The sequence below is a fragment of the Pseudomonas sp. GW821-FHT11D10 genome (assembly GCF_058808435.1).
The window spans coordinates 169,506-227,176 of sequence record NZ_JBXARR010000005.1; the positions used below are offsets into that span (position 1 = coordinate 169,506).

Below are 57,671 nucleotides of genomic sequence, written 5' to 3' on the forward strand. Positions count from 1 at the left end.
ATCACCAGACGCTCCAGCGCAATGTTGGTCTCGCCCTGGGACAGGCCCTGAACCCCGACGATGGCGCCGGCACGCTTGGCGATCTGCTGGCAGACCGCACGCAACTGGTCGGAGTGGCCGTGATGCAGAACCGCATCGAACACCACATCGTCCTTGTTCCAGTCGGAAACCAGTTTGATCCGCGCCTGAATTTCCTTCGGCAGGCGTGCGAACAATGCCTTGCTGGTGTCGGATTCCGGCCAGACCGCCGAACCGCCCACTGCCAGTACCGCCGCGAGCTGGGTCAGCAGATCACCTTCGATGTCCGCCAGGCACAGCACGTGCTCGCGCGGCAGGATCGCGTAGCTGTTCTTCTCGCCAGTCGGGCCGGCCAGTACGCGGGTGATACCGCTTTGCGACTGCGCTGCGTACTGCACGCACAGGGTGCTCAGGTCGGCGAACTTGTTGCTGTCGGCCCAAGCTTTCAGGGTGGTCAGCGGTTTGCTCATGGCGTCGCGCAGACGAACGTCCGGTGCCACGGCAGCATCACCGCGAGCGAAGGACTGTTCGATGGCATCGGTAGGACGCGTCGACAGCAGACGGTACAGGTACAGCGGGCCACCGGCCTTCGGACCGGTACCCGACAGGCCTTCACCACCGAATGGCTGGACGCCAACCACGGCACCGACGATGTTGCGGTTGACGTAGACGTTACCGGCGTTGACGTTGTCGATCACCTTGGCGATGGTCTCGTCGATGCGGGTGTGCACGCCGAGGGTCAGGCCGTAACCGGAGGCGTTGATCTGGGCGATCAACTGGTCGATCTCTTTACGCTTGTAGCGCACCACGTGCAGCACCGGGCCGAAGATCTCGCGTTGCAGCTCGTCGAAGCTTTCCAGCTCGATCAGGGTCGGCATGACGAAGGTGCCGCGTTTGACTTCCTCGGTATCGGCGATGGCCACCTGGTACACATTGCGACCTTTGTCGCGCATGCCCTGGATGTGCTTCTCGATGCCAGCCTTGGCTTCGGCGTCGATCACCGGGCCGATGTCCACGGACAAACGCTCCGGGTTGCCGAGACGGCTTTCAGCCATCGCGCCTTTGAGCATTTCGATGACGCGATCTGCGGAATCTTCCTGCAGGCACAGGACACGCAGGGCCGAGCAGCGCTGACCGGCGCTGTCGAAGGCCGACGACACCACGTCGATCACCACTTGTTCGGTCAGTGCCGAAGAGTCGACGATCATCGCGTTCTGGCCGCCGGTTTCGGCGATCAGCGGAATCGGACGGCCCTGGTTGTCGAGGCGACCGGCGATGTTGCGTTGCAGCAGACGGGCGACTTCGGTGGAGCCGGTGAACATCACGCCTTTGACGCGCTCATCGCCAACCAGACCGGCGCCGACGGTTTCACCGCGACCCGGCAGCAGTTGCAGCACGCCTTCCGGAATCCCGGCTTCGAGCATCAGACGCACGGCTTGTGCGGCGACCAGCGGAGTCTGTTCGGCCGGTTTGGCCAGCACCGGGTTACCGGCGGCCAGTGCGGCGGCAACCTGACCGCTGAAGATCGCCAGCGGGAAGTTCCACGGGCTGATGCAGACCACCGGGCCCAGTGGGCGGTGGGCGTCGTTGCTGAAATCGTTGCGTGCCTGCACCGCGTAATAACGCAGGAAGTCGACGGCTTCGCGGACTTCGGCGATGGCGTTGGCGAAGGTCTTGCCGGCTTCGCGAGCCAGCAGGCCCATCAGCGGCTGGATCTCGCCTTCCATCAAGTCGGCGGCGCGTTCCAGAATCGCGGCACGCTCGGCCGGCGGGGTGGCCTGCCAGATCGGTGCGGCGTTCAGGGCGCATTGAATGGCGTTGTCGACGTCTTCGACGGTGGCTTCCTGCACGTGGCCGACCACGTCACGCAGATCGGACGGGTTCAGCACCGGTGCCGGCGCTTCGTTGCTGGAGGCGCAACCGAGCATCGGCGCGGCTTTCCAGTTGTTGTGCGCGGTCGCCAGCAGGGCGCAGGACAGCGAGGCCAGACGATGTTCGTTGGCCATGTCGATGCCGCTGGAGTTGGCGCGCTCGGAACCGTACAGATCACGCGGCAACGGAATGCGCGGGTGCGGCAGGCCGAAACCACCTTCCACGGTCGCCATCTGCTCGATCTGCGCAACTGGATCAGCCACCAGTTCCTGGATCGAAATCGACTGGTCGGCGATGCGGTTGACGAACGAAGTGTTGGCGCCGTTTTCCAGCAGACGACGTACGAGGTACGCCAGCAGGGTTTCGTGGGTGCCGACCGGAGCGTACACACGGCACGGACGGTTCAGCTTGCCTTCGGAAACTTTGCCTACAACCTGCTCGTACAACGGTTCGCCCATGCCGTGCAGGCACTGGAATTCGTACTGGCCCGGGTAATAGTTCTGACCGGCAATGTGATAAATCGCCGACAGGGTGTGGGCGTTGTGCGTGGCGAACTGCGGGTAGATGACTTCCGGCACCGACAGCAGTTTGCGAGCGCAGGCGATGTAGGAAACGTCGGTGTACACCTTGCGGGTGTAGACCGGATAGCCTTCCAGGCCTTCGACCTGGGCGCGCTTGATTTCGCTGTCCCAGTACGCGCCTTTCACCAGGCGGATCATCAGGCGATGACGGCTGCGGCGTGCCAGGTCGATCACGTAGTCGATCACGTACGGGCAACGCTTCTGATAGGCCTGGATCACGAAACCGATGCCGTTCCAGCCGGTCAGTTGCGGCTCGAAGCACAGGCGCTCGAGCAGATCCAGCGACAGCTCCAGGCGATCGGCTTCTTCGGCGTCGATGTTCAGGCCGATGTCGTATTGCTTGGCCAGCAGGGTCAGCGACAGCAGACGCGGGTACAGCTCGTCCATCACGCGCTCGTACTGGGCGCGGCTGTAGCGCGGGTGAAGGGCCGACAGCTTGATCGAGATGCCCGGGCCTTCATAAATCCCACGGCCGTGGGACGCTTTGCCGATCGAGTGGATGGCTTGTTCGTACGAGGCCAGGTACTTCTGGGCGTCGTGTTCGGTCAGCGCCGCTTCACCGAGCATGTCGTAGGAATAACGGAAACCCTTGGCTTCGAACTTGCTCGCATTGGCCAGGGCTTCGGCGATGGTTTCGCCGGTGACGAACTGCTCGCCCATCAGGCGCATGGCCATGTCGACGCCCTTGCGGATCATCGGCTCGCCGCTCTTGCCGATGATGCGGCTCAGGGACGAAGTCAGGCCGGCTTCGTTGTGTGTGGAAACCAGTTTGCCGGTCAGCAGCAGGCCCCAGGTCGCCGCGTTGACGAACAGCGACGGGCTGTTGCCCAGGTGTGGCTGCCAGTTGCCGGTGCTGATCTTGTCGCGGATCAGCGCATCGCGAGTGCCCTTGTCCGGGATACGCAGCAGCGCTTCGGCCAGGCACATCAGCGCCACGCCTTCCTGGGACGACAGGGAAAATTCCTGCAGCAGGCCCTGAACAATGCCTGCACGACCGCCGGCACTCTTCTGGTTACGCAGTTTTTCCGCGATGGTTGCGGCGAGTTTGTTGGTGGCTTCGGCCATCGGCGCCGGCAGACGAGCCTGCTCGATCAGCATCGGCACCACTTCCGGCTCAGGGCGACGGTAAGCGGCAGTGATCGAAGCGCGCAGCACCGATTGCGGCAGGATGCTTTCGGCGAATTCAAGGAAGCATTGGTGAGCGTGATCGGTGTGGACTTCGCCCGCGTCGTCGGCGTCCTTGGCGGTAAAACCGTTCAGCTCGGTCAGGGTTGCACCACCCTCGAGTTTTTCCAGGTAATTGAAAATTGCCTGCTTGATCAGCCAGTGCGGTGTGCGATCAATCGAGGTTGCGGCGGCCTTCAGGCGCTCGCGGGTCGGGTCGTCAAGTTTGACCCCAAGGGTGGTGGTAGCCATATTTTTATCCTCATAGGTGCCGCAGTTGCGCGACAACAGCTGGCGGCAAGATTAGCCGCGAGCCGAAAGAGGTGCAACCGGGTGCAACCCTTTTTTGTCGGAATATTCGGCAACTCGTCAGGAAATATTTTCTGGTACGAAAGTGCTGCTCCTGCTTGGTGCTTTTGCTTCTAGCAAAGGCCCCTGACTGCGCTAAAAGGGAGCAAAAAACCGCCATTTCGGGATAATTCCGATTAGGTGCAACTAATTCTCAAGAAACTGGTTGCACCTGTTTTAGTTTGTTGAATAGGATTCGCGCCAAAGGTGCAACCGGGGAAAACCCGATGTACCGGCCAATGGCTTTCCTGGGGAAACATTGGTCATAAATGCGCGGCCGTGCGAATCGTCTGTCAGACGTCAGTCTGCAAACGGTGCAACCGCCGCCGCTACATAAAAACAAAGCCAGGGCACGTACGTAATGAGCGCAAGCAATCCAACCCTGATCACGTTCGTGATCTACATCGCAGCAATGGTGCTGATCGGCTTCATGGCCTATCGCTCCACCAACAACCTTTCCGACTATATTCTGGGCGGCCGCAGCCTGGGCAGCGTGGTGACCGCGTTGTCCGCCGGCGCTTCCGACATGAGCGGCTGGTTGCTGATGGGCCTGCCGGGCGCCATCTACATGTCCGGCCTGTCCGAAAGCTGGATCGCCATCGGCCTGATCGTCGGTGCCTACCTGAACTGGCTGTTCGTCGCCGGTCGTCTGCGTGTTCAAACCGAGCACAACGGCGATGCGCTGACCCTGCCGGACTACTTCGCCAGCCGTTTCGAAGACAAAAGCGGTCTGCTGCGCATCATTTCGGCAGTCGTGATTCTGGTGTTCTTCACCATCTACTGCGCTTCCGGCATCGTTGCCGGTGCCCGTCTGTTCGAAAGCACCTTCGGCATGTCCTACGAGACGGCGCTGTGGGCCGGTGCTGCGGCGACAATTGCCTACACCTTCGTCGGCGGTTTCCTCGCGGTCAGCTGGACCGACACCGTACAAGCCACCCTGATGATCTTCGCCCTGCTGCTGACGCCGATCATCGTGCTGCTGGCCACCGGCGGCGTCGATACCACGTTCCTGGCCATCGAAGCGCAAGATCCAAGCAACTTCGACATGCTGAAAAACACCACCTTCATCGGCATCATCTCGCTGATGGGCTGGGGCCTGGGCTACTTCGGCCAGCCGCACATCCTGGCGCGCTTCATGGCCGCTGACTCGGTGAAATCCATCGCCAACGCCCGTCGCATCTCCATGACCTGGATGATCCTGTGCCTGGGCGGCACCGTGGCCGTGGGCTTCTTCGGTATCGCTTACTTCTCGGCGCACCCGGAAGTCGCGGGTCCAGTGACCGAGAACCACGAGCGTGTGTTCATCGAACTGGCCAAGCTGCTGTTCAACCCGTGGATCGCCGGTGTGTTGCTGTCGGCCATTCTGGCTGCCGTGATGAGCACCCTGAGCTGCCAGTTGCTGGTGTGCTCGAGCGCCCTGACCGAAGACTTCTACAAGACTTTCCTGCGTAAATCCGCCTCGCAAGTCGAGCTGGTATGGGTCGGTCGCGCCATGGTGCTGCTGGTTGCACTGATCGCCATCGCGATGGCCGCCAACCCGGACAACCGCGTGCTGGGTCTGGTGTCCTACGCCTGGGCCGGTTTCGGTGCTGCCTTCGGTCCGGTCGTGCTGATCTCGGTGATCTGGAAGAAGATGACCCGTGACGGCGCACTGGCCGGCATCCTGGTCGGCGCGATCACCGTGATTGTGTGGAAGCATTTCGAACTGCTGGGTCTGTACGAAATCATCCCGGGCTTCATCTTCGCCAGCCTGGCGATCTACTTCGTCAGCCTGATGGGCCAGCCGAGCGCCGGCATGGTTCAGCGCTTTGAAGCGGCCGAGAAAGATTTCCATCTGAACAAGTGATGGAAAGGAGCTGAGGCTCACAAGAAAACGGCCCGTTTCCTACCAGGAAGCGGGCCGTTTTTTATTGCCTGCGATTTTTCTGAAGGCAAAGTCTGTAGTCGAATGCGCCAATTCTTGAAGGGGAGATCGAATTTTCAAGTAGGGGAAATCTGATTTTTCAGTCACCCAACCTGCACCCCTTGCCCCTCATGCAGAATCGCCCGCCCTCAATCTGCAGAGAGACATCGGATGTTCGCGCCTGCCAATCAACCGCGTTTCACGTTGACCGTCGAAGGCGCCCAGTTTGACCTCAAAGTCCTTGAGTTCACGGGCAAGGAAGCCATCAGCCAACCTTTCTGCTTCGACCTGGAGCTGGTCAGTGAGCGGCCGGATCTGGATCTGGAAAGCCTGCTGCATTGTCAGGCGTTTCTGAGTCTTGATGAAGACGGTTCCGGTATCCACGGTCAGATCTATCGGGTCGGGCAGGGGGATTCCGGCAAGCGTCTGACCCGCTACCACGTCAGTCTTGTTCCGCGTCTGGCCTATCTTGGTCACCGGATCAATCAGCGAATTTTCCAGCACCAAAGCGTGCCGCAGATCGTGACGCAGATCCTCAAGGATCACGCGATCCTGCGCGACGCCTTCGAATTTCGCCTCGGCAGCGATTACCCGCCGCGTGAATACTGTGTGCAGTACGCCGAGAGCGATCTGGCGTTCATCCAGCGCCTGTGTGCCGAAGTGGGCATTCATTTCCACTTTCAGCACAGCCCGGACGGGCATTTGTTGGTGTTCGGCGACGATCAAACGGTATTCCCGCGTCTGGCGGAGCCGACGCTGTACCTGCCGGGCAGCGGCATGGCTGCGGCGGCACCGGCGATCAAGCGTTTCACCGTTCGGGTGGAAACCCGCACCAGTGTGGTCACCCGACGTGATTACGATTTCAGCAAACCCCGGCTGGCGCTGCAAAGTCGCGCCGAAAGCGAACAGCGCCCTGTGCTGGAGGATTACCACTTTCCCGGCCAGTTCACCGAGCGCGAAACCGGCAAGCAACTGGCCCAGCGCACGCTTGAGCGGCATGTCGCCGACTATCGTCAGGCCGAGGGGCGCAGCGATCAATCTGCCTTGGTCAGTGGACATTTCCTGCAACTGACCGAGCATCCGCGCCAGGATTTGAATGACCTCTGGCTGCTGACCGCAATCGAGCACCATGGCCGACAGCCGCAAGTGCTGGAGGAATCGGTAACCAGCGATGGCGACGAATTCCGGGGTTACCGTAATACCTTTCTCGCCACGCCGTGGGACGTGTTCTTCCGCCCGCCGATGGGTCCGGAAAAACCACGAATGCTTGGCTATCAACCGGCCGTGGTCACCGGCCCGCAAGACAGTGAAATCCATTGCGACGAGTACGGTCGGGTCAAGGTGCAAATGGCCTGGGATCGCGACGGTGAGCTCAATGAGCATTCCAGCTGCTGGCTGCGGGTTGCCAGCGGCTGGGCTCATGACCGTTATGGCAGCGTGCTGATCCCGCGGGTCGGCATGGAAGTGCTGGTGGGTTTCATCGATTCCGATGCCGACAAGCCGCTGGTCATGGGTTGCCTGCCGAACGCGGCGACGCCGGTGCCGCTGGACCTGCCGGCCGACAAGACCCGGAGTATTTTCCGCAGCCAGAGTAGTCCCGGCGGTGGCGGTTACAACGAATTGCGCATCGAGGATCGCAAGGGCGCCGAGGAAATCTACCTGCGGGCCCAGCGAAACTGGACGCAGCATGTGTTGAATGATCAGCAGGTACAGGTGGATAACCAGCGCAGTGTTGTCGTGACTGGCCTCGCTAAACACGAACTGAAGGCCGACGAGCAGCGCATCACCCACGGTCAGCGTCAGACCGAGGTAAAGCAGGATGATCACCTCACGGTGACCGGCGACCGGCACATCCGCGTGAGCAATCAGGCGATCAACGCCAGTGCTCAATTCCACGTCAGCGCCGGCCAGCAAGTGGTGATTGACGGTGGCGCCAGCGCGACAATTCAGGCGGGCGGGCAGTGGATCAACATCGGCCCGGGCGGGATTTTCAGCAGTGTGCCGATTGTGGTGGGTGGTGCGCCGATGGCGGCGATAAGTGCGGCGCCGACAGTGCCGGGGTTGCCGGAGAAACTGGTGGCGGCACCGGCAGCGATTCTGACTGCCGCGCAAATCATGAGCCTTAAAGGAGACGCTCCATTCTGCGAAGAATGCGAGCGCTGCAAGGACGGTGTCTGTGCAGCCTGATCAATGGTTGAAGGATGAGCCGCTGAAACCGTCGGAGCAGTTGTTCGCGGTTTTCAGTTGTGCGAGTGCGGTGGATCCGCTGAAAGCATGGCCGTCGAATGCGCAGATGCCGAAACCGGTCTGGGCGGAAACAATCTATGCCGAGTGGGATGCGGTGATGCCCTACGTGGGAATCGTCGACGTAGGCAGTGAGTTTCTGGATTGGGTGGCGACCACGGAGTCTCGTGACTGGGGTTGGCTGGCGGTTTCTTCGGCGGGGTTTGAGGCGGTGGTCGAGCATTTTCGCAGTCTGACCCAGGTGCTGATGCCGGACGGGAAAGCGGTGTTCTTTCGTTTTTGGGATGGGCGGTTTCTGTTGCCGATCCTTGTGTCGTCCGAGGTGGATGCCGGGCAATTGCTGCCGGTCCTTACGCGAGGCTTGATCAACGGTCAGGCCGTCGAGATCGGGGGCAGGGCGCGGGTCTCGAATCGGGAATTTCCTTGGTGGTCGGTGCCGGAAAAGCTGCTGGCGCAATTCGGTAGTGATGCCCGAATCAACAATGCCTTGCAGTGGTTGAGCGAGGAGCAACCGGCGTTGTTTGAGACGTTTCCCACCGATGTTTTGCGCTGCAAGGTTGTCAGGTTCTTTGCGGTTTCAGCGTCAGACGAATCGTCGGCTTCGGCATTGCTGGACTATTTGCGGGACGAGTCAGAGTGAAATTTCCGGGCAAAGGCTTCGGACGTTTCCTGCGAGTTGCGGCGGTTTGCGTGAACTGGTGGGCGCGGTGGTGCGGGGATAGGCTTTGGTTGTCTCCGCAAGTGTGGAGACAGGGCGTAGGAGCCCTGATTTCAGAGCAGTGCATAAGCGTCGTTGCCCGATTTGCGGCAGTCTTCACGCGACCGTAAGATCCTTTGCGGCGGTTATGCGCGGGCACGCTTCGGCGTGGCTGAGTGCTCTGGTCTCAGTCCTCCTACCCCGCGCATGGCTGCCACCCAATCCTGTAGGAGGGAAACGGTGTGCGCCTCTTTCACTACCAGAGGATTAAACAATGAGCACGCTTCATCCAGATCCACCCTACGAACCATTCATCCCTCACCCCAACAACCGCCTCATGGCGCTGACCAGTAACTGCAACGACATGCCCACCCTGTTCATCGACACCCACGCCCCGCTCGACATCCTGATGGATGCCGCCAACTACCGAATCCGCGCCGTGATCCAGGTCCTGGAAAACATGTGCATGCGCGGCTCGGTCGAGTGCGACTCGGTCATCCTCAGCGACTTCGCCCAGCTCTGCGTGATTCCGTTGCGTGATGGCTGTGATGTGCTGGATGTGATTGGCAAACGCCTACACGCCATACCGTCCTGACTCGATCGTTCCCACGCTCTGCGTGGGAATGCAGCCCGTGACGCTCCGCGTCACATGAGGGTATTAGCCACAACTGCGGTGGACGCCGGGAACGCGGAGCGTCCCTGGAGACCTTCCCACGCAGAGCGTGGGAAGGTTTCGTCGTCTCTGAGATTGATATTTCCGATTTTTATGCGCGCACGACCCCAAGCTGCAACGATTGCTCTTCGTAGAAGTCGATGGCGTAAAAAAAGGTGAATATTAGCTGTCCTTTCTAGCTACCCACTGAGTGTGCTCTCGGGAAAAAGCGTTTTCAGCGTCGCCAACAAACAGTGAAAAACTCACTTCGTCCATTTCTTGGTGCGACTGTTCTCGAATGATCCCTATTTCGTGGGCTGTAAGAGCATACGATGCGGAAAGCTCTGAAAAGCGCTTCGCCTGCATCCAGCTTAAGAGGCTGGCAGCGATGGCAACAAATACATCTGTCGGCCAATACGAGGCATTGGGATACGCAACTTTCGCGACTCCGACTATCACCGCCACTGTGTTCACGACGACTAGCAATGTGAATGCCCACCAAGATGCCTTGGCGTTAAATCTGGCTTTCTTCGCGTACCAGCTCAACTGATCAGTGATTCGCTCTGATGAGTACGTAGATTGCCGCTCTGGCAGGTTTTGGGAGCGCAAACGTTTCATGACGTCTGATATAGGCGGCTCTTCCAGGTGTGTGGTGAGCTTGTCCGCCACATCTCTGTTCTGGATAACTACTGCTCTGAGCTTGCGTTGAAATAGTGCTGATGAAACCGCATCCTCAAGCTGAAAAGGCTCGGCCCGAGAGACGTATCGCCATGTGATGGTCTTGATTGATTCAGCAACTGCTCGACCGGAATACCAAAGCCGATCTGGCCTTTTGGTGAATAGGTAAATCGAACAGAACAATGCGCCCAAGAGGACTAATACTTGAGCAAAGGCGACCCCCCAGTGCGGAACGCTTCCCACTGAAAGTGCAGCTGCAATTACCAACAAAAAAAGATGAGTGCTCAATGCACGAAAGAATTTGATTTGGGACTCTTTCGAAAGCTGGTCCGCGGCCTGGTAGAGACCTGGGAAGTCCTTTTCCTGCATTAAATTACCCTCAACCATATAGATTGGTGTAGAAATCGTCTTTGTAATAACGCCAGCCAGTGTCTTTCATCACGAAATTTTCGAGTGCGTAGGCGATTATTTTTGCAGAGAATGGAACAAAAATGGCGCCTACTGATTGTAGTGACTCGGGGCACGTATCAGGGTTCATTATTCTGCTACCGTCGAGATTGATGCAGATGATTCTGCACCCTTTCTCGATTGCTACATCTATTTCCCAACCAACATATCTATGCTTGGACTTCGTGTCTTTTCCAATCAGAACTGCGAACGTCCCAGCCATGTCGATCCGCTCACGGCACTTTTTCTTGATGTATTGTTCATTTTCTGAGTTTACCTCTTCGCCGAGCTGACAATTCGTGAAATCGAAATCAATGTGCTCGCTGGCCTTCCAAGCCAACATCATCCAAAACATTTTGATATCTGTACTGCTAAAACTCACAAACGTCCTAGGCAACCCCACGGCGCGCCTCCTAATCAATTAAAAGAAAATCAGTTGCGCGCAAGCCACTCTTGAAGCGTACAGGCGGTGTTTTCTTCTTGGTTCCACACCATCCATAGAGCCTTTGGCTGTCCGACCATCGGTCCCCACACAACCCGGTCGTAGGCTTCCAGGTATTCCTGATGGAGCCAAGAGGTCTTCAAAGCATCTTCAACACTTGGGAATACTAATGTGTTTCTTGTGTGCTTATAACCATCTGAAAGCCCTAACTCCCAGGGCACCCATTTACTGTCCTTGATATTCTCAGTAACGAAAACGATGAACTTCTTACACTTCTGAATGCGCGAGCGAAGCTGCATCGCCACTTCGCGACCAGAGTGAGAGGCCAAGGTCGGATCTTTTGTATCAACGTAAACCTGAGCACCATGCCCTTCAAGAATCATAATTACTGCGGGAACCAACTCATTGTCCTTCGACGAGTGAGATAGAAAGGTCAGTCCGTCAGGGGCTCGACGTTGCGCAGCGTAGAGTTTTTCGTTGTACGCATTGCGTCCAATACTGTTTCGAAATCGATCAGTATCATCACGCGTAAGATAGTCAGGCATTTTCAGCTCTCTGGTTCTTCATCGACAATATTTCGGCTTTGCTACGATCAAACGTTTCCTCCTCCCATTTGGCGCTGACGGCTCCACGGAAGTGATTTTCGTTTTTTTCGGCCTGCTCGATATTGCCAAGTGCCAGTAATGCATTTGACAGGGTTGCGTAAACCCAACGTTTATCTGGGCGGTCGTAAAAATCCTCGGTTGCAACAACTTTTTGAAGAGCTTCAACGATAGCAACGCGTGCTTTGTGGGCGCTCATAAAGTCGTATTTGGTTTCATCTGCGTCATTTTGGATGAGCGCACGATACTCAAGGCAGAGCGCGAGATTCTCTCCGGTGTAGTAATCCCGGCGAACTTCATATCCTCTCCCGTAGTACCTGATCGCCAAATCGAGATAATGGCGTTCTTTGGTCAGCGACCAAAGCCGCTTGCGGATAGCGCCTGCGATACCAAGGGTCTCTGGATCATTCGACCCTGCAGGGTTAAGTACATCAAGGATTCGACCGGCTTCAAGTAGTGCATCCACCTCGGAGGGAATCATCGCCTTGTAGGTGGTCAGTGCCAATTTTTGAATGATGTCCGGTTCGCCTGGCTTCATCGCCTCGGCAGCAGCGAATGCTTTGCTGGCGCCTGCATGGTCGCTGGCCTTGAGGAGCCGCTCACCCTCGTGCATATGTTGAAACAGCTTCTGTTGTGCAGCTTCTGCCTCATCCAGCAACTCAGCGTATTGCTCGTCGGTCAGCTTCGGCTGCTGAAGCTTTGGTAGATAGGTGTACACAGGGCTATCGGGTCGCCCAGAAGTAAGTGATGCAGCGATTAGCTCCTCAAGAGCTGGTACCGCCCTTTTTACTTCGCGCGCTCCAATGTCTTCCCCGAAGTGGGAGTACTTGAAAGTGCTGGTGTGATTGAGGTCAAAGTACAGCTTACCTTTGTCCTCAGTCATGATTATCGTTGAGTTCGGGCGAAGAGCGTGTCGAACACCTAGCTCGTAAACAGCGTTTACGTTACCGGTGGAAATATCCGCGATCACAAGATCCGCTCGAAGAAGCTGATCGTACATCTCTACGTCAATCACGCCGGAATGCACGATCTCGTCAGCACGTATGCAACGGAGCCCCTGGTTGGTGACTGCGGGCTCGATGATAGCTTCGTACGTTGCGTTGAGATCTAGCGTCCTGCCGGTCTCAAAATCCGTTTTTTTCCCGAACCCCATCACCACAAAGCACACTTTTCGTGTGTCTTTTTCATCGGCCACCGGTGCTTTCGACATCGATATTTGCTCACCCAGCCACATAGGTGCTGCCCACCTAACTACGGCGGGCGTGCCGACTATGCTGGCGTCCGTCAGTCAATAATTAATAGTCGTTCTTGGCTTCGTCTAAAGCGTCAACGATGCGATCCCGCGTAAAACTGGTTGCCCACGCGGTACCCACGCCAAGGAGGCCTGGAGGAGTTGCATTACTCTTTTCTATTTTGACTGCAGCAAGTTTGAGCTTGGTATCAGCCTGTTTGGCGCGCTCGATTTCCCATGTGATCCAATCGCTCTCATGGCTTTTCGCTCCAACGATGACCAAAATGTGAGTCGCGTCTTTCATCATTTTGGTGAGTGATGCCTTGATTACGGGAGCATCAGTACTGTTAATCGGTACGTTGGGACCGCGGCTATCGACTTCAAAATCGAATTTGTCATTCGCGTCCCAAGCCTGTAACAGCCGTTTGTAGGCCGCATCTTCAGAATGGTCGTAGCTGATGAAAACCTTGTGTTTTGCCATTTGCGATCCCTCCTTAGTGATTAGTTTATGCACAGCGATGAGCTGACAATCACAAGCCTGAATGCTCGGCTCTCCGATCGAATGTGTATCAAAAGACTTCTACGTAGAGAGTTCGGTTTTTCAACCTACAAAGCAGCTTGTCTCCAGCTTTCAACCAAATTTACAGGCGAGCGAAAAAATCGTTGTTTCGCTAGGCTGCCGTGTTGGATCCAAAATGTTAAGGCCACAAAAGCTAGCTCATTGCCATCACGATGTCTAGCCCTCAAATTTGTATTCATTTCAGTTATAGCAACCGCGGAAATATCATCCTCAAACTCCCCAAAGATAGGATTGGGCATAATAGGTCTGAAGCTAGTGCTGAGCCTGACGAAACCGATATGGTCCCTTCGATATAAAATCTACTAAAGACACAGATCCTCCCGCTCAACCGAAGCTCCATTCAGATGGGCGAATGAGTTGCCAATAATGGCACTCGTGTTATTGCTGACAGGCTTTCGCCCACTCAGCCCCCAACCCCTGACTTGCCGCCCGGTAAAAGGTAAACTTCACGGCCCTCGCAGGAGCAGCCATGAATTATCGTCACGCCTTCCATGCCGGCAATCACGCCGATGTGTTCAAACACCTGACCTTGACCCGCCTCATCGCCCTGATGTCGCGCAAGGAGCAGCCGTTTGCCTATCTCGACAGCCACGCCGGCATCGGTCTGTATGACCTGCAGGGCGATCAGGCCAACCGTACCGGCGAGTACCTGGAAGGCATCGCGCGCTTGTGGGATCAGCCGGATCTGCCGGCGCTGACCGCGGACTACATGAAAGTGCTGCACGAGATGAACCCGGACGGTCAGTTGCGTTATTACCCGGGCTCGCCGGAGCTGGCGCGGCGTCTGACCCGGCCGCAGGATCGGGTGATGCTCAACGAGAAGCATCCTGAAGACGGCGTCCTGCTCAAGGACAACATGGCCGGCGATCGTCGGGTGAAGGTGCATCTGGGCGAGGGCTGGCATGTCGCCCGCGCGATGTTGCCGGTGCAGGAGAAGCGCGCGGTGATGTTGATTGATCCGCCGTTCGAACAGCTCGATGAAATGCAGCGTTGTGCGGCGTCGATGAAAGAAGCCATTGGCCGGATGCGCCAGACCGTGGCGGCAATCTGGTATCCGGTGAAGGATCAGCGCGCATTGCGTCGTTTCTATCAGGATCTGGCCGGCACCGGTGCGCCGAAGTTGCTGCGGGTCGAGCTGCTGGTGCATCCGCTGGACACGCCGAACAGTCTGAACGGCTCTGGTCTGGCGATTGCCAATCCGCCGTGGGGGCTGGAGGAAGAATTGCGTGAGCTGCTGCCGTGGCTGTCCAAGAAACTTGGGCAGACCCAGGGTGGGTGGCAGATGGACTGGTTGATCGCCGAGAGCTGATCAACCGTCAATCGCTCCCGCACATAGCGCGGGAGCGATCAGGGCGGACTTAGTTACCCGCCAGACTCGGTGGCATGCAAACGCCGGTGCCGCCAATCCCGCAGTAGCCTTCCGGATTTTTCGCCAGGTACTGCTGGTGATAGGTCTCGGCGAAGTAAACGGTCGGCGCCTGTTCAATCTCGGTGCTGATTTCACCCAGACCCGCTTTCGACAGCTCAGCCTGATAGACAGCCTTGCTCTTCAGCGCCGCATCCAGTTGCTCCGGATGGGTCGCGTAGATCACCGAACGGTACTGAGTGCCGATGTCATTGCCCTGGCGCATGCCCTGCGTCGGGTTGTGCAATTCCCAGAACATCGCCAGCAGCTCTTCGTAGCTGACCTTGGCCTTGTCATACACCACCAGCACCACTTCGGCGTGGCCGGTCAGGCCCGAGCAGACTTCTTCGTAGGTCGGGTTCGGCGTGTAACCGCCAGCGTAGCCGACCACGGTGCTGACCACGCCTTCGCGCTGCCAGAAGCGGCGTTCCGCACCCCAGAAGCAACCCAGACCGAAAATCGCGAAGTCGACATCTTCGAAAAACGGGCCGAGCAGCGGCGTGTCTTCGAACACGAAATGCTTTTCAGGCAGGGTCATTGCGGTTTCGCGGCCAGGCAGAGCTTGTTCTTTAGTCGGTAGCACGTTTTTGTTCACCAGAATTTCCGAGCGCAGAACCATGATCGTTCCTCTCAGTCAGGATGGGATGTAAAAAGTCTGACCGCCAGTGTGCCCAATGATGCCCGGTTAATCACTAGGCAAAATGTGCGGGTACTGCCTTGGGATTTACAGGCAGAGCGGGCCGCGCGGGTAGCGCTTGAGCGCCTGGATCAGCTCGCCGCCCGGAATCGGCCGGTCGAACAGGTAGCCCTGGCCGACGTCGCAGCGGTGCCGGCGCAGGAACGCCAGCTGCTCGGCGGTCTCGATGCCTTCGGCCACGACCTTGAGTTTCAGGTTGTGGGCCATGGCGATCACGGCGGAGGTGATTTCCATGTCGTCCTGGTTGTCCGGGATTTCATGGATGAAGCTGCGATCGATCTTGATGATGTCGATCGGGAATTTTTTCAGGTAGCTGAGCGACGAATAACCGGTGCCGAAGTCGTCCATCGCCAGGGTCAGGCCCAGACGCTTGAGCTGGTCGAGCTGCAAGTGGGTGTCTTCGGTGGCTTCCAGCAGCAGGCCTTCGGTCAGCTCCAGTTCCAGCAGATTGGCCGGCAGGGCTTCTTCCTTGAGGATGTTGGCGATCGAGGCCACCAGATCCGGGTCGGAGAACTGCTTGGGCGACAGGTTGATCGCCACTTGCAGGTTGCCCATGCCGGCGGCGGTCAGCGCTTTGCTCATGCGGCAGGCCTGGCGGGCGATCCACTTGCCGATCGGAATAATCAGGCCGGTTTCCTCGGCGACGCTGATGAATTGGTCCGGGCGGATCATGCCGCGCTCCGGGTGGTTCCAGCGCAGCAGCGCTTCCATGCCCAGCAGGCGACCGCTGCGCAGGCACAGCTTCGGCTGATAAAACACGTCCAGTTCATTCTGGGTCAGGGCGCGGCGCAGGTTGTTCTCGACGAACAGTTTGTAGCTGGCCTCGGCGTTCAGCGCTTCGGTGAACACCTGGACCTGATGTTTGCCGTTGGCCTTGGCCTTGTGCAGGGCGAGGCCGGCGTTGCGCATCAGGGTCTGCGGGTCGCGGCCGTGTAGCGGCGCGCAGGCCAGGCCCACGGAGCCGGTGACGCTGATCAACTGGTTGTCGACGAACATCGGTTTGTCGAGGGTCATCAGCAGCTGGCTGGCGATCTGTTGGCCGGCTTCGAGGTCGGTGTTGTCGAGCAGCACCGCGAATTCGTTACTGGCGAACCGCGCCAGACTGCCGCTCGGGCTCAGGCTGTTGCGCAGGCGCCGGGCCAGGCTGATCAACAGTTTGTCGCCGGTCTGGTGACCGAGGCTGTCGTTGATCCGCTTGAAGTTGTCGATGTCCACCAGCAGCAGGCTGATCGGGGTATCGCTATCTCGGGCGAAGCGTTCATCCAGGTTGCGGATAAATGCAGGCCGGTTGCCGAGGTTGGTCAGGTTGTCGGTATACGCCAGGCGCTCGATGCGTTGCTGCGCCAGTTTGGTCTGGGTGATGTCTTCGTAGATGCCGATGTAGTGCGTCAGCTCACGGTTGTCGCCGTAGACCTTGGAAATCGACAACTGGCCCCAGTAGGGTTCGAGGTTCTTGCGGCGGCTCTTGAATTCGCCCTGCCAGCTGTTGCTCTTGGCCAGCGCCGACGGCGCGTCGAACAGCAGCTCGCTGAGGTTTTCCAGGGCCGGCAGCTCCGACAGGCGCTGGCCGTGGACTTCCTCGGTGGTGTACTGGGTGATCGCGGTGAAGCTCGGGTTGACGTACTCGACCACGCCGTCGCAGTTGACCAGCAAAAAGGCGTTGGCGCTTTGCTCGACCGCGCGCTGGAACAGGTGCAGGGCGCTGGTGGCGGTGCGGCGGTTGTGATTGTTGATGACCTGGGCGAACTGGTCGGCCAGTTCACCGGCAAAGGCGATTTCGTCGGACTGCCAGGCGCGGGTGACGCCGGTCTGCTCCAGGCACAACACGCCGACCACCTGGCCGTCGACGCGGATGCTGGCGTCGAGCATGGCGTTGACGTCACGCGGGCGCAGGGCTTCGGCCATTTCCCGGGTACGCGGGTCGCGCATCGCGTTGTGCGCGTCGATGGCGCGGCTGCCGTGCAGTGCGTCCATGTAATCGGGGAAGCCGCTGACGTCGATCACGTCCGGCAGGATGTATTCCTGGGTGGCGCGGTGGTACGCCGAGATCGGCACCAGCTTCTGGCCTTCGAGGTTCCACAGGCTGGCGCAGTCGATTTCGTAGATATCGCATGCGCAGCGGGTGATCAGCTCGGCGGCTTCCTGCAGGGAGTTCTGGCTGCTGTAGCGCTGGCGGGCCAGCAACAGGATCAGATCCTGTTGGGCGCGCACACGTTCCAGATGTTGCAGTTGTTCCTGCTGGGCACGTTGATTGAGCTCAAGGGCGATTTGCAGGCGTGAATTCTGGGTTTCCAGGTCGACGGACGGCAGCGGTGGTGCTTCGTCGAATACGTTGTCGACCGCCAGCAGGTAACCGCGCAGCAAGTGGCGGTTGTGCTGTTTGTAGGCTTCACCGAGTTCAAGAATGCTCAGCGCGCCGGCGGCGGTGTGCAGGGTGTAGCGCACCAGATAATGCGGGCTGTCGCCGAGTTGTTGCTGGATCGCATCGTGCAGTTGATAGCGCGCTTCGGGTTCCATCAGGCTGGCGTAGGGCGAGCCGACCAGGGCGCAGAGTTCGACGGCGGGCTGGCCGAACTGGCGTTCGCAGTTGGGATCGAGAAACAGCATCGCCCAGCTGGCTTCATTCAGGCGCTCGAAACGCAGCATGCCGAGCCGCGAGGGCACAGGCAACTGCGTCACTACCTCGGCCACCATACGGCTGGCGGCATCGGGTTGGCTCTTCATGAAGGGAACTCGCTTGGAAATTTGCTGAACGCGCCGGGCTCTCGCCCTCTTTACTGTTGCCTGCGGCAAGGTTGCATCATTGCGGCACCGACTGACAAGAGACATGAAGGCCAAGTGCTATAAGAATATGTCGGCTGCAGTGAACATTTCTCCAGCACTTGCCGGAAACTAATGCTATTAAGCGCGGAGATGGCCGTTCCAGAGCCTTCGGGCATCCGGAACGGTCGTGCCGCTGAATTCATCGCAACGGAATATCGATGGATTGCAGGTGCCTGCCATCCCGGTCGTGATAGTTGACCTGGATCCTCCCGGCCTCGACCACCATGTGCGCGAAGTTGTCCTGGCTGATGACCTGGCTGGTCAGTTCGTGCTGGTATGCGCCTGCCTCGGTCTGCGCCAGCGGCTGATCGAGCCTGAACGTCGCGGCGGTGGCGTAGGGCAGCAATTTGCTGTTGCTCAGCGGCGAAGACACGACGGTGTGTACTTCAAAGTCCGGGTCTTCGCTGTGGCTCAGGCGACTGGTCAGCGAACCATGCACATCGCCGGAAATGAACACGACGTTCTTGAGTCGATGCAGGCGGATGGTTTCCAGAAGGCGCAGGCGCTGTTCGGGGAAGCCCGCCCAGGCATCATTGCCGTTCATTTTGCGGTCGGGGTAGAACATGACGCTGGTGACCACGAATTTGACCCGTGCCGTGCTTTCGACCAGCCACGTGCACAAGGCCTGTTCCTGTTCTTCATCGAGGATGCGGCGGTTGTCGTTCGACAAGTTGCGGCGAGTTCGACTGTCCGTCACAAACCATTCGATATCGCCGTCGCTGAATTGATACCAGTAGTGCTTCAGTGAAGTGCGGTCGATTGTGCCGTTAGTTGTTGTTGAGCAGATCGGGCTATGACTTGCTTGATAGATTTCGTAAGCCGCCATTGCGTTTCGAAACATTATGTTGTCGGACTTTCCGGCGTTCATTGGCCAGTTATCTTCAATTTCGTGATCATCAAGGATCATGTAAGTCGAAGTGCCGGACATCAGTCGTCGAATGTTAGGCAGGGAAAACGCCACACGATACTTTGCAATGATGTCTTCATAGTCGCGGTCCGGGGCGAACAAGTTCAGATCGTCGGCGTAGATCTGATCGCCACACATCATGATTGCGCTGATCGCCGGTTGTGCGCCTTCGATCAATTGACTGATCGAAGCGAAAATCCGGTCACCCAGATGCGGGAGTGACGGGATGCCGGCGGTCAGGCGCAGGTAGCGACAGGAGCCGAGGATGTAGGCGTGCGGCTGCAAGGACTGGCTGCTGCGGGTGCGCAGGCGATAGATCTCCCGTGGCCATTGCAGCGGCAGCTCCGCCACGCTGTGAATGGTATGGACGGGACTCATCGGGCTGAACCAGCCGGCCTGGTATTCGTAGTCGGTGTCGGCTTGCAAATGGTCGAGTACCAGAACTTCAGTCATGTCGCGAGTTGAATCAAGTTTTACAAACTGGCCCGGTTGCCATTGTTTTGAATCCAATATCCGATAGCGAATGCCGGCAAATACGGCCGCGTTATGTTGCAGTCCGCCGCGAATAAAGATCCGCGCCTGATTAGTTGTTGTGTGGCCAACGATCGGGCCGACAGTAGGTTTCAGCATGTTCGAATCCATTCGAATAAGTGTTGGTGAGTAATAAAGTTGCTTGGCTTGTCGGTGCAACTTTGATGCGCCAAGGTTAGTTGTCTGTCGCTGAAAAATATCGACAGGAAGTGGACTAAGGTCGTGGCCTATATCAGCGCAAGTTGTGGGAAAAGTGCAGGTTACAGTTATTTCAGGCAAAAAAAGCCCCGCCAAACTGACGGGGTTGAGGTACGAGCGTGTGGCGCTCGAAAACGTGGAACACGGTCGGCCCTCCGTTGCCGGAGGGCCGAGCGCTTTACAGCAGGATGGTGCGGATGTCCGCCAGCAGGTCGCTCAGACGCTTGGTGAAGCGTGCAGCAGCGGCGCCGTTGATCACACGGTGATCGTAGGACAGCGACAGAGGCAGCATCAGTTTCGGCTGGAAGGCTTTGCCGTCCCAGACTGGCTGGATGGTTGCCTTGGAAACACCGAGGATCGCCACTTCCGGCGCGTTGACGATCGGCGTGAAGCCGGTGCCGCCAATGTGGCCGAGGCTGGAAATGGTGAAGCATGCGCCTTGCATCTCGTCCGACGAGAGCTTCTTGGTCCGGGCTTTTTCAGCCAGGGAAGCGGCCTCGGCGGCCAGTTGCAGCAGGCTCTTCTGGTCGACGTTCTTGATGACCGGTACGAGCAGGCCATCCGGGGTGTCGACGGCGAAGCCGATGTTCACGTATTTCTTGCGGATGATCGCCTTGCCGCTTGGTGCCAGCGAGCTGTTGAAGTCCGGCAGTTCCTTGAGCAGGTGTGCGCAGGACTTGAGCAGCAGCGGCAGGATGGTCAGCTTGACGCCGGCCTTCTCTGCGACAGCTTTCTGTGCGGTGCGGAACGCTTCCAGCTCGGTGATATCCGCCGAGTCGAATTGCGTTACGTGCGGCACGTTCAGCCAGCTGCGGTGCAGGTTGGCAGCACCGACCTGCATCAGGCGGGTCATCGGCACTTCTTCGATTTCGCCGAAACGGCTGAAGTCGACGACCGGAATCGGCGGGATGCCCGCGCCACCGGTTGCGCCAGCAGCAGCGGCCGGTGCTTCCTTGGCCTTCTGCATCATGGCTTTGACGTAAACCTGCACATCTTCTTTCAGGATGCGACCGTGCGGACCGCTGGCGCCGACAGCGCTCAGCTCGACGCCGAATTCGCGAGCCAGTTGACGCACGGCAGGGCCGGCGTGAACTTTCGCACCAGGCTTGGCTGGAGCGGCGGCCGGAGCGGCAGCAGCAGGTGCAGCGGCAGCCGGAGCAGCAGCGGCCGGCGCCGGAGCGCTCGGAGCAGCAGCGGCAGCTGGAGCCGGGGCAGCAGCCGGAGCGGCGCCTTTGACTTTCAGCTTGAGGATCAGGTCGCCGGTGCCGACTTCATCGTCCAGCTTGATGGAAACGCTTTCCACCACGCCAGCGGCAGGCGACGGGATTTCCATGCTCGCCTTGTCGGATTCCAGGGTGATCAGCGACTGGTCGGCTTCAACGCTGTCGCCAGCCTTGACCAGTACTTCGATGATCTTGGCCTTGCCGGCCGAACCGATGTCCGGAACGTGGATGTCCTGAACGCTGTCGGCAACCGGTGCGGCTGGCGCGGCGGCAGGCGCCGGTGCAGCGGCAGCGGCCGGAGCAGCAGCCTGGGCCGGAGCGGCAGCAGCAGGGGCCGCAGCACCCGCCACTTCCAGATCCAGGATCAGGTCGCCAGTGCCGACTTCGTCGTTCAACTTGACGCTGATGGCCTTGACCACGCCAGCGGCAGGCGACGGGATTTCCATGCTCGCCTTGTCGGATTCCAGGGTGATCAGCGACTGATCAGCCTCGACGGTGTCGCCGACCTTGACCTGGATCTCGATGATCTGGGCCTTGCCCGACGAACCGATGTCCGGCACGTGCACTTGCTGAACCGAAGCGGCAGCCGGAGCTGCGACTGGTGCAGCCGGTGCAGGAGCGGCAGCCGGTGCAGCTTCAGCCTTGGCGGCAGGCGCAGCAGCCGGAGCAGGGGCCGCTTGCGCGGCGCCCTCGACTTCCAGTTCCAGCAGTTCGTCGCCTTCTTTCAGGCGATCGCCCAGCTTCACTTTCAGGCTCTTGATGACGCCGGCCTTCGGGGCCGGCACTTCCATGCTGGCCTTGTCCGATTCCAGAGTCAGGATGCTCTGGTCGGCTTCGATACGGTCGCCGACCTTCACAAACAGTTCGATTACTTCACCTTCACCGCTGCCGATGTCAGGTACGCGAATGAGTTCGCTCACAGAGTTTCTCCTCAGCAGTCCAGTGGGTTGCGTTTTTCCGGGTCGATGCCGAACTTGGTAATGGCCTCGGCCACGACTTTAGGTTCGATATCACCACGGTCAGCCAGTGCTTCCAGGGCTGCCAACACCACGAAATGACGGTCGACTTCGAAGAAATGACGCAGTTTCTTGCGGCTGTCGCTGCGGCCGAAACCGTCGGTGCCCAGGACTTTGAATTCCTTGGACGGTACCCACTGACGGATCTGCTCGGCGAACAGTTTCATGTAGTCGGTAGAAGCGATGACCGGACCCTTGCGGCCGCTCAGGCATTCTTCGACGTAGCTGCGCTGAGGCTTCTGGCCAGGTTTCAGACGGTTGCTGCGCTCTACGGCCAGGCCGTCGCGACGCAGTTCGTTGAAGCTGGTGACGCTCCACACATCGGCGCCGATGTTGAACTCTTCACGCAGGATCTTCGCCGCTTCACGGACTTCACGCAGGATGGTGCCGGAGCCCATCAGCTGTACGTGGTGCGCCGCATCGCGGGTGTCTTCTTCCAGCAGGTACATGCCTTTCTTGATGCCTTCTTCGGCACCGGCCGGCATGGCTGGCTGCTGGTAGGACTCGTTCATCACGGTGATGTAATAGAAGATGTCCTGTTGCTCTTCGGTCATCTTCTTCATGCCGTCCTGAATGATCACCGCCAGCTCGTAGCCGTAGGTCGGATCGTAGGTGCGGCAGTTCGGGATGGTGGCAGCCAGCAGGTGGCTGTGACCGTCTTCGTGCTGCAGGCCTTCACCGTTCAGGGTGGTACGGCCGGCGGTGCCGCCGATCAGGAAGCCACGGGTACGGCTGTCGCCGGCAGCCCAGGCCAGATCGCCGATACGCTGGAAGCCGAACATCGAGTAGAAGATGTAGAACGGCAGCATTGGCTGGTTGTGGCTGGAGTACGAAGTACCGGCCGCGATGAAGGAGCTCATGGCGCCTGCTTCGTTGATGCCTTCTTCAAGGATCTGACCTTTCTGGTCTTCCTTGTAGAACATCACCTGGTCTTTATCGACTGGCTCGTAGAGCTGGCCGACGGACGAGTAGATGCCCAGCTGACGGAACATGCCTTCCATACCGAAGGTACGGGCTTCGTCCGGGATGATCGGAACGATGCGCGGGCCGATTTCCTTGTCCTTGACCAGTTGCGCGAGGATCCGCACGAAGGCCATGGTGGTGGAAATTTCACGGTCGCCGGAACCGTCGAGGATTGCCTTGAGGGTGTCCAGATCCGGAGTCGGTACGCTGAAGCTTTGTGCGCGACGCTGAGGCACGAAACCGCCCAGTGCAGAGCGACGCTCGGCCAGGTAACGGGCTTCGGCGCTGTTTGGCTCCGGCTTGAAGAACGGCAGGTTTTCCAGCTCTTCGTCTTTCACCGGAATGTCGAAGCGGTCGCGGAACAGCTTCAGGCTGTCGACGTCGACTTTCTTGGTGTTGTGCGCGGTGTTCTTCGCTTCGCCCGCACCGGTACCGTAACCCTTGATGGTCTTGGCCAGGATGACGGTCGGTTGTTCTTTGTGGTTGACCGCTTCGTGGTACGCCGCGTAGACCTTGTACGGGTCGTGGCCGCCACGGTTGAGTTTCCAGATCTCGTCGTCGGACAGATCAGCAACCATCGCCTTGAGTTCAGGCGTGTTGAAGAAGTGTTCACGAACGAACGCGCCGTCTTTGGCTTTGTAGTTCTGGTACTCGCCGTCGATGACTTCGTCCATGCGGCGTTGCAGGATGCCGTCGACGTCCTTGGCCAGCAGTGGGTCCCAGAAACGGCCCCAGATGACTTTGGTCACGTTCCACTGAGCACCGCGGAACACGCCTTCGAGTTCCTGGATGATCTTGCCGTTGCCGCGAACCGGGCCGTCGAGGCGCTGCAGGTTGCAGTTGATGACGAAGATCAGGTTGTCCAGCTTCTCGCGGCCGGCCAGGGAGATGGCGCCCAGGGATTCCGGCTCGTCGCACTCGCCGTCGCCCAGGAAGCACCAGACTTTCTGTTTGCCCGGCTGGATGAAACCGCGGTGTTCCAGGTACTTCATGAAGCGAGCCTGGTAGATCGCCTGGATCGGGCCCAGACCCATCGAAACGGTCGGGAACTGCCAGAAGTCAGGCATCAGCCAAGGGTGCGGGTAGGACGACAGGCCCTGACCGTCGACTTCCTGGCGGAAGTTGTTCATCTGGTCTTCGGTGATGCGGCCTTCCATGAACGCACGGGCGTAAACGCCTGGCGAGGTGTGGCCCTGGAAGTAGATCAGGTCGCCGCCGTGTTCGTCGGTCGGGGCCTGGAAGAAGTAGTTGAAGCCGATGTCGTACAGGGTCGCACTGGAAGCGAAGCTGGAGATGTGACCACCCAGGTCAGAATCTTTCAGGTTCGTACGCATTACCATGGCCATCGCGTTCCAGCGTACCAGCGAGCGAATGCGGCGTTCCATGAACAGGTCGCCAGGCATGCGTGCTTCGTGGGTAACGGGGATCGTGTTGCGGTAAGGCGTGGTGATGGCGTAAGGGAGCTGCGAACCGCTGCGGGTTGCCAGTTCACCCATACGGGTCATCAGATAGTGAGCACGGTCTTCGCCTTCTTTGTCGAGAACCGATTCCAGGGCGTCCAGCCATTCCTGGGTTTCGACGGGATCGAGGTCTTGCATGGCTTGCTCCAGGGCGGAAAGGCTTCCAGAATCGGTTGCCTGAGTTTGCGACTGGCCTTGTGGGCAGACGATTTAAAATTCTTGGATTGCCGACAGGTTGTTCCGGCGGCGTGTAGTTTTACTACAAATCATCCGGCATTTCAGCCTTTCGAATGTATAGACGAGTAGTAAAACTACAGATGAAAGGCTTGTGGCCTCCGACTGCGTTGTGAGAATAATCGTTAAGGTTGGTCTTTAGCCATCCGAAAAAGGTGAAAGTTTGATGCTGGCTGCCAAAGAAAAAGAAATTTCAGCTATTTCTCACTTTTGTTCGACAGTCCTTCGCGTAGCGGTTTTTCAATCATCACTACAAGCGGCCATTTACACGCCGATCAAGGATAGACCATGACCCTGCCCGCGCTTGCCGAACTGCCCGCCATTCTCCTGCCGTTGGTCAGCCGATCGGAGCAGTCGTTCCGTGCGGCCGTCGCGCAACTGGAAGACGATCACGGCTTCTCGTCCTGGACGCCGGAACGCTGGGCGCAGTTCGCCCGCGTCAGCGCCGCCAGCGATTTCGTCATTGAACAGAGCGTTCGTGACCCTTCGATGTTGTTGTCGCTGGTGCAGTCCGGCGAGCTGGACCGGCCGTTCGCCAAAGGTGAGTTGTGCGCGCAGATCGCCGCCGCCGTCAGCCTCGCCCAGACCGAAGATGAGCTGGGCCGGGCCCTGCGTCGCCAGCGCACCCGGCATCAGGTGCGGATCATCTGGCGCGACCTCAACCGCCAGGCCGATCTGGTGCAAACCTGCCGCGACCTCTCGGACATGGCCGATGCCAGCATCGATCAGGCCTATCAATGGTTGTACCGCCGCCATTGCGACCAGTTCGGCACACCGACCGGCCGACGCAGCGGCGAACCACAGCAAATGGTCATCCTCGGCATGGGCAAGCTCGGCGCGGTGGAGCTGAACCTGTCTTCGGACATCGACCTGATCTTCGCCTACCCCGAGGGCGGCGAAACAGTCGGCGTGAAGCGCCCGCTGGATAACCAGGAATTTTTCATCCGCCTCGGCCAGCGCCTGATCAAGGCCCTTGACCCGATCACCGTCGACGGCTTCGTATTCCGCGTCGACATGCGTCTGCGCCCGTACGGCTCGTCCGGCGCGCTGGTGCTGAGCTTCAATGCGCTGGAGCAGTATTACCAGGATCAGGGCCGCGACTGGGAACGCTACGCGATGATCAAGTCGCGGGTGGTGGCTGGCGATCAGGTGGCGGGCGAGCAGTTGCAGGAAATGCTGCGACCATTCGTTTACCGGCGCTATCTGGACTTCTCGGCGATCGAAGCGCTGCGCACCATGAAGCAACTGATCCAGCAGGAAGTGCGGCGCAAAGGCATGGCCGACAACATCAAGCTGGGCTCCGGCGGCATTCGTGAAGTCGAGTTCATCGCTCAGGCCTTTCAACTGATTCACGGCGGTCGCGACCTGAGTCTGCAACAGCGCCCTCTATTAAAGGTGTTGAGCACGCTTGAAGGGCAGGGCTATCTGCCGCCGGCGGTGATCAGCGAACTGCGCGAAGGTTACGAATTTTTGCGTTACACCGAACACGCGATCCAGGCGATTGCCGACCGTCAGACCCAGATGCTGCCGGACAGCGCTCAGGATCAGGCGCGTATCGCATTCATGCTCGGTTTCGCCGACTGGGAGGCGTTCCACGAGAAGCTGATGTTCTGGCGCGGCCGCGTGGCCTGGCACTTCGCGCAAGTGATCGCCGATCCTGATGAGGACGAAGGCGTCGAGAGCGAAGTGGTGGTCGGTGGTGAATGGCTGCCGCTGTGGGAAGAGGCTCAGGACGAAGAGGCCGCCTGTCGCCAGTTGGAAGAGGGCGGTTTCGCTGACGCGACCAAGGCCTTGAAGACATTGGCGAGTCTGCGTGCCAGCCCGCAGTTGCGGGCGATGCAGCGTCTGGGGCGCGAACGTCTCGATGCCTTTATTCCGCGCCTGCTCGCCCAGGCGGTGGAGCATGAAAATCCCGATCTGGTGCTTGAGCGCGTTCTGCCGCTGGTCGAAGCGGTGGCTCGGCGTTCGGCTTATCTGGTGCTGCTGACCGAAAACCCCGGCGCACTGCGTCGCTTGTTGACGTTGTGCGCCGCCAGCCCGTGGATCGCCGAGCAGATCACCCGTTTCCCGCTGTTGCTCGATGAATTGCTCAACGAAGGCCGGCTGTTCAAGCCGCCGCTGGCGCCGGAACTGGCCGCCGAGTTGCGCGAGCGCCTGACGCGGATTCCGGAAGACGACCTCGAACAACAGATGGAAGCCCTGCGCCATTTCAAACTGGCGCACCGCTTGCGCGTCGCCGCGTCGGAAATCGCCGGCAGCCTGCCGTTGATGAAAGTCAGCGATTACCTGACCTGGCTGGCCGAAGCGATTCTTGAGCAAGTGCTGGCCCTGGCCTGGCGCCAGACCGTGGCCAAGTACGGCACGCCGCTGCGCACCGATGGCACGCTGTGCGATCCCGGCTTCATCATTGTCGGTTATGGGAAAGTCGGCGGGATCGAGTTGGGGCATGGTTCGGACCTGGATCTGGTGTTCATTCACGATGGCGATCAGCAGGCCGAAACCGATGGCCCGAAACCCATCGACGGCACGCAATTCTTCACCCGGCTCGGCCAGCGGATCATTCACTTGCTGACGGCGCAGACCAACTCCGGTCAGCTGTACGAAGTGGACATGCGCCTGCGACCGTCCGGTGCGTCCGGGCTGCTGGTCAGTTCGCTCGGCGCGTTTGCGCGCTATCAGGAAAACGAAGCCTGGACCTGGGAACATCAGGCCCTGGTGCGGGCGCGGGTGCTGGTGGGCAGCAAGGATGTCGGCCAGGCCTTCGAGAACGTCCGGGCCCAGGTGCTGGGCAAAGTGCGGGATCTGGCAAAACTGCAACAGGACGTGAGCGAGATGCGCGCCAAGATGCGCGACAACCTCGGCAGCAAGAGCACCGCCGCCGGTACCGGGGCGAATGCCTTCGAGGCCACGGCGCCGTTCGACCTCAAGCAGGACGCCGGAGGTATCGTCGATATTGAATTTATGGTGCAATACGCGGCTCTGGCGTGGTCGCAAACCCACCCGCCGTTGCTGCGCTGGACGGACAATATCCGCATTCTGGAAGAGCTGGAGCACGAAGGGCTGATGCCTGCCGAAGACGCCAGCCTGTTGCGCGAGGCCTACAAGGCCTATCGTTCCGCCGCCCACCGGCAGGCCTTGCAGAAGGACGCCGGGGTGATACCGGGCGATCAGTTCGCGGACGAACGGCGGCAGGTGATGCGGATCTGGCGTGAGCTGGGGCTAAGCTGATTCTCGAGACGGGGAGGCGTAAAGCCTCCCCGGTTCGTTTATGGAAACCACATGAATATTCTGATCGTTGGGCCCAGTTGGGTCGGTGACATGGTGATGGCGCAGACACTGTTTCAGTGTCTCAAGCAGCGCCACCCGCAGTGCGAAATCGACGTGCTGGCCCCCGAGTGGAGCCGGCCGATCCTCGAACGCATGCCCGAAGTGCGCGAGGCCTTGAGCTTCCCGCTCGGCCACGGCGCGCTGGAGCTGGCGACCCGTCGGCGGATCGGCAAATCCCTGGCCGGCCAGTACGACCAGGCGATCCTGCTGCCGAACTCGTTGAAGTCGGCGCTGGTGCCGTTCTTCGCCGGCATCCCGAAACGCACCGGCTGGCGCGGCGAATTCCGCTATGGCCTGCTCAATGACGTGCGCACGCTGGATAAAGAACGTTATCCGCTGATGATCGAGCGTTTCATGGCGCTGGCCTACGAGCCGAACGCCGAGCTGCCGAAACCTTATCCGCGCCCGACTCTGCAGATCGATCCGGTGACCCGCGAGGCCGCCTTGGCCAAGTTCGGTCTGACCCTCGACCGCCCGGTGCTAGTGTTGTGCCCCGGCGCCGAATTCGGTGAAGCCAAACGCTGGCCGTCCGAGCATTACGCCAAGGTCGCCGAGGCCCGCATCCGCGAAGGCTGGCAGGTCTGGCTGTTCGGTTCGAAGAACGATCACGCCGTGGGTGAAGACATCCGCGCGCGGCTGATTCCGGGCCTGCGTGAAGAATCCGTGAACCTCAGCGGCGGCACTTCGCTGGCCGAGGCCATCGACCTGATGTCCTGCGCCGATTCGGTGGTCTCCAACGATTCCGGCCTGATGCACGTGGCCGCTGCGCTGAATCGCCCGTTGGTGGCGGTCTACGGGTCGACCTCGCCGGGTTTCACTCCGCCGCTGGCCGAACACGTGGAAATCGTCCGCCTGGGCCTCGATTGCAGCCCTTGCTTTGATCGCACCTGCCGTTTCGGCCATTACAACTGCCTGCGCCAGCTGATGCCGGACGCGGTCAACGATGCCTTGCAGCGTTTGCAGGGCTCTGTGGTCGAGGTTCATTAACTTGCGGGTATTGCTGATCAAGACTTCATCGCTGGGCGACGTGATTCACGCGTTGCCGGCGCTGACCGATGCCGCCCGGGCGATTCCCGGGATCAAGTTCGACTGGGTGGTGGAAGAAGGTTTCGCCGAGATTCCGACCTGGCACCCGGCCGTAGGCAAAGTGATTCCGGTGGCAATCCGCCGCTGGCGCAAAAACATCTGGAAAACCATCACCAGCGGCGAATGGAAGCGCTTCAAGCAGTCCGTTCGGGCGAACAAATATGATCTGGTGATCGACGCTCAGGGCCTGCTGAAAAGCGCCTGGCTGACCCGCTACGTCAAAGCCCCGGTGGCCGGTCTCGACAAGGGCTCGGCCCGCGAGCCGATCGCTGCGCGCTTTTATGACCGCAAACTGGCGGTGGCCCGTGGGCAGCACGCCGTCGAGCGCGTGCGCCAGTTGTTCGCGATTGCTTTGGGTTACGACTTGCCCAAAGGCCTGGGCGATTACGGCCTCAACGTCGAGCGTCTGGTCGAACTGCCGCGCAAGAATGCCTACGTGGTGTTCCTCCACGGCACTACCTGGGACACCAAGCACTGGCCGGAAGCCTACTGGCGCGAGCTGACCGAACGGGTCGGCTACCTCGGCGTGGGGATCAAGCTGCCGTGGGGCAACCCGCTGGAGAAGGCCCGGGCCGAGCGCATCGCCGCCGGTTTCAAGCACGCCGAAGTGCTGCCGAAGCTGAACCTGGCCGGGGTCGGCAAGGTGCTGGCCGGCGCCCAGGCCTGCGTCGCGGTGGACACCGGTCTCGGCCATCTGGCCGCGGCGCTGGACGTGCCGACGATTTCCCTGTTCGGCCCGACCAATCCGGGCCTGACCGGCGCCTACGGCAAGCTGCAGATTCACCTCGGCAGCGATTTCCCGTGCGCGCCGTGCCTGCAAAAGAAATGTACGTATCAACCGACCGCGCAGGATGCCCGTCAGTTTGACCTGAAACGCGAGTGGCCCCTGTGCTTCACGCGTCTGAATCCCGAGCGTGTTGCCAGCCGACTGAGCACGTTGTTGATGGCTGAGGAGCTGCGCTGATGCAATTGGCTTTTGTCTTGTACAAATATTTCCCGTTCGGCGGTTTGCAGCGCGATTTCATGCGCATCGCCCTCGAATGCCAGAAGCGCGGGCACCAGATCCGCGTCTACACCCTGATCTGGGAAGGCGACGTGCCGCCCGGTTTCGAAGTGCTGGTGGCGCCGGTCAAGGCGTTCTTCAATCACCGCCGCAACGAAAAGCTCAGCGCGTGGATGGAAGCGGACCTGGCCAAGCGCCCGGTGGATCGCCTGATCGGCTTCAACAAGATGCCGGGGCTGGACGTCTACTACGCCGCCGACGGCTGCTTCGAAGACAAGGCGCAGAACCTGCGCAATTCGCTGTACCGCCGCTGGGGCCGTTATCGCCACTTCGCCGAGTACGAGCGCGCAGTGTTCGCCAAAGACGCGAAGACCGAAGTGCTGATGATTTCCGAAGTGCAGCAGCCGCTGTTCATCAAGCATTACGACACGCCGCTGGAACGCTTCCATCTGCTGCCGCCAGGCATCGCCCAGGATCGTCGACGCCCTGCGGATGCCGACCAGATTCGCGCCGGTTTCCGCGCCGAATTCAATCTGAAGGACGACGAACTGCTGCTGGTGCAGATCGGCTCCGGGTTCAAGACCAAGGGTGTCGATCGCAGCCTCAAAGCGCTGGCCGCATTGCCCGCCGAACTGAAGAAACGCACCCGGCTGTTTGTAATCGGCCAGGATGACCCCAAATTGTTCCAGATGCAGAGTGCAACGCTGGGCCTGGGCGACAACGTGACGTTCCTCAAGGGGCGCAGCGATATCCCGCGTTTCCTGCTCGGCGCCGATCTGTTGATCCACCCGGCGTACAACGAAAACACCGGTACGGTGCTGCTTGAAGCGCTGGTCGCCGGGTTGCCGGTGCTGGTCAGCGCGGTCTGCGGTTATGCCCATTACATCGCCGAGGCCGACGCCGGGCGGGTGTTGGACGAACCGTTCGATCAGGCGCAACTGACGCAATACCTGACTGACATGTTGAACGACGACGCTGCACGGGCGGCCTGGAGCCGCAACGGTCTGGCCTTCGCCGAGACGGCCGACCTCTACAGCATGCCGCAGCACGCGGCCGATGTGATTCTGGCGGAGCACGCTTAAATGAAGTTGATGCTGGCTGAACCGTTCAAGAGCCTGTGGGCTGGCCGCGATGCGTTCGTGGAAGTCGAAGGCTTGCAGGGCGAGGTGTACCGCGAGCTGGAAGCCCGCCGGACGTTGCGCACGGAAGTCGACGGCAATGGCTTTTTCGTCAAGATCCACCGCGGTATCGGCTGGGGCGAGATCTTCAAGAACCTGCTGACTGCCAAACTGCCGGTGCTCGGCGCGGGCCAGGAATGGAAGGCTATCCAGCGTCTGCAGGAAGTCGGCGTGCCGACCATGACCGCCGTCGCGTACGGCGAGAAGGGCAGCAACCCGGCGGATCAGCATTCGTTCATCGTCACCGAAGAGCTGGCGCCGACCATCAGTCTCGAAGACTTCAGCATCGACTGGGTCAAGCAACCGCCGCAGCCGAAACTCAAGCGGGCGCTGATTGCTGAAGTTGCGCGCATGACCGGCATGATGCACCGCGCCGGGGTCAACCACCGCGACTGCTACATCTGCCACTTCCTGCTGCACACCGACAAACCGGTCACGCCCGAAGATTTCAAACTCTCGGTGATCGACCTGCACCGCGCCCAGACCCGGCCGGCGATCACTCAGCGCTGGCGCAACAAGGATCTGGCGGCGCTGTACTTTTCCGCACTGGATATCGGCCTGACCCGCCGCGACAAGCTGCGCTTCCTTAAAGGTTACTTCCAGCAACCGCTGCGCCAGATCCTGGCTGAAGAGGCGCCGTTGCTGAGCTGGCTCGAAGGCAAGGCCAACAAGCTCTATGCGCGCAAGCAACGTTACGGGGATGCGCTCTGATGGCGGGTTGGAATCTGGAGCCTGAGTACAGTGAACTTGCGCAGCATTTCGGTAGCCTCGAAGCGGTATTTGCCCTTCAGGGCGAGCGCCTGACTCGCGATCCATTGTCCGAAGTCATTCGCGTGCAGCTCAACGGCGTCAACTATTACGTCAAGCGCTACAGTGGGGCCGGCAAGGGCCTGCGGCGTTATTTGGGCAAGCCCCGGGTGAAGATGGAATGGCAGAACCTCAAGCGCTTCGCCAAGTGGGGCATTCCCACCGCCGAAGTGGTGGCGTGGGGCCTGGAGCGTAACGGCATGGCCTACGATCGCGGGGCGATGATCACCCGTGAACTGCCGCGCACCGAAGACCTGTCGGCACTGGCCGAGCGCAACGATCCCAAGCTCAAGGATCGCGCCTGGGTCGACGGCGTCAGCCGGCAACTGGCTGCTTATACGCGTGTCATGCACGACCACCGCTTCACCCATAACGATCTGAAGTGGCGCAACCTGCTGATCGACGATCAGGCGCAGTTGTTTCTGATCGACTGCCCGAACGGCGATTTCTGGCGCGGCTTCTGGCTCAAGTACCGGATCACCAAGGATCTGGCCTGTCTCGACAAGGTGGCCAAGTATCACCTGTCGAACACCCAGCGCCTGCGCTTCTACCTGCAATACCGTGGACGTGATCGGCTGAACGCCGCCGACAAGCAACGGATTCGCCACGTGGTGAGATTTTTCGAGGGACGCGAATGACTGATTTTCTGGCCGCTGAAGACCGTGCGCTGCTGGAGCGCCACGGTCTCGGCACGTTCGATGCGCTGTGGTCCAAGCAGCTCGATGCTGTGGATGAGCCCAACACCGATGGCGGCGGCTGGAGCAGCGTGTTTCGTCTGGAGCTGGAAGGGCATGGCTATTACCTCAAGCGCCAGTGCAATTACCTGACTCGCACCTTGCACGCGCCGTTTGGCGAGCCGACGTTCGCCCGGGAATTTCGCAACATCAGTCGTTACAACAAGCTCGGCATTCCGGCGTTGCAGGCGGCGTTCTTCGGTGAGCGCAAGGTCAACGGCGAAGTCCGTGCGATCCTGCTGACCCGGGCGCTGGATGGCTGGGACGATCTCGATTCGCTGCTGCAGCGCTGGTCCGACCTCGATACCGCGCAGCAATCGGCGATTCTCAAGTCTTGCGGCCTGTTGGCGCGCCATCTGCACGGCATGCGTCAGGTGCACGGCTGCTTCTATCCAAAACACATTTTCCTGCGTGCCGAGGGCGATGGCTATCAGGCGCAGTTGATCGACCTGGAAAAGACTCGGCCGTTGCTGTTCGGTATGCGTGACCGGGTCAAGGACCTGGAGCCGCTGCTGCGCCGTGCGCCGGAGTGGAGCGAAGCGCAGTTGCGTGAACTGCTGGCGGCGTATCTTGATCAATCGACGGACAGTTCGCTGGTCGATAGCTGGGTCACGCGGCTGACCGCGCGGCGCAGTCGCAAGGAGACCCGCTGATGCAGCTGTCCGACCTGAAAAATGCCGGGCGCACGCCGAGTCTGCCGCTGACGGTTTCGCTGGCCGATGCGGCGGGCGCTGCCGATTTGCAGTTGCTCAGTCTGTTGCGGGTGTTGCCGGGGCAGCGTTACGTCGGTGCCGGTGTGTGGCGCGGGCGTCCGGTGCTGGCCAAATTGCTGGTCGGCAGCAAGGCTGCTCGACATTTTCAGCGTGAGTTGGAGGGCGTGAAGCTGCTTGCCGCCCAGGGCATGACCACGCCGTTGTTGCTGGCTGATGGTCTGAAGGACGGCGAAGGTGGCTGGCTGCTGTTCGAATTCCTCGAGGGCGCCGAAAGCCTGGGCGATGCCTGGAACAAGGTCGAATCCTTGCCGGTGCTGGCCGACGAACAGTCGGCGGTGCTGGCCGAAGCGCTCGGCGCCATTGGTCAGTTACACGGTAAAGGTTTGTGGCAGGAAGACCTGCACCTGGACAACCTGCTGCGCCACGGCGGTCAGCTGTATCTGATCGATGGCGCAGGTATCTGTGCGGAAAGCGCCGGCCAGCCGTTGTCCCGTCAGAAAGTGCTGGAAAACCTCGGGGTGTTCTTCGCCCAGTTGCCCAAGTCGCTCGAGCCGTTCACCGAAGAACTGCTGGTGTATTACCTGCTGAGCAACAGCGAGCACGCGCTGCCGCTGGAAGCTTTGCAAAAGCAGATCGACAAGGTGCGCGCCTGGCGCTTGAAGGATTACCTGATCAAGGTCGGTCGTGAGTGCACGCTGTTCAGCGTCAAGCGCGGCGCGTTCGGTCTGCGGTCGATTCGCCGCGAGGAAGAGCCCGCGATGTTGCCGGTGCTGGAGCAGGCCGATGCCTTGCTCGATCAGGGCCATCTGTACAAGACCGGCGGCGCGGCCAGTGTCGGCAAGGTCGAGGTTGCCGGGCGTGCGCTGGTGATCAAGCGTTACAACATCAAGAATTTTACCCATTGGCTCAAGCGCTTCTGGCGCCCGAGCCGCGCCTGGCATTCCTGGCGCGAAGGCAATCGCCTGGCGTTCCTCGGCATCGCCACGCCCAAACCGCTGGCGGTGCTGGAAACCCGGTTCTTCTGGCTGCGCAGCAAGGCCTATCTGATCACCGAACACCTGGCCGGGCCGGACATCATCGAGCGCTTTGCGCCGTACGTCGAAAACGGCGCGGCGCCGGAAAGCGAGTTGCAGGCGCTGGATCAACTGTTTGCACGGTTGATCGCCGAACGCATCAGTCATGGCGACTTCAAGGGGCACAACCTGTTCTGGCAGGAAGACCGCTGGGCGTTGATCGATCTGGACTCGATGTGCCAGCACGGCTCGGTGGGCAGCTTCGCTTCGGCCTATGCCCGGGATCGTGCGCGGTTCATGCGTAACTGGCCTGAGAGCAGTGCGCTGTATCAGGTGATTGATCAACGTTTGCCCAAGGATGTAGCGGGCACTGCGTGATTATTTCGCCAACGTGTAAGACGTTTCTGCTGTTGAATCCGGGTGAGGGTTGTAGCGACAAATCCTTGTGACTTGTCCTACGGCCTTCCCGGAATCCATGAACTGCCCCTCGCAAAACCCCGATGCTAGCTTGCCCCGACGTTCCCGGAGGGCAAATCTTGAGCATCAAAAACGCTATCACCATCGGCGCATTTTCCCTGGCACTGTCCGGTTGCGGCACCGCTGTCACGGTGTTGCAGGACGAAGAGGGCGCCACGCGCGGCCTGCGCAAACAGAAGACCTACTGCCAGTCGATTCCGCGCATCTACAGCGGGCTCGCCCACGATTTCTGCCTGCTGCACGCGCCGCCCGATCCTACCGGCATTCTGGTGCCGGTCGTCCTGCTCGACCTGACCCTGTCCGGCGTCTTCGATACGGCGTTTCTGCCGTACACGATCTATCGCCAGGCGGTGGACGGGAATATCAGTGTTTATTGGCGGCCAGGTCGTGGGTGAGGCTTTTAAAACTTTTGCGGCTTCCAGAAAGCGAAAAGCCCCGGTGATCTCACCGAGGCATCAACGCCGACCGGGATCTCCCAGTCCATTTGCAGGGGAGTCTAAGTTGAAGCTTCTGTTGCGTCAACGCACCCGCCGGCCAGTTCCGCTAGAGGTTTGTCGGCGCTTTTAAGCTATAATCCCGCCCTTTAGCTGTCTCTCGCCCGGTGCGAGGGCACATCATTTTTCAAGGCGCATCGCGCCTGAATGCAGACTAAAGAGGCTAGACCCCTGTGGCATTGACGATTCTTGGCCTGTCCGGCGCCCTTAGCCATGATCCTTCAGCAGCCTTGTACATCGACGGCAAGCTGGTCGCGGCGGCTGAGGAAGAGCGCTTCGTACGCGATAAACATGCAAAGAACCGCATGCCCTACGAATCGGCGAAGTTCTGCCTGGAGCAGGCAGGCATCAAGCCGTCCGACGTTGACGTGGTCGCGATTCCGTTCGCCCCGATCAGCATTTTCGGCAAGGCTCGCTGGCAGTACGCCAAGCGTTACTGGTACGCCCCGGACCGCGCGCTCGATGCGATCCTGATGGGCAACCGTCGCTACAAGCGATATCGCAACAAGATCGTCTGGTGCCTGGAGCAACTGGGCTTCGATCCGAAGAAAATCAAGATCGAGCCGGTTGAACACCACCTGGCCCACGCTTCCAGCGCCTATCACTGCTCGGGTTTCAAAGAGAAAACCGCGATCCTCGGCATCGACGGCAAGGGCGAGTACGCCACGACCTTCTTCGGTTACGGCGAAAACGGCAAGATCCACAAGATCAAGGAATTCTTCGATCCGGACTCCCTCGGCGGCCTGTACGGCGCGATCACCGAGTTCCTCGGTTTCGACATGCTGGACGGCGAGTTCAAGGTCATGGGCATGGCGCCGTACGGCGACGCCAGCAAATACGATTTCTCGCGCCTGGCCTCGTTCGAGAACGGCGAGTTGGTGATCAACACCGACTACGCCAACGTGATCGGCCTGCGCCGCTATAAAGAGAAGGGCAAGGGTTACTACTTCTCGCCGAAACTGATCGAGTGGCTGGGTCCGAAGCGTGAAGGCGACATCGCCGACGAGCCGTACATCCACTACGCCGCCAGCATTCAGGCGCTGTTCGAAAAAATCGCGCTGCAGATGATCGACTACTACCTGGGCGACGTGCTCAAGGAAACCGGCAAGCTGGCCTACGCCGGTGGCTGTGCGTTGAACGTCAAGCTCAACCAGAAAATCATCGCCCGCGACGACGTCAAGGAACTGTTCGTACAGCCTGCCTCCGGCGATGCCGGCACCGCAGTCGGTGCAGCGGCCTATGTGTCCAACGCCCGTGGCGTGCCGGTCGAGAAGATGGAACACGTTTACCTCGGCCCGTCGTACAGCAACGAAGACGTGATCGCCGCGTGCGCCCGTCACGAGAACAAACCGACCTGGCGCAAGCTCGACAACATGCCGGAGCAGATCGCCAAGATCATGGTCGATGGCAACCCGGTGGCCTGGTTCCAGGGCCGCATGGAATTCGGTCCGCGTGCACTGGGTGGTCGTTCGATCATCGGCTGCCCGAGCGTGGCGGGCGTGGCTGACCGCATCAACCACCAGATCAAGTTCCGCGAGCGCTGGAGGCCTTTCTGCCCGTCGATGCTCGACACCGTTGCGCCACAGATGATCAAGATCGATCACCCGGCGCCGTTCATGACCTTCACCTTCGAAGTGGCTGAAGAGTGGAAGACCCGCGTGCCGGAAGTCGTCCACGAAGACGGTACTTCCCGGGCCCAGGTGCTCAAGCGCGAATACAACCCGCGCTACTACGACATGATGAAGGCGCTGGAAGTGCTGACCGGCAACGGCGTGTCCCTGAACACCTCGCTCAACCGCCGTGGTGAACCGATGATCTGCTCGCCGACCGACGCCCTGAACATGTTCTTCGGCTCGGATCTGCAATACCTGATCATGGAAGACATCCTGGTGGTCAAAGAAGGCGCAAACGCTTATGACACGCTCGGCTGAACGCCATGTGCTGCAGTTCTGTCACGGCTATGACGGGCCGTTCCTCGACTGCGCGCGGCAGTACGCCAGCCTGTTCGCGGGCACCGGTTATCGGGTCACCACGGTCTTTCTGACCGGGGCTGCCGATAGCGAGGTGGCCGCGGCCTGCGCCTCCGATGAAGTGTTGTTCATGGAATACAGCTCCAAGGCCATTCGTGGCCTGAAGCTGGGCGCCATCGGCGATCTGCGCAAGATCGCCGCTTCACGCAATTTCAGTTTCTGCATCGCCCATCGCTTCAAGCCGATCTACATCGCCTTGCTCGGCACTTCGCTGCCGGTGATTGGCGTGCACCACGCGTTTGGCGATTACAAGCGCGGCTCGCGCAAACTCTTTGCGCACATTTTCCGCAAGCGTCTGAGCCTGCTCGGCGTGTCCGATGCGGTGCGCGACGACATGCGTCGTTGCCTGCCGAAATGGCCGGCGACGCGCATCCAGACCCTCTACAACCGCATCGATGTCTCGGCGTTGCAGATGAGTCAGGTGTCGGCCCGTGAAGCCCGCGAGACCCTCGGTCTGTCGTCGGATGCGTTCATTGTCGGCAACGTCGGTCGCCTGCACCCGGACAAGGATCAGGCCACGCTGCTGCACGGTTTTGCCGCAGCATTGCCCGGTCTGCCGGCCAACAGCCAGCTGGTGATTCTCGGCAAGGGTCGTCTTGAGGATGAACTCAAGGCGCAGGCCCGCGAGCTGGGCGTTGGTGATCGCGTGCTGTTTCTCGGTCAGGTGCCGGACGCGCGCAATTATTTCCGGGCGTTCGATGTGTTTGCCCTGAGCTCCGACCACGAACCGTTCGGCATGGTGCTGCTGGAGGCCATGGCCGCCGGTGTGCCGTTGCTGGCCACGGCGTGTGGCGGGGCGAAGGAAGTGGTCGAAGGCGTGGGCATTCTGTTCCCGCTGGGCGATGCCGAGCATCTGGCCCAGGGCCTGAAACATCTGGCCGGCATGGACGAGCAGCAACGCCGTCAATGCGCCGAGATGATGTTCGATCGCCTGCGCGAGCGTTTCTCCGACCGCGCCGTACGCGACACCTTCTGGCATTTGCCGCAAGTTACCGATCTGGCACCGAGGGGCTGATGCTCAACCGATTTCAAGGCTGGCGCGAACGTGGCTGGTCGCCCGTTGACGCCTCAACTTATGCACAGGCCTGGCAACGTTTCGGCGGCAGCGTCGCGACTCATCCCATGGTGGTCGAGCGTCTGGCGAGTCTGGCCGGCATCCCGGTGCGTTATCTGGCCTGGGAGCAGCAGGGCGAAATCAAGGCCGCGATCCCGACCTGGGGCCGCGACCTGGCCTTGTCCAAGGACGTGCTCAAGCGCAACGGCAAGAAAGGCCTGTTCGACCTCGGCAACGCCGAGCTGATCCTGCCGGCCGCCGCCGATGCCCAGGCCCCGCTGCGCCATCGCGGGCGCTACCTGTCGGCGCTCAACGAAAACCGCTTCAGCGGCCTCAAGTTGCAGACCGAACAACTGGCCATGGCCCGTACCCCCGAAGAACTGTCGAAGAAGTTTCGCTACAACCAGCGCCGTGAACTGCGCCTGCTGGAAGAGGCGGGCGGTGTGGTGCGGCCGGTCAGCGACTTCTCGAGTGCGGAACTGGCAGCAATCTACTGCGACTTGTTTCAGCGTCGCTGGGGTTTTCCGGCCACTGGTGCGGCACGCATGGCCGAAGTCATCGAGCTGCTGCGCGATTTGTTGATCGGCTCGGTGATCTTCCTCAACGACGCACCGATCGCCATTCAATTGGTGTACCGCGTCGAAGCCCCGGAGTGGATCAGCGTCGAATACATCAACGGCGGCGTCGACCCTGAAACCCGCGAATTCAGCCCCGGCAGCGTCCTGAGTTTCCTCAATACGCAAAGTGCCTGGGAACATGCGCGGGCACTGAACAAGCCGCTGCGCTTTTCCTTCGGTCGCGCCGACCGTGAATACAAGGATCGCTGGTGCAATCCTGTGCCGGTCTTCACCGTATGAGTCAGCCCATGAGCCGCAAACAGCAACTGCTCAAGCGTCACCGGCGCAATAAACGCATCGGCCTGTTGATCGCACTGATCGTGTTGATCGCCCTCGGCGTGCTGGTGGTCTGGTGGCTGCCGCTGGTGCTGGCGGTGGCCGGCTGGATTGCCCACGAAGCGTGGTTCGCCGATCACCTGTTCTATTCGCCGAAAGACGATTACCAATACAGCTTTCCGCCGTTCACCCCGCAGCCAAAGGTGCATCTGAACGGCGAACAGTTGCGCCTCGACGAGGGCGTGATGCTGGTGGACGACGCCACGCTGATCCTCGCCGTGAAGGTCAAGAGCAGCTTTCTGGGACGCTTCTTCGATCCTCGGGTCGAGTTGCTCGGTGGCACCCATCCCGATGCGCAGACGTTCGAACGCGGCGTCAACGGCCAGCGTTATCTGAACCTCAGCGGTCAGGCGCAAGCCTTGTCGCAAGGCCAGTTGCGTCTGCGCGGGCGCTTTTGCCGGGTGTCCGGCGAGCCGGTGCTGTGGGCGCTGGAGCAACCGGACTACCGTCAGCAGCGGGTGATGGTCATCGCCCCTCACGCCGACGATGCCGAACTGGCCGCCTACGGTCTGTACAGCCAGGCCAGAGAAGCCTGGGTCGTGACCCTGACCGCCGGCGAGATCGAAGCCGAACACTATCAACAGATGGGCCTGAACAAGGTCGAGGCGGCGCGGCTCAAGGGTCGCTTGCGTGCCTGGGACAGTCTTGCGGTGCCGCGCTGGGCCGGTGTGCCGCAGGAACATTGCGTGCAGCTCGGTTATTTCTGCCTGCAACTGGCGGCGATGCAGGCTGCGCCGAATCAACCAGTGGGCTCGCGGGAAGCCGATCTGAACGACACGCGTCTGTTCCGTCAGCTGAATCCGTTTGCCTTGCCCGGCGATGCCGACGGGGCGCCGACCTGGAACAATCTGCTGGCCGACCTGCGTGACGTGCTGTCCCGTGCGCGCCCGGATGTGATCGTGCTGCCGCACCCGACGCTGGATCCGCATCCCGACCATATCTGCGCCCAGGAAGCCGTGCTGGAAGCCTTGCGCAGTCTCGATTACCAACCGAGCCTGCTCGGTTACGCCAACCACTTGCACGACAACGACCGCTGGCCGATGGGCGACAGCGGGCAGGGCATTGCACTGCCACCGACGTTCGATGCGACCCTCGCGATGCAGCCACTGTGCCTGCCGTTATCGATCGAATTGCAACGGGACAAGGCCATGGCGCTGGGCATGATGCATGACCTGCAGCCACCGGCGCCGTTCAAGCGTCGCCTGCGCCGGCTGTTTCAGCGACTGCTGGCCGGTCGGCGTCCGTCGGTCTACGGCGAGAATGAATTTTTCCGCAAAGCGGTCAGACGCCAGGAGTTGTTCTGGGTACTGAAGCAGAGCGAAACAGGCGCGACGGGATCGCACCGGGGAGAGGTATGAGTCAACGCGCAAAGGTGCTGCAGCTGCAGCCCGATTACAACGTCAAATCCCATGATTTCGCCGACCTCGCCGAACAGATCGTCAAGGCGCTGCCGACCGATCGTTACGAAGTGACCGCAGCCTTCCTGCGCGGCAAACCAGGGCCGGGCGAAGCCGTCAGCCGGGCTGACCGTTCGGTGTATTTCGAGTTTTCCGACAAGTCCCTCAAGGGTATGCGCCTGCGGGCGATGTGGCAGCTGTACAAGTTCTGCCGCCGGGAAAAGTTCGACGTGGTGATCTGCAACCGATTCAAACCGGTGAACATGATGCTGACGCTCAACCGCTGGTTGAAAGTGCCGCTGTGCATCGGCATTTCCCATGGCTTCGGCGAGTACGACCGCTTCTACCGTCGTCGCCAGACTCAGCGCCTGATCGATCGGCACTGGCGCTTCGTCGGCGTGTCGCCGGCGGTCAAACAGTACCTGCTGGACTGCGATTGCGGTTTCACTGACCAGAATACGTACGCGATCACCAACGCCATCGACATCGAACAGGCCGAGGGTTTGCAGCACAGCCGCGAGCGCGCGCGCGAGCTGTTGGGCATCGACCCGAATGTGCGGCTGATCGGGGCGCTGGGGCGGCTGGTGTCGGTCAAGGGCCACACTTACCTGTTGCAGGCTTTCGCCCAACTCAAAGACAAATACCCGAACACCCAACTGGCAATCATCGGTGCCGGTCGCTTGCAAGCGCCGCTGGCCGCGGAGATCGAACAGTTGGGCCTGACCGGCCGGGCGCACCTGCTGGGTTTCAAGGAAAACGCCCTGCAATACGTACGCGCGTTCGATATCTGGACCATGCCGTCGCTGGCCGAAGGCCTGGGGCTGGCCTTGCTGGAAGGCATGAGCGGGCATCTGCCGGTGATCGCCTCGAACGTGCCGGCCATGCTGCCGCTGATCGAAGGTGCCGGTGGCTTGTCGATCACGCCCAAGGACGTACCGAGCCTGGTTGCGGCGCTGGACACCTACCTCGCGCTGTCGGATGACGAGCTCAAGGCCAAGGGTGAGCAGGCCTATCGTTATTTGCAGGAGCAGCACGACATCGAGGTCTTCCGCCAGGAATACCTGAACCTGATCGACACCGGCCTGGAGCAGGCCCGCAAGGAACAGCCGTGAGCGAAGAAAGAGCCATGAGCGAAGAAAGAGCCATGAGCGAGTCCGCAGCCGTGAGCGCAGAGCAACCCCTCGTCACCGTCATCATCGCGTCCTATAACCACGGGCCGTACATCGAGGAAAGCATCCTCAGCGTCCTCAATCAGAGCTACCAGAACATCGAGCTGCTGGTGGTCGACGACGGTTCGAAGGACGACAGCGTCGAGCGCATCAATGCCTTGCAGGCGACACATGGCTTCGACTTCCGGGTGCAGCAGAACCAGGGCCTGACCAATACGCTCAACGGCGCTATCGCTCGGGCCAAAGGCAGCCTGATCGTACCGTTCGGCTCCGACGACATCATGTACCCGGACCGGATCGCCACCCAGGTCGCCTACATGGATGGCAAGCCGGAAGTGGGCATCTGCGCCGGCAACATCGAGCTGATGGACGCCGACGGCAATCTCTACCCGGAAAAGCGTCAGCGCCGGGATGTGCCGTTCCGTCGCGCGGATTTCGATGACATGTTCCTGGAGCGCAAGCCGTATCCGCCAGCGCCGACCCTGATGATCCGTCGTGAGGCGCTGGACAAGGTGGGCGGGTTCGACCCGTCGATTCGTCTCGAAGATCTGTACATCGAGCTGAAAATCACCCGCGCCGGGTACTTCATCGATGGCCTGAACGTGGTGATGGCGCGCTATCGCAAGCACGCCACCAACTCCTACAAGAATCACCGTTTCATGATCGAGAACATCCTGCGCACCTACGCGCTGTTCAGCGATCATCCGCTGTACGACGAAGTGCGTTACAAGTCGCTCAATTCAATGTTCCTGAAAACCGCCAATCGCGATCGCAAACTGGCGCGGGAGCTGCTGGCGCAAATCCCGTTCAAGGCCTGGAACAAGAAGACCTGGCGCGGGCTCGGTCGGTTACTGTTTTCACCGCTGGAAAAAGACTGAGGTCGCTGTCGCTCGCACTCAGCGGGCGACTTTTTCCGCCAGGTGCTTGCCGCCTTTCTGACGCTGGCGAATCCACTGCACCACTTTCCTGCCCGCGTTCATGCCTGGCTGCTCGATGTAAAGGAACGTTGCGCTGCTGATCAGTATCAGCAGACAGGTGCAGGCTGCCATCAACGGCAGGTAAACCCAGGTCTCACGGGCATCGAGGTGCAGCAACAGCGGCAGGCGCTGAACCATCAGCCAGAGCACGAAACCATGGAGCAGATAAGTGCTGTAGCTGATCTCCCCCAGCCAGCGGATGCTGCGCGGTTTCAAGGCGCCGAACAGGGTGTTGCCCGAAGCCACGATCACGAAGAACAGCGACAGCAGAAACAGCGGTGCGGTCTTGAAGGCCCGGTTGAACGCGGTGAAGGCCAGTGCCAGGGCGGCCAGGGCGATTACGGTGGCCAGTGTCGTGCGGCTCCAGGCCACCAGTTGCGGGCGTCGAACCCAATAGGCGGCGGTGATCCCGCCGAGAAAACTGGCCAGAAAATGTTTCTTCAGCGAATGCTCCCAACCGACCAGTTGGTACAGCGTGTAAATCCCGATCAGGCACAACACAACCTGTCGCCAGTTGCCGCGGTAGACGAATACCAGGGCCGCCAGTGGCAGCGCCAGATAGAAAAACACTTCATAGGCCAGCGTCCAGGTGACGTTGGAGATCAGCATGCCGGTTTGCGGATACTGGTTGACGTCCGGGCGATCGAACGTCAGCCACAACAGGCCCTGTTTGAGCAGTTGTGACACCGGTTCCTTCAGTTGCCAGTCCTGCAGGTAGAACACGGTGACGAACACCGCCAGCATCAATGGCAGGTACAGCGGATACAGCCGGAACAGCCGCGAAATGCCGAAGGCCAGCCAGTCGTGCTGACGGCCCTGGGTGAGCAGACGGCTCCAGAACAGGAAGCCGGTAATCATGAAGAACAGCGCCACACTGCCCTGACCCAGCATCGAGTAGAAGTTGCTCGGCGGAAACTCGATCACCCCCGTGCGCAGAAAGATCCAGGTGATGATCGAGTGATGCACGAATACACCGAATGCCAGATAGCCGCGCAGGCCGTCGATGCTGGCATAGCGGCTTTCGCCCGAATGCTGCAGATGGCGTGCGATCTTCGGTACGGCCCGCAGCAGCAACGCGGCGGATACGATGGCCAGCAGATAGGCGGCCGGCGCAATGAACGGACTGGTCTCAATCATCAATGAACCCGAGCCGGCGTATTGCCGGCCAGCACTTGCCTGTGCAGATTGTCTACGGCGGATTTCGACGCCGTTACGGCGTACCCCTGGAGCAGTGCCTCGAGGTGATCCTCGAACAGCCAGCGTCTGTCGACGGTGTAGCGTTGCATGTGGCGCAGATTGCGCTGACGCAGAGACAGGCTGAGGGGCGAAGGGTAGACCCGCAGGTCGGCCAGATCAATCAGCCCGAACTCCCCGTCTTCCAGCACCAGCACGTTGCCCAGATGCAGCGAGCGGAAATACACGCCTTGCTCATGCAGGCTGGCCATGAATTTGCCGAAACGCTCCACTAGCGCATGACGCACTGCAGGCGCGGTGATGCCCTGCAGCACCTGGCGCAGGGTGTGGCCCGGCAGCGGCGTGTAATGCACGGCGCTGCTGCCGTCGTCGAGGCGATAGAGGTTCAGCACCTGTGGCGTGGGAATGCCCATCCGGCGCAGCTGTTCGCTGTTGACGGCAAACCGCTCGGAATACGGGTTGAAGCTGCCCGATGTATACCAGCGTCGACGGCGAAACAGTTTGAGGAAACTGCCATCGGACAGGCGCAGGACCTTGGGCCCCAATCCATCTTCCTCGATGACCTGGGCGTCGCTGCTCAGCTGATGCAGAGCGCTTGCCGACAGCTTTTGTACCGGCATTGCCAAAAGACGTCGGGCACGTTGATTGATGCTCAGGGCCGCAATCAGCGCCAAAGGAATCCACAACAGGAACCAGTGTTCCTTGGGGCGGGAAATGATTCCGCCGCCTTCGGTCAGCCCGGCACCGATGCCGAACACCAGCCAGGTCGAGGCGATGATCAGCAATGGCTGCACGCGTTGACGCCAGCTGCTCAGCAGCCCCCAGGCCTGGAAAAACAGCCAGGGCAGCATGCCGAGGATGCCGACGTAATAAAGCACTCCCAGCGCAAAGCTGTGCGGTTCCTGGAAGTTGTAACCGACGCCCGGGTCAATCGCCAGAACCGCGTTGTAGCCGTGGCCGATCCATGGGTGCTCGGCGATTTTTTCCAGGGCTTGCTGCCAGATCTCGAAACGATAGGAGTCACCGCGTTCGATGATCATTTTCGAGAACAGCACCACCACCGTTGCGCCACCGATCGCCAGTGTGCCCAGCAGCACCAGTGAGCGACGGTTCCAGCAAATCAGGCTGAGCCACAAGGCGGCCATGGTCAGCGCCACCAGCGGGGTGCGGGAACCGGTTCCGATCACGGCCATGAACATGATCAGCATCGCAGGGATGCTGAGCCAGTACAGCCGGCGATTCTTGCAGGTCATGCTCAGACTGAGCCAGTAGGCGCAGAAAAATCCGAACAGGTGGGAGCTGAGCAGCGGGTTGTCGAACGCGCCGCCGCCGATCAGGCGCGCGCCGGGCTCGAAGTGGAGCATGAACGGAATCAGGAAGGCGATCGTTGCGATCAGGGCCACCAGTGCCGCGGCGAACAGCAACGGGGTCAGGATGTCGCTGCGGTAGCGGACCAGCAGGAAGCACCCGGCGAACAGCATCAGGGTATGCAACGGAGGTTTGAACATGCCGCCTATCGGTTCATCCTGCGGACCCCAGCAAAGACTGAGCAACGCCCAGCCGGCAAACAGCAGCAGCGCGATGAACACCGGCTCGCGCAGCATTTCCTTGAGTTCACGCGGGCGCAGGCACAGGGCGATCAGCGTCGGAATGCTGAACAGGCCGTAAAACAGCTTGTGGTGAATACTGCGGCCTGGCAGGAAGAACAGCGCGCACAAGAGCAGGAAGTAGCCGACGGGAAGTATCCACAGGCTGATGAAATCGAAAATTCGATTGGACGTACTGCTGAAGCCGCTAAGTTGCATGCTGTGTGTTTCAATCCTGAGGTTGATCAGCCATTTGTATGATGGCTATTTGACGCTGAAAAAGACGCCTAACAATAACAGCCTTTGGCCGATTGCCAGAACCCTGAAGAAGCTGTGCTAAAGTCAGCGTCCTTTTTATCGACTTTCGCGTGATATGACCGACTCCAGTCCCGCCGCAAGCCCTTCGAGCTTGAAAATCTACTTCCGCCTGCTCGGCTATGTCCGGCCGTACATCAGTCTGTTCCTGATCAGCATCGTCGGTTTTCTGATTTTTGCCTCTACCCAGCCGATGCTCGGCTACATCCTCAAGTACTTTGTCGACGGCCTGTCCAATCCCGAGGCAGTGCTGTTCCCCACCGTGCCTTACCTGCGCGACCTGCAGCTGTTGCAGGCCGTACCGCTGCTGATCATCCTGATCGCCGCGTGGCAGGGGCTGGGATCTTATCTGGGCAACTATTTCCTGGCCAAGGTTTCCCTGGGCCTGGTGCATGACCTGCGGGTGCAGCTCTTCAACAACCTGCTGGTCCTGCCCAACCGTTATTTCGACAAGCATAACTCCGGGCATCTGATTTCGCGTATCACCTTCAACGTCACCATGGTCACGGGGGCGGCAACAGATGCGATCAAGGTCGTAATCCGTGAAGGCATGACGGTGATCTTCCTGTTCGCCTCCCTGTTGTTCATGAACTGGAAGCTGACGCTGGTGATGGTTGCGATCCTGCCGCTGATCGCCGTGATGGTGCGCACCGCCAGCAAGAAATTCCGCAAGCAGAGCAAGAAGATCCAGCTGGCCATGGGCGATGTGACCCACGTCGCGTCGGAAACCATTCAAGGCTATCGCGTGGTGCGCAGCTTCGGTGGTGAAGCCTACGAGGAGAAGCGCTTCCTCGACGCCAGCCAGAGCAACACCGACAAGCAACTGCGCATGACCCGCACCGGCGCGATCTACACGCCGATGCTGCAACTGGTGATCTACAGCGCCATGGCGGTGCTGATGTTCCTGGTGCTGTTCCTGCGCGGTGACGCTTCGGCCGGTGACATGGTCGCCTACATCACTCTGGCCGGTTTGTTGCCCAAGCCGATCCGCCAGTTGTCCGAAGTCAGCTCGACCATCCAGAAGGGCGTGGCCGGTGCCGAAAGCATTTTCGAGCAACTGGACGTCGAACCGGAAGTCGATACCGGCACGGTCGAGCGCGATTCGGTCAGCGGTCGCCTCGATGTGCGCAACCTGAGCTTCACCTACCCGGGCACCGAGCGTCAGGTGCTGGACGACATCAGCTTCTCGGTCGAGCCGGGGCAGATGGTAGCGCTGGTGGGGCGTTCGGGCAGCGGCAAGTCGACCCTGGCCAACCTGATCCCGCGCTTCTATCACCACGACAAGGGCGAGATCCTGATCGACGGCGTGGAAGTGGAGCAATACAAGCTGCTCAACCTGCGCCGGCATATTGCCCAGGTCACCCAGCACGTCACACTGTTCAGCGATACCGTGGCCAACAACATCGCCTATGGCGATCTGGCCGGGGCGCCGCGCGAAGACATCGAGAAAGCCGCGCGTGATGCCTACGCGATGGACTTCATCGCGCAACTGCCTGAAGGGCTGGACACTCAGGTCGGCGAAAACGGCGTGCTGCTCTCCGGCGGTCAGCGCCAGCGTCTGGCGATTGCTCGTGCCCTGCTCAAGAACGCGCCGCTGCTGATTCTCGACGAGGCCACCTCGGCCCTCGACACCGAATCCGAGCGACACATTCAGGCTGCCCTGGATCAAGTGATGAAGGGCCGCACCACGCTGGTGATCGCTCACCGTCTGTCGACCATCGAGAAGGCCGACCTGATTCTGGTCATGGATCAGGGCCGGATCGTCGAGCGCGGCACTCACGACGAGCTGCTGGCACAGAACGGCTACTACGCACGTCTCAACGCCATGGGCCTCGACGCCCCGGCCGAAGATATCGCCTGATCCCGCCTCGAAAACGCCGGGCGTGCAATGCGCCCGGCGATTTGTATCCAGACCTTTACCCTTCTTGACCAAACCGGCATAAAACCCGGCATCGCGCTTGTTAAGGTTCCTGAACGAACTCTGACTTCACATCGAAGGGGCCATCCTCTTCGCGCGGGTGCTGGCATGCTGCAACGTTATCTCTGGAAATTGCTGCCCAAGCCGCAGCGGGCCTTTCTGCTGGGGCGCCTGTCGGTGGTTGACCGGCAAGTGGTGAACAAATCGATGTCGGCCAGTCTGGCCTTTCCCGCCGCCTTCGAGCAGCGCAACTGTCTGTTTATCCATGTGCCCAAATGCGCCGGCAGCAGCTTGTGTGCGGCGATGTTCGACGGCTGGCGTCCCGGACACCTGCCGTTGTACTGGTACGAAGAGCAATTTCCCGAACAATATGCTGCAGCCCACAAGTTCGCCTTTGTGCGCGACCCGCTGGAGCGCGCCTATTCGGCTTACGCCTTCCTGCACGGCAACAACTTGAGCGGGCGCGATCACTCCGCTCAGCAGATGGTTCGGCAATATCGGGATTTCGACGATTTTGTTACGCGCTGGCTGCACCCGGAGACGATCTCGCGGCAACTGCACTTTGCTGCGCAAACCGACTTTCTCACTGATTCACTGGGTCACCTGGCCCTGGACTTCATCGGTTACCAGGAACATCTGGAACAGGATTTCAAACAGGTCTGCGACCGCTTGGGGATGGTGTGTCAGTTGCCACACGTCAACAGCTCCCGGCAGCGCCAACCGCTGAAGGCGCGGGAGTTCTGCTCGGCGCGAACCCGTCGGCTGGTGCGTCGGGCCTATCAGCGCGACTACGAGTTGCTCGGTTATGAATGAGGCGCTGCACAGTGTGGCGACACTGCCTGCCATCAGCCCCTACAGCCTTGCGCTGTCCCGCCAGGCGCGAGCCGCGCTCAAGGGACAGCGGCCGCGTTGCCTGTGGCTGACCGGGTTGTCCGGCGCCGGCAAGTCGACCCTGGCCAATTCGCTGGAGCTGCACCTGCATCAGTTCGGGCTGCACACTTTTCTGCTCGATGGCGACAACGTGCGCAATGGCCTGTGCCGGGACCTGGGCATGGACGATGCCGGCCGCCGGGAAAACATCCGGCGCATGGCCGAAGTCGCCCGGCTGATGGTTGATGCGGGGCTGATCGTCATCGTCGCGGCGATCTCGCCGTTTCGGGCCGAGCGGGACGCTGCGCGGCAACTGTTTGCCGAGGGCGACTTCATCGAAGTGCATGTGAGCACTTCGCTCACGGTGTGCGAGCGCCGTGATCCGAAAGGTTTGTATCAGGCGGTGCGCCAGGGCCGTATCCAGCATTTCACTGGCATCGACAGCCCTTACGAGGCGCCGTTGTCGGCGGAATGCCGGATCGATACGGAAACGGTCGAGCCGAGCGAAGCCTGCGAGCGGTTGGCGGCTTTTCTGCTTAAAAAATGAGCAAAAAAGCCAGCTGTTTCATCCTGTTGCAGCCGCCGCACAAGCCTTCGCCAACCCTGTGTTAATATCGCGCCCCTGTTCATTTTGTATGTGGGTTGCTCCATGAAGTTGTCCATGCCGCGATTCGATCAAGCCCCTGTCTTGGTGGTCGGCGATGTCATGCTCGACCGTTACTGGCATGGTGGTACCTCACGGATTTCCCCTGAGGCGCCGGTTCCTGTCGTTAAAGTCGAGCAAATCGAAGACCGCCCGGGCGGTGCCGCCAACGTTGCCTTGAACATTGCCGCGCTGGGTGCGCCGGCGTCGCTGGTCGGTGTGACCGGTGACGACGAAGCCGCCGACAGCCTGAGCAACAGCCTCAAGGGTGCGGGCGTGCGAGCCTTGTTCCAGCGCATCGCGCACCAGCCGACCATCGTCAAGCTGCGGGTCATGAGCCGGCACCAGCAATTGCTGCGTATCGACTTCGAAGAACCGTTCGCCACCGACGCACTGGCCCTCGGCGCGCAGGTCGACGATCTGCTCGAAGGCATCAAGGTGCTGGTGCTGTCCGACTACGGCAAAGGCGCCCTGAAAAACCATCAGGCGCTGATCCAGGCCGCGCGTGCCAAAGGCATTCCGGTGCTGGCCGACCCGAAGGGCAAGGATTTCTCGATCTACCGTGGCGCGAGCCTGATCACCCCGAACCTCAGCGAGTTCGAAGCCATCGTCGGCGGTTGCGCCGATGAGCACGAGCTGGTGACCAAGGGCGCGACGCTGATGCACGACCTGGATCTCGGCGCATTGCTGGTGACCCGTGGCGAGCACGGCATGACCCTGCTGCGTCCGGATCATCCGGCACTGCATTTGCCTGCGCGGGCCCGTGAAGTGTTCGACGTGACCGGTGCCGGTGACACGGTGATTTCCACCCTGGCGGCCGCGATTGCCGCTGGCGAAGAACTGCCGCACGCGGTGGCGCTGGCGAACCTGGCGGCGGGCATCGTGGTCGGCAAGCTGGGTACGGCGGCGATCAGCGCCCCGGAACTGCGTCGCGCCATTCAGCGCGAAGAAGGTTCCGAGCGTGGCGTGCTGGGTCTGGAGCAACTGCTGCTGGCAGTCGCCGATGCCCGTGCGCACAACGAGAAGATCGTGTTCACCAACGGCTGCTTCGACATCCTGCATGCCGGCCACGTGACCTACCTCGAGCAGGCGCGGGCCCAGGGCGATCGCCTGATCGTTGCGATCAACGATGACGCTTCGGTCAGCCGTCTGAAAGGACCGGGCCGTCCGATCAACAGCGTTGACCGGCGCATGGCGGTTCTCGCCGGTCTCGGCGCGGTGGACTGGGTGATCAGCTTCGCCGAAGGCACCCCGGAAAACCTGCTGCGCGAGGTCAAGCCGGACGTGCTGGTGAAGGGCGGCGATTACGGCATCGACCAGGTTGTCGGCGCCGATATCGTCAAAGCCTACGGCGGCACCGTTAAAGTGCTGGGGCTGGTGGAAAACAGCTCGACCACGGCGATTGTGGAAAAAATCCGCAAGTCCGAGTGATGCAAACATAAAGACCGCGCCTGCGACGACTCTCCGGAGTCACTCGCAGGCGCGGTCTTTTGCCGTTCAGGAATTCACTTTCTTGCGTGGCACGATCTTCTTCAGCAGTTGCTTCGCCTTGCCGCGCAACCGCGCCAGCCCCGTATCCTTGGGCGGCGGCGTCAAACCCTGCTGGCGCAGCCAGTCCTTCCAGCGAATCCGCTCATCGCGCACCAGCCAGCCGTCCTGTCGGGCGAAACTTTCCGCCAGATACAGGCCGCGAGTGCCCGCCGGGTACAACTGACCTTTCTTCAGCGTGTATAGCTCGGGCAGCGGCTCGCCGTCCTGCAACGGCATCAAGTACAGATCGGGGCGCTTGCGGTCGAGCCGGGCGACCAGTTGATCGCCTTCCAGTCGTTCATCGACATGGAACAGGCTCAGATTCTTGGCTTCCTTGGGCACGTCCAGCCGCAGGTCGTAGATCAATTGCAGGGACGCGGTCGGCAAGTGCACGTAGGCTCTCGGCCGTTCGAGCAATTGCAGATTGGCGCAGCGCACTGGCCGGGCCGAACCGGATAGCGGCGTCAGGCGAAAGGGCAGGGCCTCACGATAATGTAGCGCCGACGCATAAGGTGCCGGCAGCCAGGTGTCGTTGAAACGCCCGCCGAGCCAGCCTTCCGGGGTTTCCAGCAGGCATTCTTCGGCGATCTCCTGGATCGCCGTGTGCAGCGGAATGTTCAGCTCATGGGCCGGCACGTAGCCGGAAATCAGCTTGAGCACCACATCGCCGCGATCCTGCCGGCGCTGGCGCACCAGCACCCAGTAATCGCGATTCTGCCAGTGCAGGGTCAGGCGCACCGAGACGCCGAGGTTGGCCAGTTCCAGTGCAAAGCGCTCGGCGTCGGCCACGCTGACCGGTTTGCGTCGCTGCAGGGTCTGGGCGAAATTCAGCGGCATGCCCACGCTCTGGTAGGTCAGGCCTTCCGGCGTGGCTTCGACGAACAGCGGCAGCGTCTTGAAGTTGCTCGGGTTCTTTCTGATGAGCGTACGCGGCATGTCGGCTCCTGCTTAAGGCCGCGAGGCGGCGTCAGTGACCACGAAGGACCTGGGCAACGGTCGCAACGTTATGGGCGAGGTGCAGCGGATTGATCGTCCCGACGATGGCACTGGCCACGCCGGGCTGGGCGAACAGCAATTCGAAGCTGGCGCGCACCGGATCCACGCCGGGACTCAGGCACACGTGACCGCTGGCCAGCGCCTTTTTCACCAGAATGGCTTTGCCGTGGGCAGCAGCATAGTCAATGACCGCCTTCTCGTTTTGTTCGTTCAGATTGTAGGTGACCATCGCGCAGTCGCCTTGCTCCAGTGCTTTGAGGCCACCGTCGACGGTTTTGCCGGAAAAACCGAAGCCGCGAATCTTGCCCTCGGCCTTGAGTGCCGCGAGGGTTGCGTAGACTTCGCTGTCGTTGAGAATCGCCAGATCGTTACCGTCGGAGTGCACCAGCACCAGATCGATAAAATCGGTTTCAAGACGTTGCAGGCTGCGCTCCACCGACATCCGCGTGTGAGCGGCGCTGAAGTCGTGGGTCGACTGGCCGTCGACAAATTCTTCGCCGACCTTGCTGACGATCACCCAGTCCTGGCGCTGACCGCGCAACAGCGGGCCGAGGCGCTCTTCGCTGCGGCCATAGGCCGGGGCGGTGTCGATCAGGTTGATGCCCAGCTCCCGCGCTTGCTTGAGCAGCATGCGCGCAGCGTCGTCGTCGGGGATCTGGAAGCCGTTGGGGTATTTCACGCCCTGGTCGCGGCCTAACTTGACGGTGCCCAGGCCCAGCGGCGAAACCAGCAGGCCGGTGCTGCCCAGCGGGCGATACAGATCGTGCAGGGTTGGCAGGCTCATGGCAGCAGTTGCTCCCAGGCGGGAATGCCCATCGGTGGTTTTGGCAGCTCGGGCAGCGGAGCAGCGTGGCTTGGCTGGATGCCATCGCGCTCCAGGGAGGCAATCACGCGGTCAGCGAAGTCTGGCGCCAGGGCGAGTTTGGTTGGCCAGCCCACCAGCAGGCGACCTTCTTCGGCGAGGAACGCGTTGTCCGGGCGGGTCAGGCCGGTTTGCAGCGGCTCGGCGCGGTCGACGCGTAAAGTCGCCCATTGCACGGTGCTCAGGTCGATCCATGGCAACAATTGGCCAAGTTCTTTTTTAGCGGTGGCGATCTGTTCGGCCGGCTCACGGGCCACGCCTTCGGATTCGGCAATGTCGCCACCCAGATACCAGACCCACTGACCGTCAGCGGCCGGGTGGGTGGTCACGGTGATGCGCGGCTTGGTGCCGCCACCGAGGCAGTGCGCGTACAGCGGCTTCAGGCCCGGGCCCTTGGCGATGATCATGTGCAGCGGCCGGCGTTGCATGGCCGGATGAGTCAGGCCCAAAGCCGTGAGCAGGTCGGCAGTACCGGCACCGGCACTGAGTACGATGCGCTGGGCGCGGATCTCACGGCCGTCGACTTTCAGGCCAACCAGCACGCCGCTTTCCAGCAGCGGCTCGATGGTCTGGCCGGCGAGCAGACCGTCGCCCGACAGGTCGGCCAGACGCTGGATCAGGCTCGGTACGTCGATCACCAGTTCGGCGAGGCGGTAGACCTTGCCCTTGAAACGCTTGTCTTGCAGGGCCGGTGGCAGTTGATCGCCCTTGACCTGATCGACCCGGCCACGCACCGCTTTGCTGGCGAAGAAACTGGTGAGGTTGCCGGCCAGGGTGCCCGGCGACCACAGGTAATGGGCTTCGGACAGCAGGCGCACGCCGGTCAGGTCCAGTTCGCCGTTGCCGGCCAGGGCTTCGCGCCAGCGGCGCGGCATGTCGGCGATGGCTTCCGAGGCGCCGGTCAGCGCACCGTGCAGCGCGTACTTGGCGCCGCCGTGGATGATGCCCTGGGACTTCACACTCTGCCCGCCGCCGAGGCTGGCGCTTTCCACCAGCACGGTCGAGAAACCCTGGCGACGCAGGCGCGCGTTCAGCCAGAGACCGGCGACACCCGCGCCGACAATCAGCACGTCGGTGGAAATTGGAGATGGCATGCAACGACCTCAGTGTTCAAGACGAGGGCGCAGTATACAGACTCGGGGAAAAGGGGATTTGTCGATGATCAACAGAGGGAATGCTCGAGCCCTTACAGGAGCGAGTGCCTGCAAGGGCTTAGGTCAGGATCAGTGGCCGGCGGTTTTCGAGAACAGCTGAATCACCACCACGCCGAGCACGATCAGCGCCATCCCGAGCATCGCCGGGACATCCAGCTTCTGCCCATAAATGAACAGCGCCGCGACGCTGACCATCACGATGCCCATGCCGGCCCACACCGCGTAGGCCACGCCCACCGGCACGCTGCGTACCACCAGGGTCAGCATCCAGAATGCAATGGCGTAGCCGACGATGACCAGCACCAGTGGCAAAGGCGTGCTGAAGCCTTTGACGGCTTTCATCGAAACGGTCGCGATCACTTCGGCACAGATGGCGATGGCCAGGTAGACGTAAGCGTTCATGTTCAAATCCTCGTGTGTAGCGTTGCTTTCTGAGGCGGCATTCTAGTGACTCCCCAGATGGGGTAAAGTCATTACCTATCTGTTTACAAGATGGGTTGGCCGATGAGCATGCAGTGGAATCTGGAGCAGTTGCGGGTGTTCGTCGCGGTGGCCGAACAGCGTTCGTTTTCCGCCGTGGCGCGTCAGCAACGCAAGGCGCAGTCGGCGATCAGCAGCGCGATTGCCATGCTCGAGGACGATCTCGGTGTCAGTCTGTTCGAGCGTAGCAGTGGTCGCCAGCCGAGTCTTACCGAAACGGGTGAAGCCTTGTTGGAAGAGGCGCGTGAAGTGTTGCGTCAGTGCGAGCGCCTGAACGGTCGGGCCGTGGCCATGATGCGCGGGCAGGAAGCGCAGCTGCGGGTGGCCCAGGACGAGGCGATGCCTTATCAGGCGCTGGTGGAAAGCTTCGGCGCGCTGGCCGAGCAGTTTCCCAGTCTTGAAGTTCAGTTGACCAGCGCCGCCCAGGGCGAGGTTTCGCGCAAGCTGGTGGAGCGCCGGGCCGATCTCGGGTTGCTGTTCTATCATGACGAAATCCCCGAAGCATTGGAGCGTCGGGTGCTGGGCAGTGTGGAAATGGTCACGGTCTGCGGCGTCAATCATCCGCTGGCGGCGCAATCCCGGGTCAACTGTCAGCAGCTTGCTCAACATCGGCAACTGCTGATGTCGACCCAGACCAGCGTCTATCCCGGCAGCGAACCGGCCAGTCCGCAGGTGTGGCGCGCCGACAGTTTCTACGTGATGGCCGAATGGCTGGTGCGCGACCTCGGCTGGGCCTGGCTGCCGCGCCACGTGGTGCAGTACTCGGCGTATCAGGGCCTGATGGTGGAGCTCGACAGCGAATGGACGCCGCCGGCGCTGGTGGTGGAACTGGTCTGGCGCCGCGACGAACCGCTGGGACCGGCCGCCCGTTGGCTGGCGGAGCGATTTGCCATACACCTGCGGGCGATCGGCGGCAAAAGCCGATAAACTCCGCCGCCATGAATAGAACTCTCTACACCGCGCTGTTTTACCTGGGGCTGCCATTGGTGGCGATTCGGCTGTGGCTGCGCTCGCGCAAGGCGCCGGCGTATGCCAAGCGGATTGGCGAACGTTTCTCCTATGGCATGCCGACCCTGCAACCGGGCGGCATCTGGGTTCACGCCGTGTCGGTGGGGGAAAGCATCGCCGCCGCGCCGATGATCCGCGCGCTGCTGCAACGTTATCCACAGCTGCCAATCACCGTGACCTGCATGACGCCGACCGGTTCGGAGCGCATCCATGCGATGTTCGGCAACGAGCCACGCATCCAGCACTGCTATTTGCCGTATGACTTGCCCTGCGCGGCGGCGCGTTTTCTGGATCGCGTGCAGCCGAAACTGGCGGTGATCATGGAAACCGAACTGTGGCCCAACCACATTCACCAATGCGCCAAACGCGGGATTCCGGTGGCGCTGGCCAACGGGCGCTTGTCTGAGCGTTCGGCCAAAGGCTATGGCCGGTTCAGCAAACTGACCGCGCCGATGCTCGCCGAAATGAGCCTGTTCGCCGTGCAGACCGAAGCCGAAGCCCAGCGCTTCCGCGATCTCGGTGCGCGCCCGGAGACAGTCGAAGTCACCGGCTCAATCAAGTTCGACCTGACCATCGATCCGCAACTGCTGCAACGCGCTGCTGAACTGCGCGGCCAATGGCAGGCGCTGGAGCGCCCGGTGTGGATCGCTGCCAGCACCCATGAAGGCGAAGACGAGGTGGTGCTGAATGCTCACCGTCGCCTGCTGGCCAACCATCCCGATGCACTGCTGATTCTGGTGCCGCGCCACCCCGAGCGTTTCAATTCGGTGTTCGAGTTGTGCCAACGCGAAGGTTTCGCCACGGTGCGTCGTTCCACTGGCGCGAGCGTCGATGCGCAGACTTCGGTGCTGCTCGGCGACACCATGGGCGAATTGCTGTTTCTCTATGCCCTGGCCGACAGCGCGTTTGTCGGCGGCAGTCTGGTGCCCAACGGCGGGCACAATCTGCTGGAGCCGGCAGCGCTGGCGAAACCGGTGATCAGCGGCCCGCACCTGTTCAACTTCCTCGACATCGCCGCGCAACTGCGCAGTGCCGGGGCGTTGGCCGAGGTGGATGACGCCGAAGGTCTGGCGACAGAAGTGCAGCGGCTGTTCGAGTTACCGCGCGATGCGCAACGCATGGCCGAAGCCGGATTGAGCGTGATGCGCCGCAATCAGGGCGCGTTGCAACGCTTGCTCGATGGCCTGGGAAGGTTGATCGACCGCCCATAAAAAAACGCAGCCTCAGGGCTGCGTTTTTTGTTTAAGGCCGGGCCTTGAGCTGGGCTTCGGCAGCCTTGGCCAGATCCGGCGGCAGGAAATCCTTGTCCGGGTTGTAGTCGGCCTTCAGATAGCGCGTCAGATCCTGCAAATCACCCGGGTTCAACGTCCCCGCCGCCTGCTTCAAGCGCAGGTTGTCGAGGATGTAGTCGTAGCGGGTGTTGTTGTAGTTGCGCACCGAGGTGTAGAGCTGACGCTGGGCATCGAGCACGTCGACGATGTTGCGCGTCCCCACCTGATAACCGATTTCCGTGGCTTCCACTGCGCTCTGGTTGGAGATGATCGACTGCCGGCGCGCTTGTACCTGTTCGACGTCGGTGTTCACCGCGCGGTGCAGGTTGCGGGTGTTCTCGACGATCTGCCGGCGCAGGCCTTCACGTTGCTGTTCGGTCTGATCCAGTTGCGCGTAAGACTGGCGCACCTGGGAGCTGGTCAGCCCGCCGCTGTAGATCGGGATGTTCACCTGCAACGCCAGGGTGCGTTGTTCGACGTTGCCGCCATACGGCGTGCCGAAGGCATTCGGGTTGC

At 60.6% G+C, this 57,671-nt stretch carries 45 protein-coding genes (2 of these 45 cut by a window edge); 27 read left to right on the top strand and 18 right to left on the bottom strand.

The window, feature by feature from the left end; genetic code table 11:
• On the bottom strand, window positions 1-3,887 hold the 5' portion of the coding sequence (gene putA / locus AC1RT4_RS17265; RefSeq protein ID WP_493086536.1) for a trifunctional transcriptional regulator/proline dehydrogenase/L-glutamate gamma-semialdehyde dehydrogenase. It extends 67 nt beyond the left edge of the window; 3,887 of the gene's 3,954 nt are visible here — the first part of the coding sequence; it begins with the start codon at window positions 3,885-3,887; its stop codon lies off the left edge, out of view.
• A gap of 457 nt (window positions 3,888-4,344) precedes the next feature.
• On the opposite strand from putA, the gene putP reads away from it, so the two are divergent.
• The 4 genes from putP (at window position 4,345) to AC1RT4_RS17285 (ending at window position 9,422) form a co-directional block, all read left to right on the top strand.
• On the top strand, window positions 4,345-5,829 hold the full coding sequence (putP, locus tag AC1RT4_RS17270) for a sodium/proline symporter PutP (protein WP_007952308.1): 1,485 nt from the start codon (window positions 4,345-4,347) through the stop codon (window positions 5,827-5,829).
• A gap of 228 nt (window positions 5,830-6,057) precedes the next feature.
• Complete coding sequence (locus AC1RT4_RS17275) at window positions 6,058-8,073, top strand: type VI secretion system Vgr family protein (protein ID WP_493086538.1); 2,016 nt, start codon at window positions 6,058-6,060, stop codon at window positions 8,071-8,073.
• On the top strand, window positions 8,063-8,770 hold the full coding sequence (locus AC1RT4_RS17280) for a DUF4123 domain-containing protein (RefSeq protein ID WP_493086540.1): 708 nt from the start codon (window positions 8,063-8,065) through the stop codon (window positions 8,768-8,770). Before AC1RT4_RS17275 ends, AC1RT4_RS17280 begins: the two co-directional genes overlap by 11 nt.
• Window positions 8,771-9,101: 331 nt before the next feature.
• Window positions 9,102-9,422 (top strand): hypothetical protein, encoded by a 321-nt coding sequence (locus tag AC1RT4_RS17285; RefSeq protein ID WP_085608455.1) that lies wholly within the window; start codon window positions 9,102-9,104, stop codon window positions 9,420-9,422.
• A 240-nt stretch (window positions 9,423-9,662) separates the two neighbouring features.
• Here the strand turns inward: AC1RT4_RS17285 and AC1RT4_RS17290 are convergent, their stop codons facing one another.
• The 5 genes from AC1RT4_RS17290 to AC1RT4_RS17310 all read right to left on the bottom strand — a co-directional run bounded on the left by AC1RT4_RS17290 (window position 9,663) and on the right by AC1RT4_RS17310 (window position 13,360).
• Window positions 9,663-10,526, bottom strand: coding sequence for a DUF4231 domain-containing protein (locus tag AC1RT4_RS17290; RefSeq protein ID WP_493086542.1), 864 nt, complete (start codon window positions 10,524-10,526; stop codon window positions 9,663-9,665).
• Between the two features lie 10 nt (window positions 10,527-10,536).
• Window positions 10,537-11,007: a TIR domain-containing protein gene (locus AC1RT4_RS17295; protein WP_493086544.1), complete on the bottom strand. Its 471-nt coding sequence runs from the start codon at window positions 11,005-11,007 to the stop codon at window positions 10,537-10,539.
• Between the two features lie 29 nt (window positions 11,008-11,036).
• Complete coding sequence (locus tag AC1RT4_RS17300; protein WP_493086546.1) at window positions 11,037-11,591, bottom strand: toll/interleukin-1 receptor domain-containing protein; 555 nt, start codon at window positions 11,589-11,591, stop codon at window positions 11,037-11,039.
• Window positions 11,584-12,858 (bottom strand): tetratricopeptide repeat-containing protein, encoded by a 1,275-nt coding sequence (locus AC1RT4_RS17305; protein WP_493086548.1) that lies wholly within the window; start codon window positions 12,856-12,858, stop codon window positions 11,584-11,586. Before AC1RT4_RS17305 ends, AC1RT4_RS17300 begins: the two co-directional genes overlap by 8 nt.
• Before the next feature lie 85 nt (window positions 12,859-12,943).
• The gene (locus AC1RT4_RS17310) at window positions 12,944-13,360 is read right to left on the bottom strand and encodes a TIR domain-containing protein (RefSeq protein WP_493086550.1); all 417 of its coding nucleotides are present in this window, start codon (window positions 13,358-13,360) and stop codon (window positions 12,944-12,946) included.
• A gap of 568 nt (window positions 13,361-13,928) precedes the next feature.
• Here AC1RT4_RS17310 and AC1RT4_RS17315 point away from each other — a divergent pair.
• Complete coding sequence (locus AC1RT4_RS17315) at window positions 13,929-14,768, top strand: 23S rRNA (adenine(2030)-N(6))-methyltransferase RlmJ (RefSeq protein WP_007952304.1); 840 nt, start codon at window positions 13,929-13,931, stop codon at window positions 14,766-14,768.
• 49 nt (window positions 14,769-14,817) lie between these two features.
• Here AC1RT4_RS17315 and msrA read toward each other — a convergent pair whose 3' ends face one another.
• From msrA to aceE, 5 genes are all read right to left on the bottom strand, one after another.
• Window positions 14,818-15,483, bottom strand: coding sequence for a peptide-methionine (S)-S-oxide reductase MsrA (msrA, locus tag AC1RT4_RS17320; RefSeq protein WP_007952303.1), 666 nt, complete (start codon window positions 15,481-15,483; stop codon window positions 14,818-14,820).
• Window positions 15,484-15,588: 105 nt separating this feature from the next.
• Window positions 15,589-18,285: a putative bifunctional diguanylate cyclase/phosphodiesterase gene (locus AC1RT4_RS17325; protein WP_493086552.1), complete on the bottom strand. Its 2,697-nt coding sequence runs from the start codon at window positions 18,283-18,285 to the stop codon at window positions 15,589-15,591.
• A gap of 238 nt (window positions 18,286-18,523) precedes the next feature.
• On the bottom strand, window positions 18,524-19,921 hold the full coding sequence (locus AC1RT4_RS17330) for an alkaline phosphatase D family protein (RefSeq protein WP_493086830.1): 1,398 nt from the start codon (window positions 19,919-19,921) through the stop codon (window positions 18,524-18,526).
• 277 nt (window positions 19,922-20,198) lie between these two features.
• Window positions 20,199-22,163 (bottom strand): dihydrolipoyllysine-residue acetyltransferase, encoded by a 1,965-nt coding sequence (gene aceF, locus AC1RT4_RS17335; protein ID WP_493086554.1) that lies wholly within the window; start codon window positions 22,161-22,163, stop codon window positions 20,199-20,201.
• An 11-nt stretch (window positions 22,164-22,174) separates the two neighbouring features.
• Window positions 22,175-24,820 carry a pyruvate dehydrogenase (acetyl-transferring), homodimeric type gene (gene aceE, locus AC1RT4_RS17340; protein WP_007952295.1) on the bottom strand — a complete coding sequence of 882 codons (2,646 nt, stop codon included), beginning with the start codon at window positions 24,818-24,820 and terminating at the stop codon, window positions 22,175-22,177.
• A gap of 262 nt (window positions 24,821-25,082) precedes the next feature.
• Between aceE and AC1RT4_RS17345 the strand changes: the two genes are divergently transcribed.
• The 16 genes from AC1RT4_RS17345 to AC1RT4_RS17420 all read left to right on the top strand — a co-directional run bounded on the left by AC1RT4_RS17345 (window position 25,083) and on the right by AC1RT4_RS17420 (window position 43,229).
• Window positions 25,083-25,208, top strand: coding sequence for a hypothetical protein (locus AC1RT4_RS17345; RefSeq protein ID WP_255261909.1), 126 nt, complete (start codon window positions 25,083-25,085; stop codon window positions 25,206-25,208).
• Entirely contained in the window at window positions 25,205-28,144 is a 2,940-nt protein-coding gene (gene glnE, locus AC1RT4_RS17350) for a bifunctional [glutamate--ammonia ligase]-adenylyl-L-tyrosine phosphorylase/[glutamate--ammonia-ligase] adenylyltransferase (RefSeq protein ID WP_493086556.1), read from the top strand. The genes AC1RT4_RS17345 and glnE overlap by 4 nt, the downstream gene beginning before the upstream one ends.
• A gap of 51 nt (window positions 28,145-28,195) precedes the next feature.
• Window positions 28,196-29,230: a lipopolysaccharide heptosyltransferase II gene (gene waaF / locus AC1RT4_RS17355; RefSeq protein ID WP_493086558.1), complete on the top strand. Its 1,035-nt coding sequence runs from the start codon at window positions 28,196-28,198 to the stop codon at window positions 29,228-29,230.
• Window position 29,231: 1 nt separating this feature from the next.
• A complete protein-coding gene (waaC, locus tag AC1RT4_RS17360) occupies window positions 29,232-30,293 on the top strand; it encodes a lipopolysaccharide heptosyltransferase I (RefSeq protein ID WP_074689605.1) in 1,062 nt (353 codons plus the stop codon).
• Entirely contained in the window at window positions 30,293-31,414 is a 1,122-nt protein-coding gene (locus tag AC1RT4_RS17365) for a glycosyltransferase family 4 protein (RefSeq protein ID WP_085685321.1), read from the top strand. The genes waaC and AC1RT4_RS17365 overlap by 1 nt, the downstream gene beginning before the upstream one ends.
• Entirely contained in the window at window positions 31,415-32,221 is an 807-nt protein-coding gene (rfaP, locus tag AC1RT4_RS17370) for a lipopolysaccharide core heptose(I) kinase RfaP (protein WP_085608461.1), read from the top strand.
• The gene (locus AC1RT4_RS17375; RefSeq protein ID WP_127796717.1) at window positions 32,221-32,955 is read left to right on the top strand and encodes a lipopolysaccharide kinase InaA family protein; all 735 of its coding nucleotides are present in this window, start codon (window positions 32,221-32,223) and stop codon (window positions 32,953-32,955) included. Before rfaP ends, AC1RT4_RS17375 begins: the two co-directional genes overlap by 1 nt.
• Window positions 32,952-33,704, top strand: a complete 753-nt coding sequence (locus tag AC1RT4_RS17380; RefSeq protein ID WP_493086562.1) for a lipopolysaccharide kinase InaA family protein — start codon at window positions 32,952-32,954, stop codon at window positions 33,702-33,704. Before AC1RT4_RS17375 ends, AC1RT4_RS17380 begins: the two co-directional genes overlap by 4 nt.
• On the top strand, window positions 33,704-35,155 hold the full coding sequence (locus AC1RT4_RS17385; RefSeq protein WP_493086564.1) for a lipopolysaccharide kinase InaA family protein: 1,452 nt from the start codon (window positions 33,704-33,706) through the stop codon (window positions 35,153-35,155). Before AC1RT4_RS17380 ends, AC1RT4_RS17385 begins: the two co-directional genes overlap by 1 nt.
• 158 nt (window positions 35,156-35,313) lie before the next feature.
• Window positions 35,314-35,649, top strand: coding sequence for a YceK/YidQ family lipoprotein (locus tag AC1RT4_RS17390; protein ID WP_493086566.1), 336 nt, complete (start codon window positions 35,314-35,316; stop codon window positions 35,647-35,649).
• Window positions 35,650-35,921: 272 nt separating this feature from the next.
• Window positions 35,922-37,679, top strand: coding sequence for a carbamoyltransferase family protein (locus AC1RT4_RS17395; RefSeq protein WP_007952261.1), 1,758 nt, complete (start codon window positions 35,922-35,924; stop codon window positions 37,677-37,679).
• Complete coding sequence (locus tag AC1RT4_RS17400; protein WP_493086568.1) at window positions 37,663-38,793, top strand: glycosyltransferase; 1,131 nt, start codon at window positions 37,663-37,665, stop codon at window positions 38,791-38,793. The genes AC1RT4_RS17395 and AC1RT4_RS17400 overlap by 17 nt, the downstream gene beginning before the upstream one ends.
• Window positions 38,793-39,689 (top strand): antimicrobial resistance protein Mig-14, encoded by an 897-nt coding sequence (locus AC1RT4_RS17405; RefSeq protein ID WP_493086570.1) that lies wholly within the window; start codon window positions 38,793-38,795, stop codon window positions 39,687-39,689. Before AC1RT4_RS17400 ends, AC1RT4_RS17405 begins: the two co-directional genes overlap by 1 nt.
• Window positions 39,690-39,697: 8 nt before the next feature.
• Complete coding sequence (locus AC1RT4_RS17410; RefSeq protein WP_493086572.1) at window positions 39,698-41,143, top strand: PIG-L family deacetylase; 1,446 nt, start codon at window positions 39,698-39,700, stop codon at window positions 41,141-41,143.
• On the top strand, window positions 41,140-42,294 hold the full coding sequence (locus AC1RT4_RS17415) for a glycosyltransferase family 4 protein (RefSeq protein ID WP_493086574.1): 1,155 nt from the start codon (window positions 41,140-41,142) through the stop codon (window positions 42,292-42,294). The genes AC1RT4_RS17410 and AC1RT4_RS17415 overlap by 4 nt, the downstream gene beginning before the upstream one ends.
• A 14-nt stretch (window positions 42,295-42,308) precedes the next feature.
• Window positions 42,309-43,229, top strand: a complete 921-nt coding sequence (locus tag AC1RT4_RS17420) for a glycosyltransferase (RefSeq protein ID WP_493086576.1) — start codon at window positions 42,309-42,311, stop codon at window positions 43,227-43,229.
• An 18-nt stretch (window positions 43,230-43,247) separates the two neighbouring features.
• Here AC1RT4_RS17420 and AC1RT4_RS17425 read toward each other — a convergent pair whose 3' ends face one another.
• Both AC1RT4_RS17425 and AC1RT4_RS17430 read right to left on the bottom strand, forming a co-directional pair.
• On the bottom strand, window positions 43,248-44,465 hold the full coding sequence (locus tag AC1RT4_RS17425) for an acyltransferase family protein (protein WP_493086578.1): 1,218 nt from the start codon (window positions 44,463-44,465) through the stop codon (window positions 43,248-43,250).
• Window positions 44,465-46,327, bottom strand: a complete 1,863-nt coding sequence (locus AC1RT4_RS17430) for an O-antigen ligase family protein (RefSeq protein ID WP_493086579.1) — start codon at window positions 46,325-46,327, stop codon at window positions 44,465-44,467. Before AC1RT4_RS17430 ends, AC1RT4_RS17425 begins: the two co-directional genes overlap by 1 nt.
• 154 nt (window positions 46,328-46,481) lie before the next feature.
• On the opposite strand from AC1RT4_RS17430, the gene msbA reads away from it, so the two are divergent.
• From msbA to hldE, 4 genes are all read left to right on the top strand, one after another.
• A complete protein-coding gene (gene msbA, locus AC1RT4_RS17435; RefSeq protein WP_493086581.1) occupies window positions 46,482-48,284 on the top strand; it encodes a lipid A export permease/ATP-binding protein MsbA in 1,803 nt (600 codons plus the stop codon).
• Window positions 48,285-48,449: 165 nt separating this feature from the next.
• The gene (locus tag AC1RT4_RS17440; protein ID WP_493086583.1) at window positions 48,450-49,154 is read left to right on the top strand and encodes a sulfotransferase family 2 domain-containing protein; all 705 of its coding nucleotides are present in this window, start codon (window positions 48,450-48,452) and stop codon (window positions 49,152-49,154) included.
• Window positions 49,147-49,758, top strand: coding sequence for an adenylyl-sulfate kinase (gene cysC, locus AC1RT4_RS17445; RefSeq protein WP_493086585.1), 612 nt, complete (start codon window positions 49,147-49,149; stop codon window positions 49,756-49,758). The genes AC1RT4_RS17440 and cysC overlap by 8 nt, the downstream gene beginning before the upstream one ends.
• Before the next feature lie 102 nt (window positions 49,759-49,860).
• Window positions 49,861-51,285, top strand: coding sequence for a bifunctional D-glycero-beta-D-manno-heptose-7-phosphate kinase/D-glycero-beta-D-manno-heptose 1-phosphate adenylyltransferase HldE (gene hldE, locus AC1RT4_RS17450; protein WP_007952241.1), 1,425 nt, complete (start codon window positions 49,861-49,863; stop codon window positions 51,283-51,285).
• 66 nt (window positions 51,286-51,351) lie between these two features.
• Here hldE and AC1RT4_RS17455 read toward each other — a convergent pair whose 3' ends face one another.
• The 4 genes from AC1RT4_RS17455 to AC1RT4_RS17470 form a co-directional block, all read right to left on the bottom strand.
• Window positions 51,352-52,320 carry a hypothetical protein gene (locus tag AC1RT4_RS17455; protein ID WP_007952240.1) on the bottom strand — a complete coding sequence of 323 codons (969 nt, stop codon included), beginning with the start codon at window positions 52,318-52,320 and terminating at the stop codon, window positions 51,352-51,354.
• Window positions 52,321-52,351: 31 nt separating this feature from the next.
• Window positions 52,352-53,164, bottom strand: coding sequence for an aldo/keto reductase (locus AC1RT4_RS17460; protein WP_493086587.1), 813 nt, complete (start codon window positions 53,162-53,164; stop codon window positions 52,352-52,354).
• Window positions 53,161-54,336 (bottom strand): NAD(P)/FAD-dependent oxidoreductase, encoded by a 1,176-nt coding sequence (locus AC1RT4_RS17465; protein ID WP_493086589.1) that lies wholly within the window; start codon window positions 54,334-54,336, stop codon window positions 53,161-53,163. Before AC1RT4_RS17465 ends, AC1RT4_RS17460 begins: the two co-directional genes overlap by 4 nt.
• 129 nt (window positions 54,337-54,465) lie before the next feature.
• Complete coding sequence (locus AC1RT4_RS17470) at window positions 54,466-54,798, bottom strand: DMT family transporter (RefSeq protein ID WP_085608473.1); 333 nt, start codon at window positions 54,796-54,798, stop codon at window positions 54,466-54,468.
• A gap of 102 nt (window positions 54,799-54,900) precedes the next feature.
• Here AC1RT4_RS17470 and AC1RT4_RS17475 point away from each other — a divergent pair, with 102 nt between their 5' ends.
• Together AC1RT4_RS17475 and waaA are read left to right on the top strand one after the other, a co-directional pair.
• Window positions 54,901-55,803 (top strand): LysR family transcriptional regulator, encoded by a 903-nt coding sequence (locus AC1RT4_RS17475; RefSeq protein ID WP_007952236.1) that lies wholly within the window; start codon window positions 54,901-54,903, stop codon window positions 55,801-55,803.
• 11 nt (window positions 55,804-55,814) lie between these two features.
• Window positions 55,815-57,095 carry a lipid IV(A) 3-deoxy-D-manno-octulosonic acid transferase gene (gene waaA, locus AC1RT4_RS17480; RefSeq protein WP_493086592.1) on the top strand — a complete coding sequence of 427 codons (1,281 nt, stop codon included), beginning with the start codon at window positions 55,815-55,817 and terminating at the stop codon, window positions 57,093-57,095.
• 31 nt (window positions 57,096-57,126) lie between these two features.
• Here the strand turns inward: waaA and AC1RT4_RS17485 are convergent, their stop codons facing one another.
• On the bottom strand, window positions 57,127-57,671 hold the 3' end of the coding sequence (locus tag AC1RT4_RS17485) for a TolC family outer membrane protein (RefSeq protein ID WP_085608475.1). 889 nt of this gene lie beyond the right edge of the window; only the last 545 of its 1,434 coding nucleotides appear in the window; its start codon lies beyond the right edge, outside the window — the gene reads right to left on this strand; the stop codon is at window positions 57,127-57,129.

Coding starts and splice junctions, on each gene's coding strand:
- AC1RT4_RS17400 (WP_493086568.1), top strand. CDS start 37,663: ATGACACGCTCGGCTGAACGCCATGTGCTGCAGTTCTGTCACGGCTAT.
- AC1RT4_RS17315 (WP_007952304.1), top strand. CDS start 13,929: ATGAATTATCGTCACGCCTTCCATGCCGGCAATCACGCCGATGTGTTC.
- putP (WP_007952308.1), top strand. CDS start 4,345: ATGAGCGCAAGCAATCCAACCCTGATCACGTTCGTGATCTACATCGCA.
- AC1RT4_RS17380 (WP_493086562.1), top strand. CDS start 32,952: ATGACTGATTTTCTGGCCGCTGAAGACCGTGCGCTGCTGGAGCGCCAC.
- AC1RT4_RS17440 (WP_493086583.1), top strand. CDS start 48,450: ATGCTGCAACGTTATCTCTGGAAATTGCTGCCCAAGCCGCAGCGGGCC.
- AC1RT4_RS17430 (WP_493086579.1), bottom strand. CDS start 46,327: ATGCAACTTAGCGGCTTCAGCAGTACGTCCAATCGAATTTTCGATTTC.
- waaA (WP_493086592.1), top strand. CDS start 55,815: ATGAATAGAACTCTCTACACCGCGCTGTTTTACCTGGGGCTGCCATTG.
- cysC (WP_493086585.1), top strand. CDS start 49,147: ATGAATGAGGCGCTGCACAGTGTGGCGACACTGCCTGCCATCAGCCCC.
- AC1RT4_RS17405 (WP_493086570.1), top strand. CDS start 38,793: ATGCTCAACCGATTTCAAGGCTGGCGCGAACGTGGCTGGTCGCCCGTT.
- AC1RT4_RS17410 (WP_493086572.1), top strand. CDS start 39,698: ATGAGCCGCAAACAGCAACTGCTCAAGCGTCACCGGCGCAATAAACGC.
- AC1RT4_RS17425 (WP_493086578.1), bottom strand. CDS start 44,465: ATGATTGAGACCAGTCCGTTCATTGCGCCGGCCGCCTATCTGCTGGCC.
- AC1RT4_RS17365 (WP_085685321.1), top strand. CDS start 30,293: ATGCAATTGGCTTTTGTCTTGTACAAATATTTCCCGTTCGGCGGTTTG.
- AC1RT4_RS17475 (WP_007952236.1), top strand. CDS start 54,901: ATGAGCATGCAGTGGAATCTGGAGCAGTTGCGGGTGTTCGTCGCGGTG.
- hldE (WP_007952241.1), top strand. CDS start 49,861: ATGAAGTTGTCCATGCCGCGATTCGATCAAGCCCCTGTCTTGGTGGTC.
- AC1RT4_RS17420 (WP_493086576.1), top strand. CDS start 42,309: ATGAGCGAAGAAAGAGCCATGAGCGAGTCCGCAGCCGTGAGCGCAGAG.
- AC1RT4_RS17375 (WP_127796717.1), top strand. CDS start 32,221: ATGGCGGGTTGGAATCTGGAGCCTGAGTACAGTGAACTTGCGCAGCAT.
- AC1RT4_RS17300 (WP_493086546.1), bottom strand. CDS start 11,591: ATGCCTGACTATCTTACGCGTGATGATACTGATCGATTTCGAAACAGT.
- AC1RT4_RS17415 (WP_493086574.1), top strand. CDS start 41,140: ATGAGTCAACGCGCAAAGGTGCTGCAGCTGCAGCCCGATTACAACGTC.
- AC1RT4_RS17345 (WP_255261909.1), top strand. CDS start 25,083: ATGCTGGCTGCCAAAGAAAAAGAAATTTCAGCTATTTCTCACTTTTGT.
- AC1RT4_RS17385 (WP_493086564.1), top strand. CDS start 33,704: ATGCAGCTGTCCGACCTGAAAAATGCCGGGCGCACGCCGAGTCTGCCG.
- rfaP (WP_085608461.1), top strand. CDS start 31,415: ATGAAGTTGATGCTGGCTGAACCGTTCAAGAGCCTGTGGGCTGGCCGC.
- msbA (WP_493086581.1), top strand. CDS start 46,482: ATGACCGACTCCAGTCCCGCCGCAAGCCCTTCGAGCTTGAAAATCTAC.
- AC1RT4_RS17310 (WP_493086550.1), bottom strand. CDS start 13,360: ATGGCAAAACACAAGGTTTTCATCAGCTACGACCATTCTGAAGATGCG.
- AC1RT4_RS17470 (WP_085608473.1), bottom strand. CDS start 54,798: ATGAACGCTTACGTCTACCTGGCCATCGCCATCTGTGCCGAAGTGATC.
- AC1RT4_RS17325 (WP_493086552.1), bottom strand. CDS start 18,285: ATGAAGAGCCAACCCGATGCCGCCAGCCGTATGGTGGCCGAGGTAGTG.
- AC1RT4_RS17330 (WP_493086830.1), bottom strand. CDS start 19,921: ATGCTGAAACCTACTGTCGGCCCGATCGTTGGCCACACAACAACTAAT.
- AC1RT4_RS17275 (WP_493086538.1), top strand. CDS start 6,058: ATGTTCGCGCCTGCCAATCAACCGCGTTTCACGTTGACCGTCGAAGGC.
- AC1RT4_RS17305 (WP_493086548.1), bottom strand. CDS start 12,858: ATGTCGAAAGCACCGGTGGCCGATGAAAAAGACACACGAAAAGTGTGC.
- AC1RT4_RS17455 (WP_007952240.1), bottom strand. CDS start 52,320: ATGCCGCGTACGCTCATCAGAAAGAACCCGAGCAACTTCAAGACGCTG.
- AC1RT4_RS17290 (WP_493086542.1), bottom strand. CDS start 10,526: ATGCAGGAAAAGGACTTCCCAGGTCTCTACCAGGCCGCGGACCAGCTT.
- AC1RT4_RS17285 (WP_085608455.1), top strand. CDS start 9,102: ATGAGCACGCTTCATCCAGATCCACCCTACGAACCATTCATCCCTCAC.
- AC1RT4_RS17460 (WP_493086587.1), bottom strand. CDS start 53,164: ATGAGCCTGCCAACCCTGCACGATCTGTATCGCCCGCTGGGCAGCACC.
- glnE (WP_493086556.1), top strand. CDS start 25,205: ATGACCCTGCCCGCGCTTGCCGAACTGCCCGCCATTCTCCTGCCGTTG.
- AC1RT4_RS17465 (WP_493086589.1), bottom strand. CDS start 54,336: ATGCCATCTCCAATTTCCACCGACGTGCTGATTGTCGGCGCGGGTGTC.
- msrA (WP_007952303.1), bottom strand. CDS start 15,483: ATGGTTCTGCGCTCGGAAATTCTGGTGAACAAAAACGTGCTACCGACT.
- aceE (WP_007952295.1), bottom strand. CDS start 24,820: ATGCAAGACCTCGATCCCGTCGAAACCCAGGAATGGCTGGACGCCCTG.
- waaF (WP_493086558.1), top strand. CDS start 28,196: ATGAATATTCTGATCGTTGGGCCCAGTTGGGTCGGTGACATGGTGATG.